General features: G+C 67.0%; 51 protein-coding genes (2 of these 51 only partly in view). 27 read left to right on the top strand and 24 right to left on the bottom strand.

The annotated features are described in order from the left end of the window. Together mltA and SPDO_RS07275 are read right to left on the bottom strand one after the other, a co-directional pair. A protein-coding gene (gene mltA / locus SPDO_RS07280; RefSeq protein ID WP_425441934.1) for a murein transglycosylase A crosses the window boundary here: on the bottom strand, positions 1–977 show its 5' portion. The gene continues 292 nt to the left of window position 1, outside the view; 977 of the gene's 1,269 nt are visible here — the first part of the coding sequence; its start codon is at positions 975–977; the stop codon falls past the left edge of the window. 64 nt (positions 978–1,041) lie between these two features. Continuing rightward, positions 1,042–1,686: a Tim44/TimA family putative adaptor protein gene (locus SPDO_RS07275; protein WP_143559608.1), complete on the bottom strand. Its 645-nt coding sequence runs from the start codon at positions 1,684–1,686 to the stop codon at positions 1,042–1,044. A gap of 151 nt (positions 1,687–1,837) precedes the next feature. On the opposite strand from SPDO_RS07275, the gene secB reads away from it, so the two are divergent. From secB to SPDO_RS07255, 4 genes are all read left to right on the top strand, one after another. Beyond that, on the top strand, positions 1,838–2,350 hold the full coding sequence (secB, locus tag SPDO_RS07270; protein ID WP_088366794.1) for a protein-export chaperone SecB: 513 nt from the start codon (positions 1,838–1,840) through the stop codon (positions 2,348–2,350). 83 nt (positions 2,351–2,433) lie between these two features. Further along, entirely contained in the window at positions 2,434–3,993 is a 1,560-nt protein-coding gene (gene murJ / locus SPDO_RS07265; RefSeq protein ID WP_088366793.1) for a murein biosynthesis integral membrane protein MurJ, read from the top strand. 12 nt (positions 3,994–4,005) lie between these two features. Continuing rightward, positions 4,006–5,013, top strand: a complete 1,008-nt coding sequence (gene trpS, locus SPDO_RS07260; protein WP_088366792.1) for a tryptophan--tRNA ligase — start codon at positions 4,006–4,008, stop codon at positions 5,011–5,013. A gap of 146 nt (positions 5,014–5,159) precedes the next feature. Then, complete coding sequence (locus tag SPDO_RS07255) at positions 5,160–5,846, top strand: metallophosphoesterase family protein (protein ID WP_158212161.1); 687 nt, start codon at positions 5,160–5,162, stop codon at positions 5,844–5,846. A 10-nt stretch (positions 5,847–5,856) separates the two neighbouring features. On the opposite strand, the gene SPDO_RS07250 is transcribed toward SPDO_RS07255, so the two are convergent. Next, positions 5,857–6,852, bottom strand: a complete 996-nt coding sequence (locus SPDO_RS07250) for a class I SAM-dependent methyltransferase (protein ID WP_158212160.1) — start codon at positions 6,850–6,852, stop codon at positions 5,857–5,859. A 59-nt stretch (positions 6,853–6,911) separates the two neighbouring features. Beyond that, on the bottom strand, positions 6,912–8,210 hold the full coding sequence (locus SPDO_RS16815; RefSeq protein ID WP_158212159.1) for an MATE family efflux transporter: 1,299 nt from the start codon (positions 8,208–8,210) through the stop codon (positions 6,912–6,914). Between the two features lie 172 nt (positions 8,211–8,382). On the opposite strand from SPDO_RS16815, the gene SPDO_RS07245 reads away from it, so the two are divergent. The 3 genes from SPDO_RS07245 to SPDO_RS07235 all read left to right on the top strand — a co-directional run bounded on the left by SPDO_RS07245 (position 8,383) and on the right by SPDO_RS07235 (position 12,503). Continuing rightward, positions 8,383–9,426: a hypothetical protein gene (locus SPDO_RS07245; protein WP_088366789.1), complete on the top strand. Its 1,044-nt coding sequence runs from the start codon at positions 8,383–8,385 to the stop codon at positions 9,424–9,426. 71 nt (positions 9,427–9,497) lie between these two features. Further along, complete coding sequence (locus SPDO_RS07240; protein WP_088366788.1) at positions 9,498–10,538, top strand: class I SAM-dependent methyltransferase; 1,041 nt, start codon at positions 9,498–9,500, stop codon at positions 10,536–10,538. A gap of 576 nt (positions 10,539–11,114) precedes the next feature. Continuing rightward, positions 11,115–12,503 (top strand): sugar transferase, encoded by a 1,389-nt coding sequence (locus SPDO_RS07235; RefSeq protein ID WP_088366787.1) that lies wholly within the window; start codon positions 11,115–11,117, stop codon positions 12,501–12,503. A gap of 8 nt (positions 12,504–12,511) precedes the next feature. On the opposite strand, the gene SPDO_RS07230 is transcribed toward SPDO_RS07235, so the two are convergent. From SPDO_RS07230 to SPDO_RS07210, 5 genes are read right to left on the bottom strand one after another with little or no spacing between them, the layout of a single operon-like run. Further along, positions 12,512–13,603: a glycosyltransferase family 4 protein gene (locus SPDO_RS07230; protein WP_143559607.1), complete on the bottom strand. Its 1,092-nt coding sequence runs from the start codon at positions 13,601–13,603 to the stop codon at positions 12,512–12,514. Continuing rightward, positions 13,600–14,691 (bottom strand): glycosyltransferase family 4 protein, encoded by a 1,092-nt coding sequence (locus SPDO_RS07225; RefSeq protein ID WP_088366785.1) that lies wholly within the window; start codon positions 14,689–14,691, stop codon positions 13,600–13,602. The genes SPDO_RS07230 and SPDO_RS07225 overlap by 4 nt, the downstream gene beginning before the upstream one ends. Before the next feature lie 14 nt (positions 14,692–14,705). After that, a complete protein-coding gene (locus SPDO_RS07220; RefSeq protein ID WP_088366784.1) occupies positions 14,706–16,070 on the bottom strand; it encodes an O-antigen ligase family protein in 1,365 nt (454 codons plus the stop codon). Then, positions 16,063–16,572, bottom strand: a complete 510-nt coding sequence (locus tag SPDO_RS07215) for a glycosyltransferase (RefSeq protein WP_088366783.1) — start codon at positions 16,570–16,572, stop codon at positions 16,063–16,065. The genes SPDO_RS07220 and SPDO_RS07215 overlap by 8 nt, the downstream gene beginning before the upstream one ends. Continuing rightward, positions 16,569–16,961 carry a glycosyltransferase family protein gene (locus SPDO_RS07210; RefSeq protein ID WP_088366782.1) on the bottom strand — a complete coding sequence of 131 codons (393 nt, stop codon included), beginning with the start codon at positions 16,959–16,961 and terminating at the stop codon, positions 16,569–16,571. The genes SPDO_RS07215 and SPDO_RS07210 overlap by 4 nt, the downstream gene beginning before the upstream one ends. A gap of 310 nt (positions 16,962–17,271) precedes the next feature. On the opposite strand from SPDO_RS07210, the gene SPDO_RS07205 reads away from it, so the two are divergent. Further along, positions 17,272–18,177, top strand: a complete 906-nt coding sequence (locus tag SPDO_RS07205; RefSeq protein WP_088366781.1) for a glucosamine inositolphosphorylceramide transferase family protein — start codon at positions 17,272–17,274, stop codon at positions 18,175–18,177. Here the strand turns inward: SPDO_RS07205 and SPDO_RS07200 are convergent. From SPDO_RS07200 to SPDO_RS07175, 6 genes are all read right to left on the bottom strand, one after another. Then, the gene (locus SPDO_RS07200; protein WP_088366780.1) at positions 18,165–20,294 is read right to left on the bottom strand and encodes a GumC family protein; all 2,130 of its coding nucleotides are present in this window, start codon (positions 20,292–20,294) and stop codon (positions 18,165–18,167) included. The two genes, SPDO_RS07205 and SPDO_RS07200, sit on opposite strands and share 13 nt — an antisense overlap. Positions 20,295–20,338: 44 nt before the next feature. Then, a complete protein-coding gene (locus SPDO_RS07195) occupies positions 20,339–21,637 on the bottom strand; it encodes an outer membrane beta-barrel protein (protein ID WP_088366779.1) in 1,299 nt (432 codons plus the stop codon). A 40-nt stretch (positions 21,638–21,677) separates the two neighbouring features. Continuing rightward, a complete protein-coding gene (locus tag SPDO_RS07190) occupies positions 21,678–22,256 on the bottom strand; it encodes a polysaccharide biosynthesis/export family protein (protein WP_088366778.1) in 579 nt (192 codons plus the stop codon). Positions 22,257–22,398: 142 nt separating this feature from the next. After that, positions 22,399–26,511: a translocation/assembly module TamB domain-containing protein gene (locus SPDO_RS07185; RefSeq protein ID WP_088366777.1), complete on the bottom strand. Its 4,113-nt coding sequence runs from the start codon at positions 26,509–26,511 to the stop codon at positions 22,399–22,401. Then, entirely contained in the window at positions 26,511–28,448 is a 1,938-nt protein-coding gene (locus tag SPDO_RS07180; RefSeq protein WP_088366776.1) for an autotransporter assembly complex protein TamA, read from the bottom strand. The genes SPDO_RS07185 and SPDO_RS07180 overlap by 1 nt, the downstream gene beginning before the upstream one ends. A 48-nt stretch (positions 28,449–28,496) precedes the next feature. Further along, positions 28,497–28,706 carry a hypothetical protein gene (locus SPDO_RS07175; protein ID WP_088367030.1) on the bottom strand — a complete coding sequence of 70 codons (210 nt, stop codon included), beginning with the start codon at positions 28,704–28,706 and terminating at the stop codon, positions 28,497–28,499. Between the two features lie 132 nt (positions 28,707–28,838). On the opposite strand from SPDO_RS07175, the gene SPDO_RS16945 reads away from it, so the two are divergent. After that, entirely contained in the window at positions 28,839–29,012 is a 174-nt protein-coding gene (locus SPDO_RS16945) for a hypothetical protein (protein WP_169716243.1), read from the top strand. Positions 29,013–29,045: 33 nt separating this feature from the next. On the opposite strand, the gene SPDO_RS07170 is transcribed toward SPDO_RS16945, so the two are convergent. Next, positions 29,046–29,660 (bottom strand): S24 family peptidase, encoded by a 615-nt coding sequence (locus SPDO_RS07170; protein WP_088366775.1) that lies wholly within the window; start codon positions 29,658–29,660, stop codon positions 29,046–29,048. Positions 29,661–29,747: 87 nt separating this feature from the next. Between SPDO_RS07170 and SPDO_RS16940 the strand changes: the two genes are divergently transcribed. Both SPDO_RS16940 and SPDO_RS07165 read left to right on the top strand, forming a co-directional pair. After that, entirely contained in the window at positions 29,748–29,921 is a 174-nt protein-coding gene (locus SPDO_RS16940; protein WP_169716242.1) for a hypothetical protein, read from the top strand. Further along, the gene (locus SPDO_RS07165) at positions 29,918–30,235 is read left to right on the top strand and encodes a hypothetical protein (protein ID WP_088366774.1); all 318 of its coding nucleotides are present in this window, start codon (positions 29,918–29,920) and stop codon (positions 30,233–30,235) included. The genes SPDO_RS16940 and SPDO_RS07165 overlap by 4 nt, the downstream gene beginning before the upstream one ends. A gap of 19 nt (positions 30,236–30,254) precedes the next feature. Here the strand turns inward: SPDO_RS07165 and SPDO_RS07160 are convergent, their stop codons facing one another. Continuing rightward, a complete protein-coding gene (locus SPDO_RS07160; protein WP_088366773.1) occupies positions 30,255–31,196 on the bottom strand; it encodes a hypothetical protein in 942 nt (313 codons plus the stop codon). A 23-nt stretch (positions 31,197–31,219) separates the two neighbouring features. Beyond that, entirely contained in the window at positions 31,220–32,431 is a 1,212-nt protein-coding gene (locus SPDO_RS07155) for a TIGR04063 family PEP-CTERM/XrtA system glycosyltransferase (protein WP_088366772.1), read from the bottom strand. 89 nt (positions 32,432–32,520) lie between these two features. Between SPDO_RS07155 and SPDO_RS16935 the strand changes: the two genes are divergently transcribed. The 5 genes from SPDO_RS16935 to SPDO_RS07135 all read left to right on the top strand — a co-directional run bounded on the left by SPDO_RS16935 (position 32,521) and on the right by SPDO_RS07135 (position 39,933). Then, a complete protein-coding gene (locus SPDO_RS16935) occupies positions 32,521–32,661 on the top strand; it encodes a hypothetical protein (RefSeq protein WP_169716241.1) in 141 nt (46 codons plus the stop codon). Beyond that, positions 32,654–34,003, top strand: coding sequence for a putative O-glycosylation ligase, exosortase A system-associated (locus SPDO_RS07150; RefSeq protein ID WP_088366771.1), 1,350 nt, complete (start codon positions 32,654–32,656; stop codon positions 34,001–34,003). Before SPDO_RS16935 ends, SPDO_RS07150 begins: the two co-directional genes overlap by 8 nt. Positions 34,004–34,277: 274 nt before the next feature. Continuing rightward, complete coding sequence (acnA, locus tag SPDO_RS07145) at positions 34,278–36,950, top strand: aconitate hydratase AcnA (RefSeq protein WP_088366770.1); 2,673 nt, start codon at positions 34,278–34,280, stop codon at positions 36,948–36,950. Between the two features lie 105 nt (positions 36,951–37,055). Next, a complete protein-coding gene (locus SPDO_RS07140) occupies positions 37,056–38,213 on the top strand; it encodes an isovaleryl-CoA dehydrogenase (RefSeq protein WP_088366769.1) in 1,158 nt (385 codons plus the stop codon). A gap of 118 nt (positions 38,214–38,331) precedes the next feature. Next, positions 38,332–39,933, top strand: coding sequence for a carboxyl transferase domain-containing protein (locus SPDO_RS07135; RefSeq protein WP_088366768.1), 1,602 nt, complete (start codon positions 38,332–38,334; stop codon positions 39,931–39,933). Between the two features lie 248 nt (positions 39,934–40,181). Here the strand turns inward: SPDO_RS07135 and SPDO_RS07130 are convergent, their stop codons facing one another. Next, the gene (locus tag SPDO_RS07130; RefSeq protein WP_211280027.1) at positions 40,182–40,559 is read right to left on the bottom strand and encodes a GIY-YIG nuclease family protein; all 378 of its coding nucleotides are present in this window, start codon (positions 40,557–40,559) and stop codon (positions 40,182–40,184) included. Positions 40,560–40,609: 50 nt separating this feature from the next. Here SPDO_RS07130 and SPDO_RS07125 point away from each other — a divergent pair, with 50 nt between their 5' ends. Further along, complete coding sequence (locus tag SPDO_RS07125; RefSeq protein ID WP_088366766.1) at positions 40,610–41,086, top strand: nuclear transport factor 2 family protein; 477 nt, start codon at positions 40,610–40,612, stop codon at positions 41,084–41,086. Positions 41,087–41,201: 115 nt separating this feature from the next. Continuing rightward, positions 41,202–43,049 carry an acetyl/propionyl/methylcrotonyl-CoA carboxylase subunit alpha gene (locus tag SPDO_RS07120; RefSeq protein ID WP_088366765.1) on the top strand — a complete coding sequence of 616 codons (1,848 nt, stop codon included), beginning with the start codon at positions 41,202–41,204 and terminating at the stop codon, positions 43,047–43,049. A 169-nt stretch (positions 43,050–43,218) separates the two neighbouring features. On the opposite strand, the gene SPDO_RS07115 is transcribed toward SPDO_RS07120, so the two are convergent. Next, complete coding sequence (locus SPDO_RS07115; protein WP_088366764.1) at positions 43,219–45,867, bottom strand: valine--tRNA ligase; 2,649 nt, start codon at positions 45,865–45,867, stop codon at positions 43,219–43,221. 126 nt (positions 45,868–45,993) lie between these two features. On the opposite strand from SPDO_RS07115, the gene SPDO_RS07110 reads away from it, so the two are divergent. The 3 genes from SPDO_RS07110 (at position 45,994) to SPDO_RS07100 (ending at position 48,514) form a co-directional block, all read left to right on the top strand. Continuing rightward, positions 45,994–47,361 (top strand): cytochrome P450, encoded by a 1,368-nt coding sequence (locus SPDO_RS07110; RefSeq protein WP_088366763.1) that lies wholly within the window; start codon positions 45,994–45,996, stop codon positions 47,359–47,361. 134 nt (positions 47,362–47,495) lie between these two features. After that, positions 47,496–47,786, top strand: coding sequence for a hypothetical protein (locus SPDO_RS07105; RefSeq protein WP_342746659.1), 291 nt, complete (start codon positions 47,496–47,498; stop codon positions 47,784–47,786). A gap of 62 nt (positions 47,787–47,848) precedes the next feature. Further along, positions 47,849–48,514, top strand: a complete 666-nt coding sequence (locus tag SPDO_RS07100; protein WP_088366761.1) for a response regulator transcription factor — start codon at positions 47,849–47,851, stop codon at positions 48,512–48,514. On the opposite strand, the gene SPDO_RS07095 is transcribed toward SPDO_RS07100, so the two are convergent. Then, positions 48,487–48,738, bottom strand: coding sequence for a hypothetical protein (locus tag SPDO_RS07095; RefSeq protein WP_143559605.1), 252 nt, complete (start codon positions 48,736–48,738; stop codon positions 48,487–48,489). The genes SPDO_RS07100 and SPDO_RS07095 overlap by 28 nt on opposite strands. A 51-nt stretch (positions 48,739–48,789) precedes the next feature. Here SPDO_RS07095 and SPDO_RS07090 point away from each other — a divergent pair, with 51 nt between their 5' ends. Continuing rightward, the gene (locus tag SPDO_RS07090) at positions 48,790–50,163 is read left to right on the top strand and encodes a sensor histidine kinase (RefSeq protein WP_245829268.1); all 1,374 of its coding nucleotides are present in this window, start codon (positions 48,790–48,792) and stop codon (positions 50,161–50,163) included. 27 nt (positions 50,164–50,190) lie between these two features. On the opposite strand, the gene SPDO_RS07085 is transcribed toward SPDO_RS07090, so the two are convergent. Both SPDO_RS07085 and SPDO_RS07080 read right to left on the bottom strand, forming a co-directional pair. Further along, the gene (locus tag SPDO_RS07085; RefSeq protein WP_088367028.1) at positions 50,191–50,805 is read right to left on the bottom strand and encodes a flavodoxin family protein; all 615 of its coding nucleotides are present in this window, start codon (positions 50,803–50,805) and stop codon (positions 50,191–50,193) included. Between the two features lie 88 nt (positions 50,806–50,893). Next, positions 50,894–52,207 carry a M20/M25/M40 family metallo-hydrolase gene (locus tag SPDO_RS07080; RefSeq protein ID WP_088366759.1) on the bottom strand — a complete coding sequence of 438 codons (1,314 nt, stop codon included), beginning with the start codon at positions 52,205–52,207 and terminating at the stop codon, positions 50,894–50,896. Between the two features lie 173 nt (positions 52,208–52,380). Between SPDO_RS07080 and SPDO_RS07075 the strand changes: the two genes are divergently transcribed. The 4 genes from SPDO_RS07075 (at position 52,381) to SPDO_RS07060 (ending at position 55,747) form a co-directional block, all read left to right on the top strand. Continuing rightward, positions 52,381–52,812 (top strand): hypothetical protein, encoded by a 432-nt coding sequence (locus SPDO_RS07075; protein ID WP_143559604.1) that lies wholly within the window; start codon positions 52,381–52,383, stop codon positions 52,810–52,812. A gap of 1 nt (position 52,813) precedes the next feature. Beyond that, on the top strand, positions 52,814–53,551 hold the full coding sequence (locus SPDO_RS07070) for a TorF family putative porin (RefSeq protein ID WP_245829266.1): 738 nt from the start codon (positions 52,814–52,816) through the stop codon (positions 53,549–53,551). A gap of 84 nt (positions 53,552–53,635) precedes the next feature. Continuing rightward, positions 53,636–54,769, top strand: coding sequence for an NAD(P)H-dependent flavin oxidoreductase (locus SPDO_RS07065; RefSeq protein WP_088366756.1), 1,134 nt, complete (start codon positions 53,636–53,638; stop codon positions 54,767–54,769). A 123-nt stretch (positions 54,770–54,892) separates the two neighbouring features. Continuing rightward, positions 54,893–55,747: a GGDEF domain-containing protein gene (locus SPDO_RS07060; protein ID WP_088366755.1), complete on the top strand. Its 855-nt coding sequence runs from the start codon at positions 54,893–54,895 to the stop codon at positions 55,745–55,747. Between the two features lie 19 nt (positions 55,748–55,766). Here SPDO_RS07060 and SPDO_RS07055 read toward each other — a convergent pair whose 3' ends face one another. After that, complete coding sequence (locus SPDO_RS07055; protein ID WP_088366754.1) at positions 55,767–56,525, bottom strand: competence/damage-inducible protein A; 759 nt, start codon at positions 56,523–56,525, stop codon at positions 55,767–55,769. Positions 56,526–56,579: 54 nt separating this feature from the next. Here SPDO_RS07055 and map point away from each other — a divergent pair, with 54 nt between their 5' ends. After that, positions 56,580–57,201: the 5' portion of a type I methionyl aminopeptidase gene (gene map / locus SPDO_RS07050; protein ID WP_088366753.1), read on the top strand. The gene runs 206 nt beyond the window's last position; 622 of the gene's 828 nt are visible here — the first part of the coding sequence; it begins with the start codon at positions 56,580–56,582; the stop codon falls past the right edge of the window.

Genomic DNA, 57,201 nt, shown 5'->3' with positions numbered 1-57,201 from the left:
GCGCCGAGCGGTGGCCCGTCGAGCACGCGGAAGAAGACGTAGCTCTTGTTTTCGCGCATGATCGCGCGGCCTTCGTCGGGATGGGCGTGAAGCCAGGCGACGATGCCCTGCATGCTCGCTTCGCCGCGGCCGATCAGCCCGCGATCGAGCATCAGCTTGCCGATGCCGGTATAGTCGCGGCCGTTCTGGCTGTCGTAGCCGATGCGCAGCACCTCTCCATCCGCCATGCGAACGAGGCCGGAGCCCTGCACTTGGAGAAAGAACAATTCCACCGGATCAACGGCATAGCCGAGGATCCGCGCCTTGCCGGACAGCGCGCCTTCCTCGATCATGGTGCGGTCGTAATAGGGTACGAAGTTCGCGCCCTCGACACGGCCGCGGATCTTCTTGCCCTTCAGATCGGTGGAGAACTGGCCGAGATCAACGTCCACCAGATCGTTCGGGCGGGCATAGATCGGCGCATAACCAGCGCGGTGCGTGCGCGACCCAGCGATTTCCGGAATGAAATAGCCAGTTGCGAATGCCTTGCCGTCGCCGACCTGCACCGTTTCGAACCAGCGGGTGAAGAAGGTGCGCGCATCGCTGCCGCGTGCCGCGGCATCGCAGGCGGGCTTCCAATCGGCGCCGCGCGTGAGGCCGGTCGGATCGGTGCGCCGCACCAGCGAGGGACAGCTGATGCGAAAGGCAGCGAGCGCGCGCTGGGCGCCGTCATCGGTGATCGGCAGGGTGGCGATCGGCGGCCCGGCGACAATACCGGCGGTGGCGGCGGTAACCGCTTCGGCGACGGGCGTGCTCGGCACCGGGGGCAGCGGCGTGGCGCGTGTTGGTTGGCGCACCGGCCCGGCGGAACGGGTGGTCGGCCGGCTCGCCCCGCCAGCCGGACCTGACCCGGAGGTGCTGGGCGGCACGACACCCCCAACACATGCGGAAAGCGCCAGCGCCGACGCCAGCGCCATTCCCCCACGACCCAACATCACGCCCCCAATTCTTGTGCTACAGCCTTGTACGCCGAGCCGGAGCCGGAGGCGCATACCTTGATGCTCAGGCTTCGTCGGTGTCGGCCAGCTTCCAATTCGGGTCGCTGCTGCGCAGGGTGCGCGCAAAGGTCCAGACGTCGTGCGTTTCGACCGCATCGCTGGTCGAGCCGGCGATCACCTGGCCCTCGGCATCGCGCGTGACGGCGGCGATCAGCGCGTCGAAGCGCACCGTGATGCGCGCATCCTTGCCCTGCAGCGACGCGCCAGTGATGAGCGCACGCTCGATCGATACCAGTCGATTGTCGAGAACTTCACCAGCCTCGGAACGCTGCGCAATGGCATCGCCGAAGGCTCGCGCCACATCGTCAGACACGAGATCGCGCAACGCCGCCTCTTCGCCCTTCCAATAGGATTCCAGGATCATGCGGTAGGCCGCCTGCGCACCTTCCATGAAGCGCGCGACGTCGAAGCCCGGCTCGGCCGCGACGATCGCGCGGACACCCGGCTCGGCACCGCCCTCGAACGGCTTCACCGCCGGCTCGCGCGGCTCGTTGGTTTTCTCCACAGCACGCGGCATCGGCGCGGCAACGACCCGCTCCTCCGCTGGCTTGGGCAACGGCTGCTCATGCCCCGTACGCTTGCCCAGCACCGAATAGAGCCGGAGCGCAAGGAATGCGGCAACCATCGCGAGAAGGACTATGTAGAACACCCGGCCTCCGATACGCTAAGCTCACAACATAGTCGCCAACGCGCCGGGTTTCAAATGGCTGCGCCCGTTGAAACGGCCCTGCCCCCCTGCTAGGCGGCGCGGCTGACGCGCGCGGCCCGGCCGCGCCCTCTTTCCCGAAGGACGATTGAGCATGGACGAGCAGGATTTTGGCGCCGCCACCGGCAACGAACCGCAGGCAAATGGCGCGGATACCGCCCCCGCGGTGGGCCTGATCTCGCAATATGTGAAGGATTTGTCGTTCGAGAATCCGAACGCGCCGGGCGTATTCCAGAACCAGCAGGGCCCTGAAATCAACGTCCAGTTCGACATTGCCGCCAATCAGGTGGCCGATGACGCGCACGAAGTGACGCTGAAGATCGAGGTGCGCGCCGAGACGCAGGGCCGTGTCACCTTCCTGGTCGAGCTGGCCTATGCCGGCCTGTTCGGCGTGCGCAACGTGCCGCTCGACGCGCTGCAGCCGTTCCTGCTGGGCGAAGCGCCGCGCCTCCTGTTCCCGTTTGCGCGTCGCGTGGTGGCCGACACGATCCGCGATGGCGGCTTCCCGCCGCTACTGCTCGAGCCGATCGACTTCAACGCGCTGTACATGCAGCAGTTGGAGCAGCGCGACGCACAATTGGCGTCGGGCAACTTCGGCCAGGCCTGAGGCTCCTGCCGGCTTCTCGGCCACGCGCCGGGGAGCCGGACCATCATTGACCAGACCCGCCGCCGCGCTTCCGGAGTGACCCAATGAACCTCACCCGCGCGCTCGGTTCGGTCGGCGGGCTGACGCTCGCCAGCCGCATCCTCGGCCTTGTTCGCGATTCGCTGTTCGCCCGCTTCGTCGGCGCGGGTTTCGCCTCCGACGCTTTCCTGATCGCGTTTCGCCTGCCCAACATGTTTCGCGCGCTGTTTGCGGAAGGGGCGTTTTCCGCCGCGTTCATCCCGATGTTCAACCGCAAGGTGGCGGAAAAGGACGGGCGCGGGCTGCCCGACGGCATCGGCTTCGCCAGCGATACCTTGTCGATGCTGTTGCCGGTGCTGATCGGCTTCACGATCGTAATGGAGCTGGCGGCGTGGCCGGTGACGTGGCTGCTGTCTGGCGGGTTCAATGCCGCGAGCCGCGACGAATTCGCCTTTGCCGTCGAGCTGTCGCGGATCACCTTTCCCTATCTCATGCTGATCAGCCTCGTGTCGCTGCTCGGCGGGATCCTCAATTCGCTGCAACGCTTCTGGGTAGCCGCCGCCGCGCCGATCCTCCTCAACCTGACGCTGATCGCCGCGCTGCTGCTGTTTCACCACCAGGACAATCTGCTCACCGCGCGCAACCAGGCGATCGCCGTCACCGTCTCGGGCGCGCTGCAATTGCTGTGGCTGATCTGGGCCTGCCGCCAGGCGGGTGTGGCGCTGGAGATGAAGCGGCCGACGCTCACACCGGAGGTGAAGCGACTGCTGGCGCTGATCTGGCCGGCGGCGGCGGGCGCCGGTGCGGTGCAGATCAACCTGGTCGTGTCCACTGCGCTCGCCGCCAGCCTGCTCTCCGCAGGGTCGGTCAGCTACATCTATTTCGCCGACCGGCTGAACCAATTGCCGCTGGGACTGATCGGCATCGGGCTTGGCACCGTGCTGCTGCCGACGATCTCGCGCCAGCTTGGCCGCGGCGAGGATGCGGCGGCAATGGAAACGCAGAATCGCGGCATGGAGCTGGCGCTGTTCCTGACACTGCCCGCCACCGCCGCGCTGGTCGTGTGCGGCGCGCCGATCGTGGCGGCGCTGTTCCAGCACGGCGCCTTCACCCCGGCCGACACCGTCGCGACGGCGCAGTCGCTTGCCGCCTTCTCGATCGGGCTGCCGTCATACATCCTGGTAAAGGTGCTGACGCCGGGCTTCTACGCGCGGCAGGATACGAAAACGCCGGTGCGCTACGCCACCGTCTCCATGGCGGTGAACCTCGTCCTCAATCTCCTTTTCATCTACCCGCTCGGCCATATGGGTCCGCCACTGGCCACGGCGCTTGCCTCCACCGTGAACGTCGCGCTGCTGTGGCGCGCGCTGGTGGCGCGCGGGCATTTCGTGGCGGATGCGCAGCTCAGGCGCCGCGCGTGGCGGCTGGCGCTCGCCGCGGTGCTGATGGGCGTCGTCATGTGGTTCGCCAACGACCTGTTCCGTCCCTATACCACCGGGCCGAGCCTGCACCGCTGGGGCGCGATGCTGGTGCTGGTCAGCGCGGGTGCGCTGGTCTATTTCGCCGCGACCTTCCTGTTCGGCGCCTTTCGGCTGGCCGATGTGAAGCGATTGGTTCGTCGATAGGATTTCCCCACAATGCGCGTCGTTTCCGGCATCAAGCCCACCGGCAATCTTCACCTCGGCAATTATCTCGGCGCGGTGAAGCAGTGGGTGGCGATGCAGGACGAGATCCAGGCCGCCGGGGGCGAGACGATGTATTTCATCGCTGACCTTCATGGCCTGACCGAGTGGATCGCCCCGGCCGAGCTGACCGCCAACACGATCGAGATGACCGCGACGTTGGTCGCCGCCGGGATCGACCCCGAACGATCGATCCTGTTCAACCAGACGCGCGTGCCGGCGCATAGCGAGCTGGCGTGGCTGCTCAATAACGTCGCCCGCGTCGGCTGGCTCAACCGCATGACGCAGTTCAAGGACAAGGCGGGCAAGAACCGAGAAGGCGCGAGCGTCGGCCTGTACGATTACCCGGTGCTGATGGCGGCTGACGTGCTGCTTTACAACGCCACGCACGTGCCGGTCGGCGAGGACCAGAAGCAGCATCTGGAGCTGGCGCGCGACATCGCAACCAAGTTCAACCAAGATTACCAGACCGAGCTGTTCACCCTGCCCGAGCCGCTGATCAGCGCCGCCGCGCCCCGCATCATGAGCCTGCGCGATGCCTCAGCCAAGATGTCCAAGTCCAACCCGTCGGTGCAATCGGTGGTGAAGCTGGTCGATTCGGACAGCGAGATCGCCGACAAGTTCCGCAAGGCGAAGACCGATCCCGAGGCGCTGCCCGACAGCTGGGAGGCGCTGGCCGAGCGGCCGGAGGCACGCAACCTCGTCACCATCTTCGCCGCTCTGGCGGATCGCACGCCGCAGGATGTGGTGGCGGAGTTCGCCGGTCAGGGCTTTGGCCAGTTCAAGCCGGTGCTGGCCGACTTGGCGGTCGCGAAGCTCGGGCCGATCCGCGACGAGATGGTGCGGCTGCTGAACGATCGGGCCGCGATCGACGCGATCCTCGCGCGCGGCGCGGAAAAGGCGCGCGATCTTGCCGCGCCGGTGCTGGCGGATGCGCAACGCGCGATGGGGCTGCTCGCCTGATTGCACGTGTGGGGCCACGCGCGATTGCCGATTACCATGCCGTGTGTAACACTGCGCGCCCGGCCGCGTGAGTTTTCGCCATCCTAGACGCCCTTCGCAGATTCGGTCGTTCACGGCGCGCACCGTCCACCGCGCGGGGCGAGCGTGTGTATGCGATCGGCGACGTGCACGGCTGCGTCGACCTGCTCGACGCCTTGTGGGCTCGGATCATGGCGCATCAGGCGAGCCGACCGGCGGCAGCGACGCAGATCGTGTTTCTTGGCGACATCGTCGATCGCGGGCCGGCTTCGCGCGGTGCGCTGGCGTGGCTGGATGCGAAGCGGCACGAGGTGCCCGGCATCACCACCCTGCTCGGCAACCACGAGGAGATGCTGCTGAGAACCTGCGATCGCGATCCGATGAGCTTCGCCAACTGGCTGCGCAACGGCGGCGCGGAGGCCGCCGCGAGCTTTGGCCTGCCGCCGTTCGACGGCGGTGACGCCGGCAGCTATATCGAGGCGGTGCGCGCCGCCGTGTCGCCCGAGTGGATCGAATGGATTCGCCGCTGGCCGCTCACCGCGGTGTCAGGCGATTATTTCTTCTGCCATGCCGGCATCCGCCCCGGTGTCGCGCTGCGCAAGCAGCAGCGCCGCGACCTGCTGTGGATCCGCGAAGAGTTCATGGACGATCCGCGCGACCACTGTGCGGTGATCGTTCATGGGCATACCATCACGCCCAAGGTGGAAGTGCTGGCGAACCGGATCGGCGTCGACACCGGGGCTTACGCCACCGGCGTGCTGAGCGCGGTCTGCCTGGACGGAACGAGCGTCGAGGTGATCGCGACCGATCGCTGACGGGAGTGCCCTACACGCGCTCCAGCAGGTAATAGCCGATCTTGGGCTTCATCGCGGCCTTTACCAGCTCGACCCCGACTTTCTTGGCGCCGCGGATCAGCCCGCCAGCGCCGCCCGTCTCCACCGAGATGCTGCGGCGGCGCACTTCGCTCACTGTCTTCAGCCCGTTGTGCGCGGCGAGCCACGCGATCGTCTTGTCCGAAAAGGCGTTCAAATGCTCCAGCGGCTGAATCGAGGCGAACGCTTCCGTCTCGCCGGGGATCGCCTTTGCGCCGCCCGTCGCGAACATCGCCTCGGTCGGTAACCCCTTGGTCTGGAGCAGCTCCTCCAACTTGCCGCGATAGGGGATCGCCGCCTTGAACAAGCCGCCCGGCGCCGTTGCCCGTGCCAGCCGCGCGAAGTCGCGGCCGGGGTGGACGAGGTGTTCGAGCACCTGTTCGGTATGGACGAGGTCAAAGGTCATGGTGTCGACGTCCGCGTCCTCGATCACCTCCAGCCCCAGCGTTCGCGCCAGCCGCTTCTTGTCGTCGCCGATCTCGGTCACATAGACGGTGGCGCCCATCGCACGGGCGACGCGCGCCCAGCGGCCCTGCCCGACGCCGAAATCGAGCATGGTGATGTCGGCCGGATGCTTGCCGATCCGCTCGAACAATACGGTGAACTCGCCGGCAATGCGGTGAAACTCGTGCAGCGTCAGCAGGCCGTGCTCGTATTCGTCGAGGAATTCGGCCGAGATCATCTGGGTGTAGATGACGCCGAGCATGGCATCATCGGGTGTCTGCACCTGGAATAGCAGGTCGCAAGTGCGGCATTTGTCGACCTCGAACGGCACGCCAGCGAGCAGCGTCCAGTCGATCACCCCCTGCCGACCGAAGTTCGATTGCACCAGCGCGCGGACCGGATCCTCGTCATAGCGTGCGGCGTAGATGCGCGTGAGATCGGTGCCGGCGCATACCGGGCAGGCGGTACGTGGGGCAAAGCCGGGTGCCGTGGTCGGCTGAGTCATGTCGGGGCCGGCCTCCTTGATGGGTAGGGCCTTGCGTACAGCCGTGTGCACCCGCGCTGTCAAGGAACCGCAGCGCCCGCGCCCGCCGGCATGTTGCGCCACTGCTGCCGCGCGGCGCGTTGCACCAGCGCCAGATCCACCAGCCAGCCCAGCGCCATCGCCGCGATCGTCCAGACCGGCGCGAACAAGGCGAGCGTCACCGCCACCGCACCGACGTTCACCAGCGACGACCAGATCACGGCGCGCGCAAGCTGGCGATAGCCGCCCGCCGCCTGCACCATGATGTTGGCGGGCACCTGCATCAGTATCAGCAGGGTGACCGACATCCATGACACGGCCGCCGCGCTCACGATCCCGAGATCGTAATCCACCGGAAAGACCAGATGTGGGGCGAACCGCAAAATTCCCACCGCCAGCACGACCGCCCCCAGCCAGGCGAGCATCAGCACGCCAAAGAACAGCCGCATCGTTCGCCGCAGCTCGTCATGCGCACTAGCAGCGACCAATTGCGCCATCTGCGGTCGCTCATATTCCCCAAGGGCGTTCTGCACGACGTTCAACGGGCGCAGCAGCAGCGCGGCGGCGGCGAGCGGCGCCATCGCCGCCGCGCCGGCGGTAAGCGTCACCAGATAGACGTGCGTGTTCGCCGCAGCCTCCGATCCCACCACGCCAAGCAGCGCCCAGCGCGACTGGCTGCGCCATGTCTCGCGGTACGATCGCCAGGCACGCCGCGTCGGCGGAACGATGAGGCAGGAGAGGTAAGGCGCGCCGAACGCGACGAGGCTGCCCGCCGCGCCGATCGCCAGGGCACCGTAACAGGCTGTCTCGGGCTGAAGCCGCAAGCCATAGGCGCCGCCGCCAAAGGCGAGCAGCGTCAGCGCGCCATAGCTCAGGTCGGAAATGGCGGGGGCAGCCGGACGGTCATGCGCATAGGCCCATGCCCGGCCGACCCAGCGCAGGATCATCAACCCTGTATAGCCACCATAGCAAAGCGCCGCGGGTACCGGCAGCGTCATCGCACTGGCCAGGAGGCCAAAGCACAAGGTGGCGAAGGCGGCCGCCACACCGGTGGCGGAGAGGATCGCTGCACCCGCCTGTGCCCGGTCCTGCGCCGACGGTGCGGAGATCGTCTGCAACGGCGCCCCAAACAACGCCATGGCAAGCGCAACGGTGAACTGGGCGGCGACGAACAAAAAGGTGAACGTGCCGAATGCCGCCGGTGTTTCGAGCCGCAGCATCGCAAAGGACAGCAGGAAATGCGTGCCGGCGAGCACCACCGGCCCCAGCCCGGCGATCAGGTAACGACGGACACGTAGGCGATACCAATGGCCGGATCCGTTCAATGCGTCGCGCGCCACCGATGCTCCCCATGCGACCCGGCAAGCTGCGGTTCGTGACGAAAGCGGCCGCCGGGGGCAAGCGCTTTAGCAACAAAGCGTAACCGACACGGTGTTGCAGATACCGCCCATTTGACGCAAGTCGGCCCGGCGGCAGGGGCACCGCCATTAGTTGAGGCAGGGACAAGGACGAATGGCGCGGCGTTTCATCGTTCACGTGGGCGCGCCCAAGACAGGCACGTCGGCGTTCCAGGAATGGGCCGTGCGCAATCGGTCGGCCTTGCTGGATGCTGGCTTCCTTTATCCGGAAGCCGGCGCCACGCGGCTCGGCAACCATGCCGCGATGGTGAGCGCGCTCGGCGGCGCGATCGAGGACGAGCAGCGATCCGCGCACTTGCTGCGCGTGTTCGACCGCGAGCTTCGTGCACATCCGGACGCCGCCGTGATCCTGTCGGCCGAGCTGATGACGACGCTCAAGTTCATGCCCAACATGACCCGGCTAAATCGGGCGCTCGGCCACCACAGCGCGGATGCGACGGTGGTGCTGGTGGTGCGCGATCAGGTGGAATGGCGGAACTCGTGCTTCGCCCAGGCGCGCGAGATGCTGACCCCGTTGCCGCGATTCAACAAATACGTGAACGTCGGCAAGCATGGCCCGCGCGGCGGCAATTGGGATTTCCTGGAGCAGCGCTATCGCCGCGCCGGGTTCCGCTTCGAGACCATCGCCTTCGACAAGCGGGTGCGCGAAATCGGCATCGTTGCCGCGCTCACCGCCTTGCCATCGCTCAGCGACCTTGCGTCGGTCGCCCAAGAGGAACGCGTGGAAGCCAACCCGACCGCCAGCGCCCTGGCGCTGCTGGCCGCCGAACAGGTGCGCGCAGCGGTTGCCGGTCCGACCGGAGCTATGGATTCGCTGCTTCGGCAGCGTCTTGCCGCGCTCGTCAGGAAACATGCGACCGACCTTCCGCCGACGCGCTTCAACGGCTTTACCGAGGCGATGGCTGACGAGATGCGCGGCATCTTCCGCGAGAGCAACGAGGTGTTCGCCCAACGACATTTCGGCACATCGTGGCAGACGCTGTTCCCACCCAAGGCGATCGATCACGTCTCCCCCGACATCATCGACGACCTCACGCCCGCCGAGCAGGATCAGGTCCGCGCCGTCGCTGGACGAGCGGTGATCGAGGCGCTGGAAACGGGGCTGATCCGCATCGCGCCAGAACCCTTGCCTGGCTGACCCCAAGTGCCGACCTCAAATGCCGACCCCAAGTGCTGCGCCCAGTGCTGACCTCTGAACGGAGCTGAACGATGCTGGTAGAAGACACGTCCGCAATCGCGGATCTGCTCGCCTGCCCGGTTTGCCGCGGCCCGCTGCGCAAGAGCGCCGGCGAGCAACTGCGCTGCGAAACGCCCGACTGCGTTCATCATCAGGCGCCTTACCCGCGCCTTGGCGGCAAGGACGTGTTGATCGACTTCGATCACAGCGTCCTCGACCGCGAGACGACGCTGGCGAGCGGCGCCAGCAGCGTGGTCGGGCGTGGTCGCTGGCGAGTGCTGCTCAGCCGCGTGATCGACGGGTCTAACCGCTATGCGTCCATGCTCGCGCAGATGATGGTGGAGGGCGTACAACAGCCCACTGCCCCACGCCGCCCGGTGATCGTGGTCGTGGGCGCTGGCGAGATCGGCGTCGGGTCGGAGCCGCTATACGAGAGCCCGGACGTCGACGTGATCTCGTTCGACATCTACGCCTCGCCCAACGTCACCTTTGTGGCGGACGCCCACGCGATCCCGCTGCAGGACGGCGTGGCCGATGCCGTCTGGCTGCAAGGCATGCTCGAACTGGTGGTCGATCCCCGGCAGGTGGTCGCCGAGGCGAGCCGCGTGCTGAAGCCCGATGGGCTGATGTTCACCGACACCGCCTTTATGTGGCCGGTGTGCGAACAGGCGTACGATTTCAATCGCTGGTCGCCGAGTGGGCTGCGCTGGCTGTTCCGCGACTTCGATGTGCTGGCAGCCGGGCAATCAACCGGTCCGGGAACGATGACGGTGCTTGCGATCCGCTATCTACTTCAGGCGTTGCTGCGGAGCACCAAATTGGGGCAAATCGCCGCCTTCCCGTTCGTCTGGATCAGGCTGCTGGATTATCTTTGTGGCGATCGACGATCGCTCGACGCCTCGGTGGGTAATTTCATCTTTGGCCGCAAGCGCATGGCGCCGATCGGGATCGATGATCTGCTATCTTATTATGGCGAGCAGCCTGCGTTCAAACGCGTCATGCGATCCCTGGCACGTGACCTAAACGCTCGCCGGGCGCTCCTCGATCAAGATCGCCAACGACCGATCAAATAAACGCAAGAACGATCAGAAGCCAGAGCAGCGCCGCCAAGCCGAGCCATATTCCCAGGTTAGCGGTTTCCAACGCACGTTCCGAGGTAATGCGGGCTGGGGAAAATAGACGATCGTCGCGCGAGTGTGACAGCGCGAACCGAACCTGCTTCTTCCTATCAGCCACTTAGATCGATCCGCCTCGTATCCGACCCGACTCAGGGCGATTCCTTCGAAGCAGCTTGCGACGCCACCATCCTCGCCCATCAAACTACCGGTGCGATCGCCAGAATAGGCGGCCTAACAGGCCCACGACTGTTAAGCCGCAGCCTCTCCTCCAACTATCTGGGTTTGCACCCTAGTTATGAAGTCAAGACGCTTGCGCTGAAAGATTGTTCCATTGCTGCTCAAAACCGCGCGCCACCACGCTTTCGGACGATCCTCAATTTACGCGTTTCGCGCTTGACCAACCGTCGACGCGCCGTAATGCAAGTGTTCAGCAAGGACAGGCGCTAGCCCGGGGGGGGGCACGGCAGAAAAAGCCAACGCTTAAAACATGCTAATTTGGGGGATTTAGCAACAGGGGGGGCATGCTTTTCCATGTCCGAGATGTTTTCATCACGCGATTGGCTGACGCCGATCGAGAGTGACACGGCCCCCAGCCAGGGTCGGCGTGCCATGCGGATGCGCTTCTACGTGGCGCTCTTGATGGGTGACATTGTGGCGCTTGGCACCGGCTTCGCGATCGGCCGCTCGATCGGCGACCTGCGGGGCCTGCCGCCAGAAAGTTTCGGCCTGCTCGCGGCCGTCATGCCGATCTATCTTCTGATGGGATCACGCGCTTACACCGCCACCACGCTTGAGCGGTGGCGCGCGTCCGCAGGCATCGCCTTTGCGCAGCTGCTGACGGCATTTCTGGTGACGATCTTCGTGGCCTTTCTGCTGAAGGAGGTGTCACCAATCTCCCGGCTGAGCACCGCCCTGAGCTTTATTTTCTCGGCCGTGTTCCTGCTGCTTATCCGCGGCGTTATCGGGATGGTCAGCGATCGGGTATTCCGGGGCGCGGCGCTCAGCCGGATGCTGATCATCGATGGCGTGAACATCCCGCTGCCCAGCGGATTGAAGATCGTGTCGAGCGAACCCGTGGATTCGACCGAGACGACGATCCACCCGCTCGCGCTCGACCGGCTTGCGCGCCAGCTAAAGGGCATCGACGAGGTTTATGTCGCCTGCCCGCCGACCCGACGTGCCAACTGGGCCACCGTATTGAAAGGCACCAGCGTCGAGGCGCAATTGCTGATCCCCGAACTTGATACGATCGGCGTGATCGGGAACAAGCATTTCGCCGGGATTGCCTCCGTACTTGTCTCGGCAGGGGGGTTGAAGCTGCGGGATCGCTTGCTGAAGCGCTTGCTTGATCTGCTCATCGCGGTGCCGACGCTGATCTTCCTGGCACCGCTCCTGCTCGTGGTCGCGCTGATCATCAAGCTCGACAGCCGTGGCCCGGTGTTCTTCGTTCAGAAACGCGTGGGCAAGGGCAATCACCTGTTCGCCATGTACAAGTTTCGCAGCATGCGCTCGACAGATTGCGACAGCGACGGCAATGTCTCCACCCGGCGCGACGACGCACGCATCACACGCGTCGGCAAGTTCATCCGCGCGACCAGCATCGACGAACTGCCGCAGCTGCTCAACATTTTGAAAGGCGACATGAGCTTCGTCGGCCCTCGCCCGCATGCGATCGGCTCGCTCGCCGGGGACAAATTGTTCTGGGAAGTCGATCAGCGCTACCACCATCGGCATGCCTGCAAGCCAGGCCTCACCGGCCTGGCACAGGTGCGCGGCTTCCGTGGCGCGACGCACCGCCGCGAGGATCTGGTGAACCGGCTGGACGCCGATCTGGAATATGTGAACGGCTGGAGCCTGATGCGCGACGTCGCCATCCTGTTCGCCACCTTGCGCGTGGTGGTGCACCGCAACGCCTTCTGAACGGCTGTTCAGTAATCGAGCAAAAGCTGCTCGGCGATGCGCCCCCAGTCGAGACGCTGCGCGGCCGTATGAGCGGCGCCATCGCATAGTTGCCGGCACAATGACGGATCGTCCGCTGCGTGGGCCAGTGCGGCCGCCAGCGCCGCCGGATCGTCGGGCGGCACCAGCAACCCATTGGTGCCCTGCTCGACGAGATCGACCAATCCGCCGACTTGTGTCGCGATCACGAACCTACCATTGGAGAAGGCCGCTGCCAGCACGCCGCTTTGGCTGGCCTCCTTGTACGGCAGCAGGACGCAACTTGCCGCGCCGATGCGGTTGATGAGCGATCGGGCGGGCACGAACATGTTGGTAACGATGGTGCCCGGCAGTTGGCTGAGGCGCGGTTCGAGGCGATCGAGCTCCGGGCCGTTGCCGGCGATGTCGATTGCGAGCGGCCGCCCCTCTCCCGCTAGGATCTCGAGCGCGGCCGCCAGCGTATCCAGCCCCTTATACGCCTCCATTCGGCCGAACATCAGTGCCCGGAAGTCCGGCGGCGTGGGATTGCGCGTCGGCGGTGGCAACAGGATGCCATGCTCGGTCAGCCGGACACGCGGGTCGGGCGTTTCGCTGCGCAGATAGGCCCGTTGATATTGCGCCACACAGGCGGGACCGTGCAGGAACAGCCGGTCGACGCGCCGCCGGGTGAAGCGGCGCAGGGCAGCCAAGCGCGCGGCGACACCTGCGTCGCGGCCGGCATGCGGCACCGGATCATGGATGGTCACCGCCGTGCGGGTGGCCCGGCGCGCCGCGATGACGCTTGCCGCCGCAAACCCGGCCTTGATGAAGCCGGACGGCTCCTGCCAGTGGAGCACATCGGGACGAAATCGGCGAAGGTCGGCCAGAAGGCGGACCAACTCGGCCGGGATGGCAAAGCTGTTGTGGCTAAGCTGCAATCGTGGGTGGCTCGGCATGTCGCGGTCGGCGAACTCCGTCGCCAGCACACTCGTGTCGATCACCAGCAGCACCTCGGCACGGTCGGCGAGCGCGGCGGACAGCCGAAGGGCATATTCCTCGAAGTGAGGCGCAACCATCAGGATACGGTGCGGGCTGGCGCTCAACGCGTGCGCTCCTGTCGCCGGTGGCGGGTTGCCATGGTGGCATCGGCCGCGGCGATCACCTGCTCGGCACAGCTTCGCCAACCATAAGCAGCGCGTACCGAAAGCGCCGCCGCCCTGCCCTGCGCTCGCAAAGCGTCAACCGACTGAGCGGCGATCCACGCGGCGGCGTCTTCCGCGCTGCTGTCTTGCGCAACATAGCCGCCGTGCCAACCGACCATCGAGCGCGCGCCGGCCATTTCGCCCACCACGGCCATCGCTCCCATCGCCATGGCCTCCAGCACGATTAACGGGAAGCTATCGAGCGTCGAGAGATGCGCCAGCACGTCTGCTTCGCCGAGAAAACGGATGAGATCGTGTTCGTCCACCCACTCGATCAACTCGATCGATTGGCGGAGGGCAGCGGCGTCGATCGCGATCCGCAATGCCGCAGCAGTCTGCGGATCGGCACGACCGATGATCCGAGCCGAGACGTCAATGCCCCTGTCCCGCAGCGCGGCACAGAGCGCCACGGTGCGAAAGGTGCCCTTGCCCTCCGACAGCCGCCCGGCATGCACCAGGCGCAGCGTCGTCCCGTGCCGCTCCGGCAGCGGTGCCGCGAGGCTTGCCGGCGGAAGGAACGTGCGCAGCAGCGATTGGGGAACATGCCGCGGCAGGGCGATCTCCGCCTCTTGACCGTCGAACAGCAGGGCAAGCCGATCCGCACCGGTCAGGAGCGCGGCACAGGCACGCCACAGCGCCGGCACGCGCTGCAACCGGGCATTGGCGCCCAGATGCGGCGTCACCATCACCGGCAACCCGAGTGCGCGCGCCTGCCAGACATAAGCGAGGTCGGCCATGGCGCTCCATTGCAGCCAGACCAAATCGACCTTTTCGCGCGCGAGCCGCGGCAAGACCGACAGGCGTCGCGCGGCACGGGGCAGTTGCCGCGGCTTGAGATAGGCGGTGTCGGTGGTTTCCCATGTTGCGGTCCAGCGCGTCTGCGTGGCATTCACCGCCTCGGTCGCGCGCGTGCAAAAGGATTCCAGGCCGCCCCAATGCGCACGCGAGCCGCCAAGCACCACCATGCGCCGCTGGGCAGCCTTCTCCACGTGCCCGCCCGGGCTCAGCGGCGTTGGCTCAGCGGCAGGCTGACCCGGGGGCCGCGCCCACCCGCGACGTCGCTGGCGCTCGCCATCCAGAGCCACGCGAGCGCGATCAGGAGAAATACCTGGCTGAGCGCATCGCGGTCGAACAACATGGATTCAGTCAGGTTATGGCCGAGGCAGAAGACGAACGCGGCAGCGGCCAATGGCCGGACCGGGTGATCGCCGCCACGCAGCAAGCGCTGGGTCGGCCAGACCAAGGTCGCAAACAGCACGAGCAAGGTGCCCGGCAGACCGATCTGCACCAGGAGGTCGAGATAGCCGTTATGCCCCTGGCTGATCTCCGTCACCCAGCCCTTGGCATATTGGAAGATCGGCCCGGTCGGTCCGAGATCCCAGAACGATCCATAGCCGGCGCCGAACAGCGGATAATCCGCGTAGAAGCGGATCAGCGCGGTCCAGATCTGCGTCCGGCCGGTAAAGCCAGCGGGATCGGTCAGCATGTCGAGATAAGGCGTATTGTCGACCGCCATGCTGACGAACAGAAGCGCCGGGATCGCCAGCAGCACCCATGCCAGCCCGCTTGGCGCCAGCCGCTCTCGGCCCTTGCTCTGCGCAAGCCAGGCAAATAGCGCACCGATCGCGAGGCTCACGACGACCATGATCTGCGACGTTTCGGAGTCTGACAGGTAAAGAAAGATGGCGCTCGCCACGATCACGCCCAACCGCAACCCGATCTGGATCCGCTCGGCATAAAAGGCGAACAGCAGGATCGTCATGGCGCAGGTAAGGCCGGCATAATTCTTCTGAATCATGATGCCGCGCCAGTCGCCTGTCAGATCGCTTTCGAAGCCGTTCGCGTTGATCGGATGTACACCTATCGCAGGGTTCGTCAGCGCGACCACGAAGTTCGCCGCCAGCGTCAGCACCAGAACGCCCCGCACCAGCAGGATCGAGCGCTCAAGATCGAGCTTTCGCACCAGTGCAAAGGTCGACCAGAGAACCAGCGACGTCAGCACCAGCCGCCGAAGGCCAATCGACGGCTCGATCGCCCACCCAAGGCTGATCCAGCACCAGCCAAGCGCAAGCAGCAGCGGCCACGGCACCACCAGCAGCCGCTCGGGTCGCCGCCACGGCTCCAGGGCAACAAGCGCCGCAAAGGAGATCAGCAGATAGCCGCCCATGCGAATCTGGCTTTGCAGGCCAGTATTTTCGCTCGTCATCGACGGGCCAAGAATGGTGAGCACCAGCAGCGCGACAAAGCCGGCATTGGCGATCCAGTCGGTCCAGCCTGCCGCCTCCGCGGTGCGCGCGTTGAGCGGCTTGCGGCGGCGCCGCGCCAGCGTCGGGGCGGCGGGTTCCGGCGGTCGAACGGCGTCAGACAAGACGTGAGCCCTTTGCGTCGAACAAACGGTGCTGTTCCCCGATGAAGCCGGCGACGGCGCGGCGCAAGCGGTCTCGCTCGGGCAGGTCGCTGATCGGCTCGGGCGCGGGCAGCGGCGCGCCGACGAGTGCGGCCAGTTCCGCCTCGTCGTTTGCGCAGTGAATGCCGGGGCGGCCGCGCAGCGCGCGCACGGTTGCGAGCTGGTGATCGTTGCGATGTTCGTCGAGCGCGCCCAGGCGCGGAAACAGGATCAAAGGCTTGCGATGCTTTTGCGCCATCACGATCGTGCCGATGCCGGCGTGCGAGACGATGCGCGAGCATTGTTCGATCAGTCGTTCGAACTCGATCGGCCCGACGACCTGCTGCGCGCGCATGTGCACCGGCCGATACGAGCCGCGTCCCGTTTGCGCGAAAACGTCCTCGTCCAACGACGGCGCGAGCCGATCCATGATGCGGACGAAGCGGTCAAACGGCAATTGGGTCCCGACCGTCACCAGGATCACAGAAGCGCACCCTCATAGGCGCGACCCGGCGATTGAAGGTGCTGCCATTGCGTGTACCAGCGCGTCGCGAACGGACGGGCCAGCGCGCCGCTGAGCGACGGACGATCGGACGCGGCGATGCTGTCGATCCAGACAGTGCGCGCACCCAGGAGCCGCCCGACAATAAGGCAGAACAGGCCCGGCAACGCGCCCGTCGTCACCACCACATGCGGGCGCAGGCGCCACACCAGGCGAACAGACGCGAGCAGCGCCGCCAACGCGCGGCGCGGCTCGTCACGATTGGCATCGGGCAGCAGGTGGACGCCCACCACCCCGTCGCGCATGGCGAGTTCGTGATTGGTGGTGGCGAAGATGACGTGATCGCCCGGCAGTGCCGGCCGCAAGAGCATCAACTCCTCCCAATGACCGCCGCCCGAAGCAATCGCGAGAACCGTAAACTGGGATGATCGCTTACTTGGCACCGACCGTACTTATGCCCCCGACCGGCGCCCGATGCACCCACATGATAGCCACTTCCGCCGATTGTTCAGCGGCAGACCAGACAATCGCTGGGTACGCGAGCATCCCCGCTATCGCAAGCGCAGGCGGATCGATAGCCGATGGAATAGTCGCTGAAACAGGCAATTGGCAGCGGCGCTTTCGAGACTGCCGACAAGACACTATGCAGTGAGAAAGCGCGGGGGCCGAGCGATGCAGTTTATGAAGGACTTCTGGCGCTGCGGGATCATTGCCGACGACGTCCGGCATCTGGCGCGCGCCGGCACGCTCGATCGCGCTGCGGTCCACTGGCTGCCCAACTGCGATCCGCTGCATTATTACGCCGATCCCTTCGGGCTCTGGCGCGACGAACGGCTATACCTGTTCCTCGAGAGCTTCAGCTATCGCCGCGGGATCGGCCATATCGACGTGCTTGTGCTCGACACCGATCTCGCGATCATGGAACGGCAGGTGGCGTTGCAAGAGCCATGGCACCTTTCCTACCCGTTCGTCTTCGAAGCCGACGGCGAGACCTGGCTGTTGCCCGAGGCACATGAATCCGGTTCATTGTGGCTTTATCGCGCCAACAGCTTTCCGCTCGGATGGAAGCGTGCGCACCAGATCGTCCTCGACCACGTGCCGCTCGACGCGTCGCTGATCCGGCATGAGGGCACGTGGTGGCTGTTCTATGCCCCCGCCGATCCGCCGGGCGCGCGCCTGACGAGCCTTTGTGCGGCATGGGCCGAGCGACTGGACGGCCCATGGCATCCGCATCCCGCCAATCCGATCCTGGTGGATGCCGGAGGGGCGCGGCCGGGCGGCACGCCGTTCGTCATGGACGGCGCCGTACATCTTCCGATCCAGCGCTGCCACGGCAGCTATGGCAGCGGCCTGCGCCTGCTCCGCTTCGATCGGCTGACCCCAGCGCGTGCGACCGCCACCGTCGTGAGTACATTCGACGCACCGGCTTCGGCGGCGCCGTTCACTGATGGCTGCCACACGCTGTCGGCTGCCGGTGGGGTGACGCTGATCGACACCAAGCAGATGCGCTTTTCCGCCGCCGCGCTGGCCGCCTGGCCGGAGCGTTGGCTCCGGCGCAGGCGTACACCGGGCGATCAGTTCGCCTGATAATAATCCGAATATTGCTTCGAGTAATAATACAGACCGCCGACCGCCTGCGCCGACGGATCGACCTGCGTGTACAGCGCGCCCACCGGGTTGCTGCCGTCGCTGCGCAGCCAGTTGAGCGACGAGATCGCCGCCGAAACCGGCGTGCTGTTCCACTTGATGACCAGCGTCGTGGCGTCTGCCAGTACCGCAAGGAAGCGGCCGTCGGCGAGACCCATCAGCGGCGGCAGATCGAGCACGATATGCTCGTACCGCTCGCGCAGGCCACCCAGCAGCTGCTCCATGCGGCCCTCGCCGAACAGGTTCTCCGCCGAAAAATACGGGCTCAGCACCAGCAACTGATCGAGATTCGGCACATCGCCGGGATGGATCGCCTCGTCGACGCCCGCCTCGCCATGCAGCACCTCCACCAGACCGACTGCCGGCACCGGCGTGCGCACGATCTGGCGCACGGCGGCACGACGGATGTCGCATTCGATCAGCAATGTCTTGGCGCCGGCGGTCGCCAGCGTGCGGGCGAAGGCGACGGCCGAGGTGGTCTTGCCCTCAGCCGGCAGCGACGAGGTAATGGCGATCACCTTGGGCGAACGCGTTCCCTTCACCCCAAGCACGGCGGCGCGCGCGATGCGGTAGGATTCGGCGAACATCGAGGTCGGCCGCTCCAGCATCAGGTCGGCCGGGTTCTGCCCCTTGCCGACCTTGGGCACCACCGCGAGCACCGGAATGCCGAGCTGGTCCTGCACATCCTCGACTGAGCGGAACCCGCCGCTGGTCATTTCCATAACTGCAATCGTCCCCGCACCAGCCGCAAGCGCCACCAGCAGCGACAGCGCATAGAGCAGAGGCTTGTTGGGCGAGGTCGGCCGCGGCTGCGGCTCGGCCCGGTCGACCACCTCGGCCTGCGCGATCGAAAGGCGCGCCGCCTGCGCGCTCTCCAGCGACATCTGCGACATCTTGTCGTAGAGCGCGCGCTTCGCCGCCGCCTCACGCTCGAGGCTGGCCGCGGTGACCGAATCGCGGGCGCTCGTCTCGCGCTCGCGCTCCAGCGAGTTCAGCGACTGACGCAGGCTGTCGGCGCGGGCCTCGGCCGCGGATGCAGCGGCCTGCAACGAACCGACGACGCGGCGCGCCTCGGCGTCGATCTGCGAATCGAGCGCCATCAACTGATCGCGCACGCGAATGCTTTCCGGGTGCCGATCGCCATAGCGCGCCTCGACCTCACCGCGACTGCGCACCACTTCGGCACGCTGGCGACGCAGGTCGGCGATCACCGGCGATCCGAGCACTTCGGAGACGGCATCAAGGCCGCCGCGCGACACCTGCGAGCGCGCCGCCGCGAGCCGTGCCCGCGCGGCCGCTGCGTCGGACTCCGCCGTTGCAAGGCTGCTGGCGAGCGGTGCGACCTGCTGGTCGTTGATCGTGCCAACCGTGCTGTTGGCGACGCTGCTTTCAACGATGCCGGCGCGGGCGCGATAATCCGCTGCGCGTGCTTCCGCCTCGCTCGCCTGCTTGCCAAGCTCGTCCAGCCGCTGCTGGAACCATTCGCTCTGCCGCTCGGCGGTGCCGACCTTGTTGGTGGTGCGGCTCTCGATGTAGCCGTCGGCGAAGGCATTCGCGAGCTTGGCGGCCTTCAGCGAATCGGTCGAGGTGAAGCGCACGTTCAGCACGTAGGTCAGCTTCTCGCGATCGACGTTCAGGTGCGAGAGGACCGCCGCCGCCAGCGCATTCTCGCGCGCCTCGGTGCTGCCCAGATTGGCGTTGTTGTTCACCTCCTCGACGAACTCCGGGTCGGTCGAGAGGCCGTAAGCGCGCACGATCGAGCGGGCGAGATCGAGCGAGCGGATTGCGGTGACTTCCGTCTCGATCGCTTCCGGGGTCAGTTCCGCGCGGGTCGCCTGCGCGTTGTTCGCGAGCGGATTGCGAGAGGGGTCGAGCCGCACCTTGGCCGTCGAAGTATATTTGGGCGTCATGAACGACACGGCGGCGACGCCGAGGATGAAGATGGCGGCCGTTACCGCCGCCATGATCTTCCAACGGCGGCGGACGGTGTCGCGCACCACGCTGATGACGTCGGCCAGGCGCGCCTCATACTCGTCGGCTTCGTGTCTGACTTCCATGCTCGTCTGGCCTCGGTCGTGAGCCCCCAGGGGCCCAAAGGTTGTTACATGTGATAGGTGAGACCTGCCTCGATCCGTCCCTCGCCGGCATTGTTAGTGCCGGCCTGCGCCCCACGCGAGTCCCGCTTGGCGTAGCTCAGCGAGCCCTCCAGCGTCATGCGACGGGAAATCAGGTAACGGGCGCGCGAGGCGAGCCGATAGGTAGAGTTCGTACGGTCTTCGTTGATGAAGTTCTGCAACGCGTATTGACCGTCCGCCGACAGGATCAGATTGTTCAAGAGTTCATAGTCGCCGCCCAGCGTGAGGCGATTATCCCAGAACGGCCGGGGCGTCACGTTGCCGAATGTCGCATCCTCGATCGTGCGGCGTGCACCCGTGCTGATGGTGAAACGCTCGGTCGGGAACAGGTCGACCTGCACTTCCGCGATCACGCCACCGACCGAGTCAAAGCTCGCCGCGCGATAATCGCGGTTGCTGTAACCCACGCCAATCGTGCCGCGTGCGCGCCCGGCGAGGTCGACGTTCAGCCCGACCACCGCGCGCGCCGCATCCGAACTCAGTGCATCGACCCCAACAACGTTGCCGTCAAACGTCGTACCGACGTAGCCAAGTTGGCCGAAGAGCGAGATGCTGGGCGTGCGGGCATATTCGAATTGCCCGGTCAAACGGCTGACGTGGCGGTTGCGGTTTTCCTGGCTCCGCAACGTGCCGTCGCTCAGCCGCACCGGCGCGAAGCGGAAGTCGGCGTAATCAGCGAGCAGGAAGGCGCGCACGCGCCCGCTGGTATATTCCGGCCGAATGGACACAAAGTCCCGGCGAAAGCGCGATAGCGCCGCAACGTTGGAATCGACCTCGCCCGAGAACTGATTCTCGAAACTTTGCGAGGCGCTCGCCTCGCCCGTCACGGTAATGGCACGGCCGAGCTCCACCTCGCCGACGGTGCCAAGATTCCACTGCCGCTCGTTGCGCCGGCTTTCCCCGATGTAGTTGCGTGCCAATCCGGACGCATTGACCTGAAGCGAGTGACGCGACCAGATCGACGCCACCCGCAACGATGGCTCGATCGAGATATAGGGTGCGGCCGTTTCGTTGCGTTGGGTCAGATAGGCGTTGCTGGTTGCCCCGGCGTTCGTTTCCAGCCGCGGAAAAAACATCAGGCCACCGACACGGACGCCGGTGGGCGTGTAATCAGGCCGCGGACGAGAAGCGACGCTGACGTTGCGATCGCGGTTGAAGCCCTGCGGCACCGCGGGCTGCACGACGAGCCCGTCCTGCGCATGTGCGACGACCGGCGCACCCGCCGCCATGACGGCGATCAGCGCCAGCGCCGGGCGCGTGCCCATCGTCAAGAATGTTCCCCGCCGCGTCACCCCCCGCCGGACCTCAGAAGAAGCGCTCGCCGATCCGCACCGTATCCCCCGGATAGACGATCAGCTCAGGCGTCAGGCGATAATTCACCTCGTCCGTTTCACCCTGGCGGCGAATGCGGATGACGTCGCGATTGGCGCGCGGGGTAAAGCCCTTGGCCAATGCCACCGCGTTCATCGCGGTCAGTCCGTTCACATACGGATACTGGCCCGGCGCATCCACCTCGCCAAGAATGTAGAACGGGCGGAAAACCATCACTTCCGCCGCGACGCGCGGATCGCGCAGATAACCGTCGGCGAAGCGCGCCTGCGCATCGCGTGCGATCTCTGACACCGGGCGATCACGCGCGGGCACGCTGCCGATCAGCGGCAGAGAGATCATGCCGTCGGGATTTACCCAGAACTCGCCCGTCAGGCTCGGCTCGTTGAACACGGTAACGCGCACCCGGTCACCGACACCCAGACGATAGTCGCTGACAGCCGATGCCGCAGACGCATAGCGTTCACCCGACGAAATAACAGGCCCCTGCCCCTTTTCGGCACAGGCCGAGAACAGCAAGGTAAGTAGCAGAAGGAACGCCGGGCGCAGCAGCATGGAGCCTCGTGGTAATGGTGACGGCGACAGCCTGATTGGCATGGTCCGGCAACGGACGCAATGTGGCACGGCGATCCGCACCAGTGATGGCTGCCACTAAGCACGCACCCGCAACGCTTAGGCAAACTCAGGCACGACAGGATCAATAATCTTTTGAAATGCGCACGTTGGCGCTCTGCCGCCCCAGCGTGGAAATGCTCGACAGGAGCGAGAGCCAGCGGGTCACCTGGAACTCCACCCGCGTGGCGGAATACCCCTGCCCGTCGGTCACGATCTCTGCGTACAGGCGCCGCGAGATATATTTGCCGGCCGCCACCGAGGTGCCCTGCCCAGTCTGCGGATCGGCCGGCAGGATGCGCAGGCGATCCAGCCCGGCAGCGCGACGTACTGCGTTGATCGGATTGAGGCCGCCGGACCCATCCTGCAAGGCGGCAACCGCGGCGGCCAGTTGCAGCGCCTCGGGCGCGGACAGATTCGTGATGGAGGTGCCGAACAACAGCCGTGAGAGCAGTTCGTCCTGCGGCAGCGCGGGGGTGCTGGCAAAGGTGATCTCCGGCTTCAGCGCCACGCCCGTCACGCGAATGGAGGCGCGCAATCCGGTAGAGTCGGCATTCGCCTCGATATCGAGCGCCGGATTGGCCGGCACCTCGCCGGCGAACCGGATCACCCCGCGTTCCAGCTCGAACTGGCGTCCGGCGAACTCGTAATCGCCGCGGATAAGGTCCGCCCGGCCGGTGATTGCGGGATTGTCGGGTGTGCCGCCGATCGTGAGGTCGGCCGACCATTCGCTGTTCAGCCCCAGGCCGGTGACAAGGAGCTGCTCGCTCGCCTTTGCCTTGATGTCGAGCTGCCACGGTGCGGCCGGGGCGGCGTTGTCATCGATGCCGTCCGGCTGGTTGATCTCGCGTACCGTGATCTTCGGCACGGCGCTGGCGACCGATGCTTGCCCCAGCCGATAGCGGCTGCGGTTCAGCTTGACCGTACCCGAGATGGTGCCGCCCTGGCCGCTCGACTGGAAGCGCAGCGGCCCGGTGACAGTCGCGGCGATGTCGTCGCGGTTGATCATCACTGCGCGGTCCGCGTTCAACTGCAGGTCGAGCCCGATCCCGCCGCGCGCCGCAAAGTCGAACCAGCCGGTGCCGGAAACGCGGCCGTCACGCCCCGCCGCCGCGGCAAAGCTGTCGATCGCGAGGCGCGAGCCGGCGAAGCGCCCTTCCGCCGCAACATCGCGCAGCACGGTGCCCGTCGTGGCGCTCTCGATCCGCGCGCCCGTCGCCTTCACCGAGCCGCGGATCACCGGATCCATCAACGTGCCGCGTACGTCCGCAGCGATCGCCACGGGGCCGGACAGCGCGAACAGCTCCACCCGGCTCAGCCGCCACAACGTGTCGGCGGGGCCGCTGTAGCGCAGTTGCGCAAACAGTGGCGCGCGGGTGAGCCGCGTCGCCAGATCGCCCTCCCCGAGCCGCAGCAGTGCCTGCGCGCGGCCGATCGTCTTGCCACCCTCCGCCGCGATCGCGCGCAACCCGACACGGTCGGCGGTCAGCACGCCGGCCAGCCCCACGTCGATCGGATCGGACGAGGCCAGCAGCCCCGATCGCGTCAGTCCGCGCACCCGCATGTCGATCCGGCCGGTCGGCGCCGCGCCGTCGGCGCTGGTGAAGTTGAGCTTGCCCGAGGCCGCGCCGCCAAGCCCCAGCCCGGGATAGCCGATGTCGAGCACCGCCAGCGGCATGTCGGCGAGCGTCGCCTCGATCGCGTTGCCGGACGGCCCGAACCGGCCGGAGACAGTCCCCGAGCCGCCGGCAAAGGTCACCTTGGTCGGGGCAAGCCGCCAGTCGTCGCCCTCGCGCGTCAGCAGCGCCGGACTCTCCAGCCGCAGGGGGCGACGATCCACGGTGCCCTGCGCGACGATGCTGTAGCGATCGGGCGCAACCTGGATCACGCTTTGCAGATCAAAGGCGCGCCCGCGCGATCCCGCGGCCGAGGCGCGAACCTGCCCCACCCCGTTCCGCAGCGACGCGTTGAACGCGACGCGTGCGATGCTGAGCGCGCCGCGACGCAGCCCATTGCCGTTGAAGGTCGCCTCCACGCTGGTGCCGGCGGGATCGAGCAGCGCCACGAGCTCCAGGCGTCCCTGCCGCACCGTTACCGCGTCGGCGAGGCGCGCCCCGCGCAACTTCAACTGCGCCTCGATCCGCTGCGCCGTGCCGGCGGGGCTGAGCACGACCGCCCCGTCGATGCCGCCGCCGTCCACGGCCAACCGCCCATCGAACCCGGCATCTGTAATGGTGATGAGACCGGCCGCCCGTGTGCCGCTGACGGTCAGGCTACGCACCGCGATCTGCGCGTCGGCGCCGCGCGGCAGCAGGATCTCGCCCGCGCCCTCGAAAGCGCCCAGCCGTGATCGCCCAGCGGCGGTGAAGACGAAGCCGCCCGGATCGGGATCGAGATGCAGCCGCACATCGCGCAGCCCCAATGCATCGTTCGGCCGCTGAAAAACTAGGTCAAGCGTCGGTCGCTCGATCGCGCCGTCGAGCTGGAGCGTCACCGGGCCATAGGTCGCCTGTTGACCCGCGCCGCTGAACACGAAGGTGCCGTCGCGCCGGCGATAGCCGTTGCCCGTCAGGCGGATCGACGGGCCGGTCAGCACCAGGTTGCGGAAGTGGAGGATGCCGTCGGGCGTGCGCTCCAGATCGGTCACGATCCGCGGCAGCCCGCCCGCCAGGCTACGAAAGAAGCCGTTGTCGAGCCGCACCATCTGCGCGGTGCCCGACCCGACCACCCGCGTGCCGCGCCCGCCCGGCCCCGGCACCACCCGCAGCCGCGATTGCACATCGACAACGCCGAGCCCCGGGATGAGATAACGCCCGAGCGCGCCGTTCAGCCCGACCTGATAGTCGCCGGTGCGCAGATCGAGCAGCAGGCTGATCCGCCCCGACAATTTGTCCGAGCGGAGCCGCAGGTCGTCGCCCGTCACCATCGTGGACGTCACCCGCAACACGCCGTCCACCGACAGGTTGCGTAAGATACCGCCCGCCACGTCCCCCACGCCCGTCACGCGCTGCGCCGTGAACCGCGCCGGCAGCACGATCGGCGCCTTGGACAAGCGGCCCTTGCCCGCGATCCGCACCCCCTCGAACCCGGCGGCGTCGAAGGCGAAGCGCGGCGCGAGGATGCGATAGTCGAAAGCGGCGGTCGCAAATGCGCCTTCCAGCACCGCGCGCAGCTCGACGTCGCGCCCAGTCATGTTGGGAAACAAGGCTGCCGGCCGCAGCAGGCGTGCGCGCAGCCGCAGGTTGCGCCAGGCATTGGCGGCAAGGTCGACGCCCCCTGTCGCATCCACCGCCAGGGCAGCCGAGCGGAGCGAGAGATTTCCCTCCAGTCGCCGCTTGGCAAAGGTCGCCGCGCCATTCACCAGCACACGCGGGCTGGTGAGGCGCTGCGCCTTGCCCTTCACCAGATCGCCCGGCGTTACCGCGCCGGTCAGCGTATAGGCGCCCGCGCGGTTGCCGAGCGCCAGGTCGATCACCGGCACGCCGCCCGCGGTTGCGCTGGCCTGCCCCTGCCACGTAGCCCAGCGGCCTGCGCCGCTCACGTCCATCGTGAGCGTCCGGCGAATACCCGTGAGCCGGGCGAGAACGCCGCTCGCCGCGCCCCGCGCGCGCACGTCGATGTCGAAGCGGTCGCGATCGGGCGCCGCATCGATCCGCAGCCGCAGCGCATCGCTGCCCTGCACCAGCGCATCGATCGCCACCATCGCGCGGCCATCACGAATGTCCGCTTTGCCCTTCAGCCGCCCGAAGCGCAGCACGCCCGTGACCCGCGGCGCCACGGTCAGCCGGTCGATCGACAGGTCACCGATTCGGATGTCGAAATCGGGCAGCAGCGGCGAATTTCGGTTCGTCGGACGTGGCCGCGGCAGCTTGGCGAGCATCGCGACCGGGACGTGGAGCGAGCGGATGTCGAGGCGGTTGGAGAGCCAGGCGAACGGCCGCCAGTCGAGTTCGGCGCGCGGCGCGGCGAATACCAGTCCCTCGGAATCGTGCACCCGCACGTCGCGCAGCACCGCCGCGCCGTATAGCGAGCCGTCGATCCGGCCGACGGTGACGTGGATGCCGTTGGCGGGCCGCGCGGCGTTGATCCGCTCGGCCACCCAGCGGTGCCCCACATCGGTGTCGATGATCCACAAGGTGGCGAGCAGCACGCCGGCGATTGCGGCGACGATCCCGGCCAGCAGCCGCCACCAGCGCATCAGAATGCCTGTCCGAGCGACACGTAGACGGCGACACGCGAATCGCCCGGTTGCGGGTTCAACGGCGTGCCGACATCGACACGGATCGGGCCAAAGTTGCTGTAATAGCGCACGCCCACGCCCGCGCCGTAGCGCAGACCGGAGAAGTCGGGCACGCCGGACGTATAGATGTTGCCCGCATCGAAGAACGGCACCACACCGAAATTGCCGAACGCCTTGATCCGGCCTTCGACCGCAAACTCAGCCAGGCTGCGCCCACCGATCGGGTCGTTGTTGGGGTCGCGCGGCCCGATCGACTGATAGCCATAGCCGCGCACGGACGCGCCGCCGCCGGCATAGAAGCGCCGCGACGGCGCGATCGCATCGCGCGGCGCGCCCAGGATCGTGCCGAGCCGCACCCGGCCGGCCAGCACCACGCCGGGCTTGATCGAATAATAGGCGCTGCCGTCGAGCTGCGTACGGGCATAGCCGAACGCTGATCCCTGCAGCGACAGTTCGGGGCTGAGCCGTCCGCCCAGGCGAAAGCCCTTGGTCGGGTTCAGGAGATCGTCCGAGCCGTCATAGGTGAGGCTGGTCGGCGCAGCGGCGATGAAAAAGGTGCGCCGACGCGGCTCCCCGGTCGAGACGATGACGTCGCGCTCGTCAGAGGCGAGCAGTTCCGCGCCGAGCGACCACGTCCAGGTCTTCTGGAAGAAGATGTTGGTCTGCCGTTCGAGACTGCCCGACAGCAGGAAGGTGTTCGCCTCATAGGCATCGCGCTCGGTATGCGTGGCGGCGACCTGTGCGGTGAGCACCCGGTCGCGCCCGCGGAAATTGTTGCGGCGGAAGGTGACGGCGCCAAGTTGTTCCTGCGTGCCGAGCACCGCGCGCAGCGTCACCGCGACTTCGGGCGGAAAGAAGTTGCGATGCGTCCAGCTCGCCTCGACGCGCGCGCCCTCACCCGTGCCATAGCCCAGCTCGCCCGCGATCGTGCGCGGCGGTGCCGGTTCCAGTCGCACGTCGATGTCGACCGTTTCGGGCGTGGTGCCCGGCACCGGCTTCACCTCCGCCACCGAAACGAGGCCGGTCTGGATCAGCGCACGGCGCAGATCGGCGAGCGCCGGCTCGAAAAACGGCTGGCCCGGCGTGAAGCGGGCGATATCCTGGACGTGATCGGCCCCGAACACGCGATTGTTCGGATTGGTGCGGATCTGGCCGAACACGCGCGGCGTGCCGGGATCGACCGCAAGGTCCAGCGTCGCGGTGCGCGCCTCGCGATCCACCGTCACCACCGGATCGCCGACGGTGGCGAAGGGAAAGCCCTGCTCGCCCACCTCGGCACGCAGCTTCGCCTCGCCTGCGACGATCGCGTCGGCGTTCACCGGGTCGTCCGCCTTCACGCCAAAGGCATCGCGCAGCGCCGGCGCCTTGCTCCCCGCCGCCTCTACTCCGGCGATGGTCACGTCCTTCAGGCGATAGATCGGGCCGGGGCTGGCGCCCAGGATCACCATCGGCCGGCCAGCGACGGTTTCGATGCGTGGCTCTACCTCCGCATCATAATAGCCTTCGGCGCGCAGCAGCGTGACCAGCGTCTCGGCATCCTCGCGCGCGCGTCGATCGATCTGCGCCGCATTAGCCGGCTCGGCGTCATTCTGGTCGAGTACGGACAGGTCGGCGAAGCGGCTGCGCAGCAGCGGACTGCCGATCCCGTCCAGCCCCTCGATGCGCCAGCCATAGCGGGTCTCGCCCACCGCGGTTGCGCCCGCCTGCGCGCTGCCCGGCGTTTCGGGCGGCAAGTCGGGCCAATCAACACCGATGTCGGGCATGTCGGCGAGCGGAGCGCCGGCATCCAGCGGCTGCTCGGCATCGGGCACGACCACCTGTTGCGCCGCGACGGGCTGCGCGGCGAGCAACGCGATCAGACCTGCCGCGCCGATCGGCCCGCTCCGCCCGTACATTCCCGCCGCCCTAGGCGCTTGCCGGGCAAGCGGCAATGCCGTGCAAAATCAATGTATCGTGCCGGCGGGCGCGTCCGTCGCAAGCAGCCGCACGAGCCGCTCCACCTGCCGCCAGCGACAGAAATGCACCACGTTGCCGAGCGCGCGGCTGCGATCGGCGCGGATCGCCGCCTCGTCCGCGGCAAAGGCACCGAAGGCGCGAATCAACGAGGATGCGTCCGTCACCAGGTGACGGTCGGCAAGGTAAAGCTGGGACAAGGAAGAACCTGCGATCTGGTGGCCCACCGCCCTAAGCCGTGAACCGCCACCGACCAGTGAACGCCAAGGGTTAATGCCGCAACAAGCGTGAATGGTGGCGCTTTGTGGCGCACCGTGCCAAAGGCTGGGCGCATGTCATCTCCCTCGCAGCGTTCGGATTCCGCCGGCGGCTTCGTGCTTGCCGTGTCGTTGATGATCGGCACGATCATCGGGCTTGTGGCCGGTCAGCCGTCGCTCGGCTTTCTGGCCGGTCTGGTCGTCGGCGCGGCGATCGCGGTCATGATCTGGCTGAAGGGGCGCCGCTGAAGGAGCAGGCGGAGCGGCAGACGTCTGTTAGGCTCAGGGCTGCCGCAGCAATAGCTTGACCCGCCCGATCACTGCCGCCTCGTCCGCGCGGCAGCGGATCGGCGCATAATCCGGATTGTCGCTGAGGAGCAGCAAATCCGCGCCCTCGCGCCGGATCCGCTTCACCAGCAATTCGTCGCCCCGCCGCACCACGAAAATGCCGGTCCGCGTCAGCCGGGTGTCCGCACGATCCACCACCAGCCGGTCGCCGGCGAGGATCGTCGGCTGCATCGAATCACCCGACACATCGATGATCGAGGCATCGCGCGGCGCCACGCCAGCGTCGCGCAGCATCGGCGCGGCAAACGCCTCCCGCCGGATCTCGCGCTCCGTCGCGACGGCAGCGCCTCGGCCCGCTGAGGCGGCGACCGTCAGATACGGCACCGCCACCGTCGCCTCGCGCGCCTCGCCGCCGAGCACCTCTTCGTCCACGCCGAAGAATTGCGCGAGCAGCCGCCGATCACGCTCGGCAAGCGTCCGCGGCGTCCCACGCCGGACGAATTGCTGCAGATAGGCAAGGTTGCGGCCAAGCATCCGCGACAGCTCCGAGAGGCTGATTCCCTGCGCCGCGGCCAATCGCTCCAGCGTCTCGCCAACCGTTTCTGCCATGCCCGTACGATAGTCTAGGAAATTTCCTAGACAAGTTGGAAAAGTTGCGAGAACAAAATGCGAACGATGGGAATCGGGAGCTTGTTCATGTCGCTGCTGGTCAGGATTGATCGCTATCTTCGCCGTACCGGAACGTCGCCCTCCACCTTCGGGCGGCGCGCCGTGAACGATCCGCGCCTGGTGCACGATCTGCGCCGCGGCCGCCGACCGGGGGCACATATCTGCGAGCGGGTGGATGCCATGTTGCAGGAGGCCGAATGATGCGCGGCCCCGGCACGGCGCGTCTGCTGGCACGCGCGCTTTCGGCCTCGGCGGCGCGCAACGGCCTGGTGGTGGCTATTGAGGAACATGGCGCGATGCCGTGGCACAGCGCCACGTTCAGCGGCTATCGCCATGCATTGACGCTCACCGCCACCCCGGCCGGCGCCTTAGCGAACCGGTGGCTGGCGACGATCGGCACGCTGGACGTGCCGCTGCCCGGCGCGTTGCTTGCGGATCTCAGCGTGACGGGCGCGGTGAAGCGGCGGGGAGAATGCTGCGTCGAGGTGGAGGCGCTGACAGTGGCGTACGCCTGACCGGAGAAGATGTGGCCGATCAGCGCCGCGCCATCTGACGCAGCATCAGCAGCGTGTCGGCCAGCGTCTCAGGCTGATCGGCTGGCGCAGGCGTCGGCGATACCGTTTCGGGCTTTGGCGGCGCCTGCCGCTGGCGGGCACCGCGCTCCAGCCGGTCAAGCAGGCTGGACAGCGGCACACCACGATCCCGCGTCGGTGTCTCCAGCGGCGCCGCAGTGACCGGCTCCTCCGCTGCTTTCCCCGTCTCGACCGCAGGCGGCCTGGGCTGATCCCGACGCGCGTCGTCCATGCGGACAAGCTCGGTATCGGGGGTAACAGCGTCAAGCCTTGCCAGCGGCGCGGCCTCGAAAGGCGCCGGGCCGCTTGGCTCCGGCGTGGCTTTCGTTTCGATCGCGGAGGGCGCCGTTGGTGCGAGATCGTGTCGGCTGGCAACCGCGGGCGACAAGCGTGATACCACCGGCACGGGATCGCGCGGTACATCGGGAATTGACACCGGATCGAACGCGGCGAGTGGCTGATCCAGGTCGCGCGGCAGATCCTGCTCGCCGCTGCGATCGCGGAAGAGTGGCTTTGCCGTCACCATCGGCAGCGGTGGGCCGAGATCCTCTTCGGCACGGATCGGTCGGCGCGGCGCGGCGTCGGGATGCGCGTCCGCGCGCCGGATCGTCGGCGCGCGCAACGCGGCGTCAGGGTTGGCCAGCGCGGGCAAGGGCTGCGCGCCGATGCGATAGCCGCGCTGCCGCAGCATCAGCGCCGCGATAACCACGAAAGGAACAAGCGCAATCAGCGCCAGCATTGTTCGGCCAAACGCACCGATTGGCGGCGTTGCGGCCGACAGAATATAGGGCAGCCCCAGCCGCCACATCAGCACGTCGAGCAAGGCTTGCGGCAATGCCGCGATCAACGTCGCCGCCACCACGCCGATGATCAGCAGTGCAGCCGGCACCATGGCTCGCTTCATGTGCGCTGCGCGTTGTTCTGCGTTCATGCCTTACCCTTTGCGGCGGCCGCGATCAGCCGCCGATATACAGGTTCGTACCGCGAAATATTTGAAAACCAGTTACGTTCCTGTTCCACGAAGGCGCGGGCGCGCGCGCGCCGCGCCTCCCAGCCGTCGCGATCGCTCAGCAGCGTAGCGAGCGACTCGGCAATCGCCGCCGGATCGTCCGCGGCGAACAAGGTGCCGGTGTCGCCGTCGCGGATCAGCTCGCGATGGCCGCCGACATCCGACGCCGCCACCAGCCGCCCCTGCGCCATCGCCTCCAGCGGCTTCAGCGGCGTGACCAGATCGGTCAGCCGCATCTTCTTGCGCGGATAGGCGAGTACGTCGACGAGGCTGTAATAGCGTTCCACCTCCTGGTGCGGCACGCGCCCGACGAAGCGGATGCGATCCGCCACCGGCGATGCCGCCGCCTGCACGCGCAACGCCGCCTCCATCGGTCCGCCGCCGACCAGCAGCAACTGCGCCTCGGGCCGCCGCGCGACGAGCGCGGGCATGGCGGCGATCAGATCGTCGAGCCCCTCGTAATCGTAGAAGCTGCCGATGAAACCGATCACGTCGCCGCCGAGCCCCAGCGTCTCGGCCAGTGCGGCGTCGCGCGGCGGCGGATCGCCGAACAGCGCCATGTCGACGCCGTTGGGGGATACCATGATCCGCTCGTCCGCTACCCCCCTCGCCAGCAGATCGCGTTTCAACCCCTCGCAGATCACCGCCACCGCATCGGCGCGCTTCACCGCCCAGCTTTCCAGCGCGCGCGTCGCGCGATAGCGCGCCGACCCTTCGGTGCCGGTGCCGTTGCCGACCGCCGCATCCTCCCAGAAGGCGCGGATCTCGTACACCAGCGGCACTTTAAGCGCCCGCGTCGCGCGCATCGCGGCCAGCGCGTCGAGCACCGGCGAATGCGCGTGGATGATGTCGGGGCGAAACTGCTTGGCGACCGCCAGGATGCGCCGCCCGAACTTCGCGACTTCGGCCATTTCGCCCAGCGGTGCCGGCAGTTGCCTCGCACGGCCGGTGCGGTGAAAGGTGATGCCGTCGACCATCTCGGTCGCGGGCGCATCGTGATGATGCCGCGGCCCGGTGACCGCCGCCACCTCCCATCCGCGCGCCTGCTGTGCCTTCACGATAGCGCGCGTGCGAAACGTGTATCCGCTCTGCAACGGGAGGCCATGATCGAGTACGTGAAGAATATGCATGATGGCCTGCTGCCATCACCGCGCTTAACGGCACGTCAACTGCCGGCAATTAGGCGAGTGATGCGTTCGGGAGCTTTGACCACCATCTCATGATCGACAATCTCGCCCTTGGCATCAGTCATGGCTTGCTGCTGCTGGCGGCATGGCTGCTGCTGCGTCGCGACGATCTCGACTCGGAAAAGCCGCCGGTGGATAGGCCGGCGCGCCCGGGGCGCCCCCCGCGTGCGTGATCTCGCCTTTATCGGCTTTCTGGTGGCGCTGTTCGGCCTCGGCTTTCGCCGGCCGTTCATCTTCGTGCTGTCGTACATCTATATCGACATCGTCTCGCCGCAGCGGATCACCTATTATCTGCTGAACAGCGTGCCGATCTCCGCCATCGCGGCCGGATTCGCGGTGCTCGGCTGGCTGGTGGTGGACGACAAGAGCGATTCGCGCTTCGCCCCGCGCCAGGCGCTCGTCATGCTGCTGCTCGTCTATTGCGGCATCACCACGCGCAACGCCGATTTCCCAATCGAGGCGGCGGGCAAATGGGAATGGGTGTGGAAGAACCTGGCGTTCGCCGCCTTTCTCCCCCTCACCCTGCGCACCAAGCTGCGGATCGAGGCGCTGCTCCTGTTCGTGGTGCTGTCGGCCAGCTCGATCATCATCGTCGGCGGGATCAAGACGCTCGCGTCGGGCGGCGGCTATGGCGAGCTGAACTTGATGGTCGCCAACAACTCGGGCCTGTACGAAGGGTCGATCATCTCGGCAGTGTCGATTTCGTTGATCCCGATCATTCTGTGGCTCGGGCGACATGGCACCATCTATCCGTCCGGCCGGCTGGTCTGGCTGTTCTGCGCGGCGCTCACCTTTGCCTGCCTCTTGATCCCGGTCGGCACCTCGGCGCGCACCGGCCTGCTGTGCATCGGGCTCCTTGCCGTGCTGATGCTGCGTGAGGTGAAGAAGAAATTTCTGTACCTCGCCGCGCTCGGCCTGGCGGGGGCGATGGCGGTGCCGTTCCTGCCAAGCGCGTTCAGCGAGCGGATGGGGACGATCAAGACCTATCAGGCCGATGAATCCGCCTCCACCCGCCTCGCCGTGTGGAAATGGACGTGGGACTATGTGAAGGACCACCCCTTCGGCGGCGGCTTCGACGCCTATCTGCAAAACCGCATCCGCTACGATACCGTGCAGGTGGCGGGCGAAGGCGCGAACCGCACCGTTCAGCGCAACCTGACGGTGGACAAGAGCCGCGCCTATCATTCCAGCTATTTCGAGGTGCTGGGCGAACAGGGCTATTTCGGCCTGGCGCTGTGGCTGCTCATCAACGCGGTCGGCATCATCCGCATGGAGGTGCTTCGCCGGCGCTATCACGAGGGCGACTTCGCGTGGGCGGGCAGCCTCGCCGGCGCGCTGCAACACGCGCACCTGATCTACCTGCTGGGCGGCGCTTTCGTCGGCATCGCCTTCCAGTCTTTCCTGTACATGGTGATCGGCGCGCAGATCGGCCTCGACACCTATCTCGCCCGCCGCCGCAGCGAAACCGCGTGGCGCCCGATGCGGCGCGAACGCCCGGCGCTGGCCGAGAGCTAAGCCCCACAAAACGCGTCATCCCGGACCTGGTACGGGGTGACAGACTTGGCGGGTGAACCGCACCCCACCCTTCTTGCGAACGAATCGCGAAAAGCCGATCCGTCAAGCCTTTTCTCAAATCAGCGCCGCTTGCCACCTTCCCCCACCCGCCTGCCGCTGCTATCGCCGCCCCGACGCTTCACATCGCCCGTCCGGGCGCGCCCGCGCGTGGGTTTCCTGCCCCCGCTTCCCCGCCGCGCCCGAGCCGGGCCGAACCTATGGGGAAAGGACCCGCATGACCGCCATCGGCCAAGATACGTTGAAGGCCCGCCGCACGCTCCAGGCGGGCGGCAAGAGCTACGATTACTATGCGCTCGACGTTGCGGCCGAAAAGTTCGGCGACATCTCGCGCCTGCCCTTCTCGATGAAGGTGCTGCTGGAGAACATGCTGCGCTTCGAGGACGGCAAGACCGTTACTGCCGACGACGTGCAGGCGGTGGTCGACTGGCAGAAGGAGCGCCGCTCCGACCGCGAGATCCAGTATCGCCCCGCGCGCGTGCTGATGCAGGATTTCACCGGCGTGCCTTGCGTGGTCGATCTCGCCGCGATGCGCGATGCGATCACCAAGCTCGGCGGCGACGCGGCCAAGATCAACCCGCAGGTTCCCGTCCACCTCGTCATCGACCACTCGGTGATGGTCGACGAATTCGGCACGCCCAAGGCGTTCGAAGAGAACGTCGATCTGGAATATCAGCGCAATTCGGAGCGTTACGAGTTCCTGAAGTGGGGATCCAAGGCGCTCGACAACTTCAAGGTCGTGCCCCCGGGCACCGGCATCTGCCACCAGGTGAACCTGGAATATGTCGCGCAGGCGGTGTGGGCGTCGAACGAAAACGGCGGCGGCGCGATGATCGCCTATCCCGACACCTGCGTCGGCACCGACAGCCACACCACCATGGTGAACGGCCTGGGCGTGCTCGGCTGGGGCGTCGGCGGCATCGAGGCTGAGGCTGCGATGCTCGGCCAGCCCGTCTCCATGCTCATTCCTGAGGTCGTCGGCTTCAAGCTGACCGGCGCGCTGGGCGAGGGCATCACCGCGACCGATCTCGTGCTCACCGTCACGCAGATGCTGCGCGCCAAGGGCGTGGTCGGCCGCTTTGTGGAATTCTACGGCCCGGGTCTCGACCAGATGACGCTCGCCGATCGCGCAACGATCGCCAACATGGCGCCCGAATACGGCGCGACCTGCGGCTTCTTCCCGATCGACACCAAGACGATCGACTACATGAAGCTGACCGCGCGCCCGGCCGACACGATCGCGCTGGTCGAGGCTTATGCCAAGGCGAACGGCTTCTGGCGCGATGCCAACACCCCCGATCCCGTCTTCACCGACACGCTCGAGCTCGACATGGGCTCGGTTGTCCCGTCGCTCGCCGGCCCGAAGCGTCCGCAGGACAAGGTCGCGCTCGACAAGGTGGACGAGGTGTTCAACGGCGATCTGGTCAAGGTCTACAACAAGGCCGAGCCGAAGCGCGTCGACGTGGCCGATCGCGGCCATGACATCGGTGACGGCGACGTCGTGATCGCGGCGATCACCAGCTGCACCAACACGTCGAACCCGTCGGTGCTGGTCGCCGCCGGGCTCGTCGCCCGCAAGGCACGCGAACTTGGCCTGAAGCCCAAGCCCTGGGTCAAGACCTCGCTGTCGCCGGGCTCGCAGGTCGTCACCGACTATCTGGTGAAGTCGGGCCTGCAGGACGATTTCGACGCGATGGGCTTCAACCTTACCGGCTATGGCTGCATGACCTGCATCGGCAATTCGGGCCCGCTGCCCGGCCCGATCAGCAGCGCGGTCAACGAAAATGATCTCGTCGTCGCGTCGGTCCTCTCGGGCAACCGCAACTTCGAAGGCCGCGTGTCGCCCGACGCGCGCGCGAACTTCCTCGCCTCGCCGCCGCTCGTGGTCGCTTATGCGCTGAAGGGCAGCGTCACGACCGACATGAACGAGACGCCGATCGGCGAAGGGACGAACGGCCCGGTCTATCTCAAGGACATCTGGCCCTCGAACCAGGAAGTGTCCGAGCTGATGACCGCGAACATCGACGCAGGGATGTTCGAAAGCCGCTACGGCAACGTTTATGCCGGCGACGCCAAGTGGCGCGGCATCGAGGTGACCGGGTCGGACACCTACAGCTGGCCGGCCGCATCGACCTACATCGCCAACCCGCCGTACTTCGACGGCATGGAGATGACGCCGGCGCCCGTCACCGACATCATCGAGGCGAAGCCGCTGGCGATCCTGGGCGATTCGATCACCACCGACCACATCTCGCCGGCCGGCTCGATCAAGGCCGACAGCCCCGCGGGCGCGTGGCTGATGGAGCGCCAGGTGTCGAAGGCGGACTTCAACAGCTACGGCTCGCGCCGCGGCAACGACAATGTCATGGTCCGCGGCACCTTCGCCAACATCCGCATCAAGAACGAGATGGTGCCGGGGATCGAAGGCGGCATGAGCCGCTATGGCGAGGAAGTGATGCCGATCTACGACGTCGCTATGCGCCACAAGGCGGATGGCACGCCGATGGTCGTCGTCGCCGGTAAGGAATATGGCACCGGCTCCTCGCGTGACTGGGCGGCAAAGGGCACCAACCTGCTCGGCGTGCGCGCGGTGATCGCCGAAAGCTTCGAGCGTATCCACCGCTCGAACCTCGTCGGCATGGGCGTTCTCCCGCTCCAGTTCGCCGAAGGCGTGACGCGCGAGACGCTGAAGCTGACCGGGGACGAGACGTTCACGATCCAGAACGTCGCCGGCCTGCGCCCGCGCCAGACCGTCACGGTGACGATCGCCCGCAAGGACGGCACCACCGAGACGGTTGAGACGCTCTGCCGCATCGACACCGTCAACGAGCTGGAATATTTCCTCAACGGCGGCATCCTGCAGTACGTGCTGCGCAACCTGGCCGCCTAACCGGCGCCGTCTGTCCGTCCGCCCCTGCCCGAAGGGGCGGCGGACAGGAATTGTTGCTTTCGTTACCTCTTTCCCCCGCTTATGTCGGGGGGAAGAGGAGTTTCGATGCAGGCCACACTCGATTTCGCGCTGGGTGAAACCGCGGACATGATCCGCGACACCACCCGCCGCTTCGCCGACGAAAAGATCATGCCGCTCGCCGCGAAGATCGACGCGGACGACTGGTTCCCCCGCGACGAACTATGGCCCGCAATGGGCGAACTCGGCCTCCACGGCATCACCGTCGAGGAAGAGTACGGCGGCCTCGGCCTCGGCTATCTCGAACATGTCATCGCCTGCGAGGAAGTGAGCCGCGCGTCGGCCTCGATCGGCCTCAGCTATGGCGCGCACTCCAACCTGTGCGTCAACCAGATCCGTCGCTGGGCGAGCGCCGAGCAGAAGGCAAAATACCTCCCCAAGCTGATCAGCGGCGAACATGTCGGCAGCCTCGCCATGTCGGAGGCGGGCGCGGGCAGCGACGTCGTCTCGATGAAGCTGAAGGCGGAAAAGACCGACACAGGCTATGTCCTGAACGGCACCAAATTCTGGATCACCAACGCCGCTTATGCGGATACGCTGGTGGTCTACGCCAAGACCGGCGAAGGCTCGCGCGGCATCACCACCTTCCTCATTGAAAAGGACATGCCCGGCTTCTCGATCGGTCAGAAGATCGACAAGATGGGCATGCGCGGCTCCCCCACGGCGGAGCTCGTCTTCGACAATTGCGAAGTGCCGGACGAGAACGTCATGGGTCCGCTCAACGGCGGCGTCGGCGTGCTGATGAGCGGCCTCGACTATGAGCGCACCGTCCTCGCCGGCATCCAGCTCGGTGTGATGCAGGCCTGCCTCGACGTCGTCCTCCCCTATCTTCGGGAGCGCAAGCAGTTCGGCCAGCCGATCGGCGCCTTCCAGCTGATGCAGGCCAAGGTCGCCGACATGTACGTCGCGCTGAACTCCGCCCGAGCGTACGTCTATGCCGTCGCGCGCGCCTGCGATACCGGCCAGACGACCCGCTTCGACGCCGCCGGCGCGATCCTGCTCGCCAGCGAAAACGCCTTCAAGGTCGCCGGCGAGGCGGTGCAGGCGCTGGGCGGCGCGGGCTATACCAAGGACTGGCCGGTCGAACGCTTCCTGCGCGACGCCAAGCTCCTCGACATCGGCGCCGGCACCAACGAAATCCGCCGCATGCTGATCGGCCGCGAACTGATCGGAGCGGCATCGTGATGCACGCAAACGGCCGTCACCCTGAACTCGTTTCAGGGTCCATCTCTCCGCAGGCGGCCACGCCGCGCGTCGCACGATGGATGCCGAAACAAGTCCAGCATGACGGAGGCACGGCGCAATGACTGCCCCCGTCCTCGACACCAAGACCTCCTCCACGGACGCGACTTTCCAGGCTAATGCCGCGCACAACCGTGCGCTTGCGGAGCAGCTGCGCGCCGACGTCGCCCGGGCCGCGCTCGGCGGCAACGAGAAATCGCGTGAGCGCCACACCGCACGCGGCAAGCTCCTCCCCCGCGAGCGTGTCGAACGCCTGCTCGATCCCGGCTCGCCGCTGCTGGAGATCGGCCAGCTCGCCGCGCATGACGTCTATGGCGAGGATATTCCCGGCGCCGGCCTCATCACCGCGATCGGCCGCGTCTCGGGGCGCCAGTGCATGATCGTGTGCAACGACGCGACGGTGAAGGGCGGCACGTACTACCCCCTCACCGTGAAGAAGCATCTGCGCGCGCAGGAGATCGCCGAAGCGAATCGCCTGCCCTGCATCTACCTCGTCGATTCCGGCGGCGCGAACTTGCCACACCAGGCAGAGGTGTTCCCGGACCGCGATCACTTCGGCCGCATCTTCTTCAACCAGGCAAACATGTCGGCCAAGGGCATTCCGCAGATCGCCTGCGTGATGGGCAGCTGCACCGCCGGCGGCGCCTATGTCCCCGCCATGTCCGACGAAACGGTGATCGTGCGCGAACAGGGCACGATCTTCCTCGCCGGCCCGCCGCTCGTCCAGGCCGCGACTGGCGAAGTCATCAGCGCCGAGGATCTCGGCGGCGGCGACTTGCACGCGCGCAAGTCCGGCGTCGTCGATCACCTCGCCGAGAATGACGAGCACGCCCTCACCATCGTGCGCGACATCGTTGCCACGCTGCCGCCGGAGCACGAGGCGGACGTGAACCTGCGGCCATCGAAAGCGCCAAAATACGCCGCGGAGGATCTCTACGGCATCGTGCCGCAGGACGTGCGCGCGCCCTATGACGTGCACGAGGTCATCGCCCGCCTTGTCGACGGCAGCGAGTTTCACGAGTTCAAGGCGCTGTACGGGTCCAGCCTCGTCTGCGGCTTCGCGCACATCCATGGCGCGCCCGTCGCGATCCTCGCCAACAACGGCGTCCTGTTCAGCGAAAGCGCGGTCAAGGGCGCGCACTTCATTGAACTCGCCTGCCAGCGCCGTATCCCGCTCCTGTTCCTCCAGAACATTTCCGGCTTCATGGTCGGCGGGAAATACGAGGCGGAAGGGATCGCCAAGCACGGCGCGAAGCTCGTGACGGCGGTCGCCACCGCCAGCGTGCCCAAGATCACCGTGCTGATCGGCGGCAGCTTCGGCGCCGGCAACTACGGCATGTGCGGCCGCGCCTATTCCCCGCGGTTCCTGTTCACCTGGCCAAACAGCCGGATCAGCGTGATGGGCGGCGAACAGGCCGCCAGCGTGCTCGCCACCGTCCACCGCGACGCCGCCAACTGGACGCCCGAGGAAGCCGACGCCTTCAAGGCCCCGATCCGCCAGAAGTATGAGGACGAGGGCAACCCCTATTACGCCACCGCCCGCCTGTGGGACGACGGCGTGATCGACCCCGCCCAGACTCGCGACGTCCTCGGCCTCGCGCTCGAAGCCTGCCTCAACGCCCCCATCCCCGAGCGCCCGTCGTTCGGCGTGTTCCGGATGTGATGGGGAGGATTAGCGACCCAAATCCTCCCCTGAACGGGGAGCGGGACCACGCGAAGCGTGGTGGAGGGGCTGGCGGCACGTCGCCCCTCCGCCCTAAGCACTTCCGTCACCCTGAACTTGTTTCAGGGTCCATCTCTCCGCAGGCGACGACCTCGCTTATGGCACAGTGGATGCTGAACCAAGTTCAGCATGACGCCGGCTTGGGCAAAGTGGCCCTCCTCAAGGAGCACCGTCATGCTGAACTCGTTTCAGCATCCATCCCGCCGCGCACGGCTCGGGAGCGGCTCCAGCCCAAGCGACGGCGCCAGATCCACCCAGTCCGGGTTGTCGCTCTCGATCAGGTTGATCTTCCACTGCCGGTGCCAGCGCTTCAGCTGCTTCTCCCGCGCAATGGCGCTCGGCATGTCCGCGACAAACTCGTATCGCACGAGCAGGAACACACCGTAGCGGGACGTGAACCCAGCCGTTGTACCGCTGCGATGCTGCCACAGCCGCGCGACGAGGTTGCTCGTCACGCCGATGTACAGCGTGCCCCGCCGCTGGCTGGCGAGCAAATAGACGCAAGGTCGCTTCACAACGCCCCCCTCCCACGCGCGGCACCATGGATGTTGAGCCAAGTTCAGCATGGCGGCGGCTCGCCGGCAACGCCCGCTCTCCGGCTTCAGGAACACCACCCATGATCCTTCCCCTCCTCCTCGCCCTTCAAGTCACGCCGGTCGCGCCCTTGCCCAAGGGCACCGCGCTCCCGCCGCCCGCGTCCGAAGAAGGCCAGGTCATAGCCCCCGTGCAGCGCCTGTTCGATGCGCTCGCCGCCAACGATCCCGCCGCGATCCTTGCCGAGGTCCGCCCCGACGGCCGCGCCACCGCCGTCGTGGAAAAGGCCGACGGCACCACCGCCGTCACCAATAGCGACTGGCCCGCCTTCGCCGCCAAGCTCGGCAAGCCCGGCCCGAAGCGCGCCGAAACCTTCACCGGCATGCCCGCGATCGAGATCGACGGGAATATCGCCATGGTCTGGGGCAGCTACACCTTCACCGTCGACGGCAAGCCCAGCCATTGCGGCACCAACCACGTCGATCTGGTGCGCGACGGCGGCCGCTGGCGGATCAACAACGTCACCTGGACGCAGCGCACCACCGGCTGCGCGCAATGATCGCCGTCCACCGTCTCACGCCTACAGGTATGCTCCGTTCCATGATCACTGCCCCCGCCCCGACTGGCGAAAAGCGCAAAATCCCCGACTTCCTCGACATTCTCGGGGTTGCGGCATGATCGGCTCGCTCCTCATCGCCAATCGCGGCGAGATCGCCTGCCGCATCATCCGCACCGCCCGCGCGCTCGGCGTGCGCACCGTCGCGGTCTATTCGGATGCCGATGCGGACGCACTGCACGTGCGCGAGGCAGACGAGGCGGTGCACATCGGCCCCTCGCCCGCCCGCGAATCCTATCTCGTCGGTGAGCGGATCATCGCCGCTGCCCGCGAAGCCGGCGCGGAGGCGATCCACCCCGGCTATGGCTTCCTCAGCGAGAATGCCGATTTCGCGCAAAGCGTGATCGACGCCGGCCTCGCCTGGGTCGGCCCGCGCCCCGCCAGCATCCGCGCCATGGGGCTGAAGGACGCCGCCAAGAAGCTGATGCAGGAAGCCGGCGTGCCCACCACGCCCGGCTATCTCGGCGACGATCAGTCCCCCGATCGGCTGCAGCGCGAGGCGGATGCGATCGGCTATCCGGTGCTGATCAAGGCGGTCGCCGGCGGCGGCGGCAAGGGCATGCGCCGCGTCGATGCATCGGAGGATTTCGCCGATGCGCTCGCCTCGTGCCGACGCGAGGCCGCGGCGAGCTTCGGCGACGATCGCGTGCTGATCGAAAAGTACATCCTCTCGCCGCGCCACATCGAGGTGCAGGTGTTCGGCGACGGCCACGGCAATGTCGTCCACCTGTTCGAACGCGATTGCTCGCTTCAGCGCCGCCACCAGAAGGTGATCGAGGAAGCGCCCGCGCCCGGCATGGACGCTGCCACGCGCGAAGCGGTCTGCGCCGCGGCGGTGAAGGCGGCGCAGGCGGTCGACTATGTCGGCGCCGGCACGATCGAGTTCATCGCCGACGCCAGCGCGGGCCTGCGCGCCGACCGCATCTGGTTCATGGAAATGAACACGCGCCTCCAGGTCGAACATCCGGTGACGGAGGCGATCACCGGCCAGGATCTGGTCGAATGGCAACTGCGCGTCGCCAGCGGCGAACCGCTGCCGTGCCGCCAGGATGAGCTCACCATTACCGGCTGGGCGATGGAAGCGCGCCTCTATGCCGAGGATCCGGTGAAGGGCTTCCTGCCCTCGATCGGCCGGCTCGACGCGCTCGATCTCGGCGACGCGGTGCGCGTCGATACCGGCGTCGAGCAGGGCGCCGAGATCAGCCCCTTCTATGATCCGATGATCGCCAAGCTGATCGCGCATGGCGACACGCGGGACGAGGCGCGCGAGCTGCTCGCCGATGCGCTGGACGAGGCGGTGATCTGGCCGGTGCGCACCAATGCCGGCTTCCTGGTCGAGGCGCTCGATCACCCCGACTTCGCCGCCGGCAACGTCGATACCGGCCTCATCGCGCGCGAGGGTGAGGCGCTGATGCCGCCCCCGCAGCCGAGCGAAGAGGCGCTGATCGAGGCCGCCGCCGCGCTCGCGCCCGACCGGCCGAGCGCCGGTTTCCGCCTCAACGCCCCCGCGCGCCGCGAAGGCCGCTTCCTCCTCGCCGGGGAGCCGATCGCGATCGACTTCACCGACGCGCCAGTGGTCGAGGTGCCCGCACCGCTCGACAGTGTGCTCATCACCGAAGGCGGCCAAACGTGGGAGCTCGCCCCCTTCCGCGCGACCGGCGCCACCGGCGGCGCGGCGGCGGACGGCGCGATCCTCTCGCCCATGCCCGGCCGGATCATCGCGGTGGAAGTCGCCGCGGGCGACGCGGTGGTGAAGGGCCAGAAGCTCGTCACCCTGGAGGCAATGAAGATGGAGCACAGCCTCGTCGCGCCGTTCGATGGCATCGTGGCGGAGCTGAACGCCGAAACCGGCGGCCAGGTCACCGAGGGCACGTTGCTGGTAAAGGTGGAGCGGCAGGAGGGCTGACCTCCGGCCGCCTGCTGCCGGAAGGCGCGCTCAAGCCACACCCGCTCCGTCACCCCGGCCTCCGTGCCGGGGTCCACGGTCCCGCAAACCTCAACGTCTGAGGTTCGCGGCCCGGTGGATGCCGGGACAAGCCCGGCATGACGCTCACTTCACCCGTTCGAAGAGCGTCTTACCCCAGCCGCGACAGCGCCGCCGCCAGCCGCTCCGCCTCAGCCGCCTTCTCCGCATGATCGGCCCGCGCCTTCTCCACCGCCTCGGGCTTCGCACGCTCGACGAAGCTCGGGTTGTTGAGCCGCCCGGCGAGCCCGTCGCGCTCCTTCTCCGCCGCGGCGATCGCCTTGGCCAAACGGGTGCGCTCGGCGGCGAGATCGATCACGTCGCCCAGCGCGATACGGAAGGTGGCCTCGTCCACCACCACCTGCGCGGTGCCGCCCGAGACGTCGCCCGGATCGATCCGCGCCAACCGCGCGATCGTCGCCGCGTTGCGCTGCAACCGCGCCTGCGTCTCCGCACCAGCGTCCGCCACCGCATAAGGCAGCCGCGCGCCCGGCGGCACGTTCAGCTCGGTGCGGCTGGAACGCACTTCGCTGACGAGGCGGATCAGCCAGTCGATCTCCTGCGCGGCGGCCGGTTCGATCGCGCGCGCATCGGCCATCGGCCAGTGTGCGACGATCAGGTCATGATCGCGGGGTGCGAGCGCGTGCCACAGTTCCTCGGTGATGAACGGCATGAACGGGTGAAGGACGACCAGGATCTGGTCGAGCACCCAGCCGGCAACTGCCTTCGTCTCCTCGTCGATACCACCCTTGATCAGCTCCAGATACCAGTCGCAGAACTGGCTCCAGACAAACTGGTAGATCGCGTTCGCCGCGGCATCGAAGCGATACTCGCCGAGCGCGAGGTCGACCGACTGGATCGCCTTGATCGCCTCGCCGACGATCCATTTGTTGACCGGGTGGGTCGCCGCCGGCGGCTCCAGCGTGGTCGATCCGCCGATGCCGTTCGCCTGGCAGAAGCGGCTGGCATTCCACAGCTTGGTCGCGAAGTTGCGATAGCCCTCGACCCGCTTCTCATCCATCTTGATGTCACGGCCCTGGCTTTCCATCGCCGCCATGAAGAAGCGTAAAGCGTCGGCGCCGTACTTGTCGATCAGCCCCAGCGGATCGACGGTATTGCCCTTGGACTTGGACATCTTCGCGCCGTCCGCCGCGCGAACCAGGCCGTGCAGGTAGAGCGTGCGGAACGGCACGTCCTTCATGAAGTGCATGCCCTGCATCATCATGCGGGCATCCCAGAAGAACAGGATGTCGAAGCCCGAGATCAGCACGTCGTTTGGATAGCGCCCGCCGAGCGTGGGATCGGTGTTCTCCGGCCAGCCCATCGTGGCGAAGGGCCAGAGCGCGGAGGAGAACCACGTGTCGAGCACGTCGGGGTCGCGCGTCAGGGCAACGCCCTCGCCCGCCTGCGCCTGTGCCTCGGCCTCGGTTTCGGCAACATAGGCCGTGCCGTCCGCATCGAACCACGCCGGGATTTGGTGGCCCCACCACAGCTGGCGCGACACGCACCACGGCTGGATGTTCTCCATCCAGTTGAAGAAGGTCTTCTCCCACGTCTTCGGGACGAGCCGGATCGCGCCGGATTTCACCGCCTCGATCGCCGGCTGCGCCAGCGTCTTGGCGTCGACATACCATTGGTCGGTCAGCCACGGCTCGATGACCACGCCCGAGCGATCGCCGAACGGCGTCTGGATCGTGCGCGGCTCGGCGTCATGCTCCACGCCTTCCTTGTCGACGTGCGGCACCAGCACGCCATCGGCCTTGAGCCGGGCGACGACCGCCTTGCGCGCGTCAGTACTCGACAGCCCCAGGAACGCGGCCGGAATTAGGCCGTCCGCGGTCTGCGCCACGTTGGCCTTGGCGTCGAGCATGTTGAGCATCTCGCCCGCCTTCATCCCGGCGCGCTTGCCCACCTCGAAATCGTTGAAGTCATGCCCCGGCGTGATCTTCACCGCGCCGGTGCCGAGCGACGGATCGGCATGTTCGTCGGCGATCACCGGAATCAGGCGGCCGGTGATCGGCAGCTTGATCTGCTTGCCGATCATGTCCTTATAGCGCGCGTCCTCCGGATGCACCGCGACCGCCATGTCGGCGAGCATCGTTTCGGGGCGCGTCGTCGCAACGGTGATCGTGCCCGATCCGTCGGCCAGCGGGTAGCGGATCTGCCAGAAGCTGCCCTTCACCTCGCGCGTCTCGACCTCGAGATCGCTGATCGCGGTGCCGAGGCCCGGATCCCAGTTCACGAGCCGCTTGTCGCGATAGAGCAGGCCCTGGCGGTGAAGCTCGACGAAGACCTTGAGCACGGCCTTCGAGAAACCCGGATCCATCGTGAACCGCTCGTTGGCCCAGTCCATCGAGCAGCCCAGGCGGCGGAGCTGGCCGGTGATCTGGCCGCCGCTCTCCGCCTTCCACTCCCACACCTTGGCGACGAACTCGTCGCGGGTGAAATCGGTGCGCTTCTGCTGCTTGAGCGCCATCTGCCGCTCGACCACCATCTGCGTGGCGATGCCGGCGTGATCGGTGCCGACCACCCAGAGCGCGTCCTTGCCCTTCAGTCGGGCGTGGCGCGTCAGAATGTCCTGCAGCGTGTTGTCGAGCGCATGTCCGATGTGGAGCGAGCCGGTGACGTTGGGCGGCGGATTGACGATCGTCCACGGCTCCGCACCGGGGCGCTCGGGACGGAATAGGCCGTTCTCTTCCCAATGGCTGTACCAGCGGGATTCGATCGCGGCGGGGTCAAAGGTTTTGGGAAGCTCGCTCATGATCGCGGCTCTACCGGGCGATCGCGATGCTGCAAAGCCATCGCGCCGCCGCCACCGGCCAGTCCGCGCTTGGCATGGGGCACCGATGTTACTTATACGCATGTAAGTAAGCTCTGGAGAGAATCGATGGCGCATGCGCACACGCTGGCCGGCAACCCGCACTGGCTTCCCGCCAACCCGCCGTCCGCGCTGAACGACATTCCCGGCACGCGCGGCCTGCCCTTCGTCGGCAATACCTTTGCCGTGCTGAAGGATCCGATCGGCTTTGCCAACCGCGCGGCGGCGAAATATGGCCCGGTGTATCGCAACCGCACCTTCGGCGGCGACAGCGTGGTGCTGCTCGGCGCGGACGCCAACGAGCTCGTGCTGTTCGACAAGGAGAAGAATTTCTCGTCCGAGCAAGGCTGGGGACCGATCCTCAACCTCGTCTTCCCGCGCGGGCTGATGCTGATGGACTTCGACAAGCACCGCGCGGACCGCAAGGCGCTGTCGGTCGCGTTCAAGCCCGAGCCGATGCGCCATTATGCGCAGGAGCTGAACGCCGGCATCGCCGATCAGGTCGCCGGCTGGGCGAACCGCACCATGCCGTTCTACAGCGCGATCAAGGCGCTGAGCCTCGATCTCGCCGCGACCAGCTTTCTCGGCGTGCCGCTCGGGCCGGAGGCGTCGCGGATCAACCAGGCGTTCGTGGACGAGGTGCAGGCGTCGGTTTCGCCGGTGCGTACGCCGCTGCCGGGTACGTCGATGCGTCGCGGCGTCAAGGCGCGCGACTATCTGGTCGATTATTTCACCCGCGAAATCCCGAAGCGGCGCGGCGGCGACGGGCAGGATTTCTTTTCGCAATTCTGCCGCGCGACCGACGACGACGGCAATCTGCTGGCCGACGACGCCATCGTCGATCACATGAACTTCCTGATGATGGCCGCGCACGACACGATCACCTCGTCCGCCACCAGCCTCGTCATGCTGCTGGGCCGCAATGTCGAATGGCAGGAGAAACTGCGCGAGGAGGTGCTCGGCCTCGGCAGCAATGACGGCAGCGTCGCCTATGAACAGCTCGACCGGCTGGTGCTCACCGAATGGGCGTTCAAGGAATCGCTCCGCCTCATGCCGCCGGTGCCCTCGATCCCGCGCCGCGCGCTGCGCGATTTCAGCTTCGGCGGCTATCGCATTCCGGCGGGTACGTTCGTCGGGGTCAACACCGCCTACACGCACCACATGGCCGAATATTGGCCCGATCCCGAGCGGTTCGATCCCACACGCTTCTCTCCCGAGGCGTCGCGCGGCCGGCATCGGTTCGCCTGGGTGCCGTTCGGCGGCGGCGCGCACATGTGCATCGGCCTGCACTTCGCCACCATGCAGATCCGCATCCTGGTTGCCCATCTGCTCAGCCGATACCGGATCGATTTGGCGCCGGATTCCGGGACCGACTGGCAGATTTTCCCCATCCCACGGCCGAAAGACGGCTTGCCGGTGACGTTCAAGCCGCTCTAACCCCTGCGCGGCGCCCTGCCGACGATCCCTTGCGCTCCCCACGGGCGCGAGGAGCCGTGCTAAGGGGCGCCCTGTCGGAACCGGGCTTATTCACAGGGTGTTCAAGCCTTTATCGCTAGCCAGCGGGAATGCGGATGTGCCTTGCCCTGATTCTGCTCAGTCTCTCCTCGCCCGTGCTGGCGCAGCCGGGCGAGCAGCAGCGTGACGGCGTCGCCGCCTGGCGGGCGCTGCAGGAGGGCCGCATCCTCTCGATCAAGGAAATCGAGCGCCGCGTGATCCCCACCATGCGCGACGCGCAATATATCGGCTTCGACTTCGAAATGCCCAGCGCCGTCTACACCCTCAAATTCCTGCGCGACGGCACGGTGATCTGGGTGGACGTCGATGGCCGCTCGGGACAGGTGATCGGCCGCACCGGCAAATAAACCGTACCTTTTGCACCGCACGCGCCGGTGCTAATCCACGTTGTTTCTATCTGGGAGTGACCATGCGCGTCCTGATTGTCGAGGATGAGCCCAATCTGGGCCAGCAGTTGAAGAACACGCTGGAGGGCGCCGGCTATGCGATCGATCTCGCCACCGATGGCGAGGAGGGGCACTTCCTCGGCTCGACCGAGAATTACGATGCCGTGGTGCTCGATCTCGGCCTGCCGGAGGTCGACGGGCTGACCGTGCTCGATCGCTGGCGCAAGGAGGGCAAGGTGATGCCCGTGCTGGTGCTCACCGCGCGCGACAGCTGGTCGGACAAGGTGGCCGGGCTGGACGCCGGCGCCGACGATTATGTCGCCAAGCCGTTCCAGACCGAGGAGCTGATCGCCCGGCTACGCGCGCTGATCCGTCGCGCCTCGGGCAATGCTTCGTCGGAGCTCACCGCCGGCGATGTGCGGCTTGACACGCGTTCGGGCAAGGTGACGCGCGCCGGCGAGCCGGTGAAGCTTACCGCACAGGAGTATAAGCTCCTGTCCTACCTGCTGCATCACAAGGGCAAGGTCGTCAGCCGGACCGAGCTGATCGAGCACATCTACGATCAGGATTTCGACCGCGATTCGAATACCATCGAGGTGTTCGTCACCCGGATCCGCAAGAAGCTTGGCCAGGACGTGATCACCACGATCCGCGGGCTTGGTTACAGCCTGGAAGATCCGTCGGCTTGAAACATGTCGCCGCGCGGCTCTTCCCATAAGCCGATGCGGTCATACCCCGCCTCGCGCCAGCCGTCGGTCACGATCACCGGATCGGACGATGCGAAGCTCGGCGGCGCGGCATAGGCGGGCGCGATGCCACCGATCGTCCAGGAGGCGAGCAGAAAGCCCGCCATCAGGCTGACGAACATGCCGGCAAGACCTGCCAGGATCAGAGTCGGAAAAGTACGCAACACGACCGTTCTCCCTTCGGTTGAATCGAACAGAAAAGCGCCAGCATGGTTCCGATGCGCGACGAAGTGATGAACGGCGGCGATGTGCGCATGACGAGCACCGGATCGCTGTCACGCCGCATGATCGTCATTGCGGCAATCTGGATTTCCTTGCTGCTTGCCGGTGGCGGCTTTGCGCTGGACCGCGTGCTCACCTCTGCGGTGACGCAGAACTTCGACGATCAGCTCGAATATGTGCTGCAATCCTTGCTCGTCTCGGCGGAGATCGGCCCCGAGGGGGAAGTGATCTTTAATCGCGAGCCGGCGGACCAGCGCTTCCTTGAGCCCTATTCTGGCCTCTACTGGCAGGTTTCGGCGCCAGGTCGCGAGGCGTTCCCCTCCCGCTCGCTGTGGGATCGCCAGCTGGCGCATGTCGAAACGCACAACGACATGGGCGTTCACATCTACAACAGCGATCAGTTCGGCGCGGAGAAGCTGCGCATCGTCGAGCGCGACGTGAAGCTGCCCGGATCGGACGTGCGCTGGCGCTTCCAGGTGGCGCAGACGCGCGAAGGTGTCGATGCGCAGATCGGCGCGCTCCGCCGCACGTTGGTGCGCAGCTTCCTGCTGCTCGGCGTCGGCCTTGTCGTGCTCGCCGCGTTGCAGACCTTTTATGGCCTGCTGCCGCTGCGCAAGCTGCGGCTGGAGATCGCGCGGATGCGCGGCGGCCGTACGAACCGGATTGCCGGCCCGCTTCCGGTCGAAGTTGCGCCACTGGTCGAGGAACTGAACGCGCTCGTCGCGCACAATGAAACGCAGGCGGAGGAAGCGCGCCGTCACGCCGGCAATCTCGCCCATGCGCTGAAAACGCCGCTCACGGTCATCATGAACGCCGCCACCGCCCAGTCGGACGATCTGGCGGATACCGTGGTGCGCGAAGCCCGCACGATGCGCCGCCAGGTCGATCACCATCTCGCCCGCGCCCGCGCGGTGGGGCGCCGCGGCTCCGCGCACAGCCGATCGGAGGTATGGCCGAGCGTCGAATCGGTCGAGCGCGCGGTGCAGCGGCTCTACCAGCACGTCCGCATCGACATGGACGGGCCGAAGGATCTCGTCGCCCACATCGAGCGGCAGGATCTGGACGAGATCATGGGCAATCTGGTCGAGAATGCCGCCAAATACGGCGGCGGCAGCGTGTTCGTGACGGTCGGCGCGCAGGCCGGCTTCGTCGAGATCATGGTGGAGGACGACGGCATGGGCATCCCCGAGGCCGATCGCATCCGCATCTTCGATCGCGGCGTCAGGCTCGATACGGGCAAGCCCGGCACCGGCCTTGGCCTCGCCATCGTGCGCGACGTGGCCGAAATCTACGAGGGCACCGTCAGCCTGGAGGAGAGTGAAGACCTGGGCGGGCTGCTCGTGCGGCTCCGCTTGCCGATGGCGGCGTGATCGGCTCACGCCGCCGGCGACGCTGCCTTATTCTGCGCCGGGCAGCGGGTTCGCCTTCAGCAGCCTGGCGAGGTGGGCGGCATTGGTCGCCGTCATGGCCGCCGTCTTGGTCACCTTGTCGGGCGTGTCGGGCAGATCCTTGAAATCGGTCGAGCCCATCGCCTCGCCCACCCAGTAACAGGCGGCAACCGGCGGGATCGTCCAGCCAGTGTCGTTCAGCGACTGAAACAGCTGCGCCGACGACCAATGCGCGCCATCTTCGTTGCCGACGATCGCCGCTACGGCGACCTTGCCGTAACTCGGCATACGTCCTTCATCGTCGGTCTCACTGATAAACGCGTCCATCCGCTCCAGCACGCGCTTGGCGATGCTGCCGATCTGACCCATCCAGATCGGCCCGCCGAAGATCAGGATGTCGTGCGCCAGGATCTTCTCGCGGATCGCCGGCCAGTCGTCACCCTCGCCCTCGTCGCTCGTGACGCCGGGCTTCACGTCATGCGCGGCGATGCGGACCGTCTCGGTCAGCGTCACGTCCACCTTGGCAAAGGCGTCGCGCAGCACCGCGATCATCGCATCGGTGGAGGATTCGCCGCTCGCCTTGAGCGTGCAGTTGAGCGCAATCGCGCGGAGTGTGTCGGCCAAGTCGGCGCCTTTCCCGTTCGCAGCCGCCACGGATTGGCGGCCTCGACGCGGTCAACGAGCCGACCATCGCATCGTTGCCGCCACCTGGTCAGCGCTTCTGGCGCGGCTCCGCCGTCAGCCGGGTAATCAGCGCCGCACTGCGCAGCGCCTGGCGCGGGATGCTGGCAAGGTCCACCCACTCGCCCTCTGCATGCGCGCCGCCCCCCGCCACGCCCATGCCGCCCAGCGTCACCGCATCCGCCGCGACGAAGCTCGAATCCGCCGCGCCACGCTTGGCCGGGTCCATCTCCTGCATCTCGGGCAGGCCAAGGTCGCGGTTCACCACGTTCAGCTGGTCCATCAGCGCGCGATTGCCCGCCGTCGGCGGCATGGAGGGATAGCCTTCGAAAAAGCGCATCTTGGCGTCCGTTCCCGGCAGATGCTGCGCCACGATCGCCTCCATCGCCGCCTTGATCCGCGCGTCCTGCTCGGGCGTCAGGCTGCGCAGGTCGCCCCGCGCCACGGCGCGTGCGGGAATGACGTTGGTCTTGCCCTCGGCCGTGCCCTTCACCCCCGCCTCGTCGAGGCTGGCGGGCGTACCGCCCACCACCACGCTGGCATTGAACGTCAGGTTCGGCTCGGGCAGCTTTTCGCGAAACGCGTCAAGAATCCGCGCCAGCTCGAACACCGCGCCATACCCCATCGAAGCGTTGAAGATGCCGCTCGAATGACCCGTCCGTCCGGTGGTGACGATCTCCCAATTGGTGGAGCTGCGCCGCGCGGTGGTGGCGTAATCCTGCGTGCCATCGGTGGCCAAATTCTCATATTCCAGCGCGACATCGGCCCATTTGCCCGCGGCGATCAGATCACGCCGCGCCACGTCCATCGGCGCGCCGGTCTTTTCCTCGTCGCCGGTCAGCACGACCTTCAGGTCCGCACTCTTGAGCGTGCCCGCCGCCTGCATCGCCCGCAAGGTGGCGACGATCACCACCAGCCCGCCCTTGTCGTCGCCCACGCCCGGCCCCGTTGCGCGGTTCCCTTCGCGCGACCAGCCGGTGAAGGGGCTGTCAGGCTCGAACACCGTATCGAGATGCCCGATCAGCAGCACCCGCTTGCCGCGGCCATTGCCCTTGTGCGTCGCGACGATGTGACCGGCCCGCCCGGTCTCGGTCATGTCGATCCACTCGACGTCGAAACCCAGCGGTTCCAGCTCGGCGCGCATCATCTCGCCCACCGCCTTCACCCCGGCGATGTTGAGGCTGCCCGAATTCTGCCGCACCAGCTTTTCGAGCAACGCCTCGTTGCGCGGCACCTCCTGCGCGACCGCTGCCTTCATCCGCATCTCCGGCGCCGAGGCGGCGCCACCGAGAGCGAGGGCGGCGGCGGGCAGAATGGCGGCAAGCGCGAAAGAACGAGCGATCATCCGGCAAGGCTAGGCCAGCGGTTGCCGAATGGATAGGGGATCATGTCAAATCGTTGCGCCTTCGGCCGGTGATTGAACGGACCTTCGGGTTCGCACATTGAAATATTGCCGCGCAGGTCGGCGCGGTGATGCGAGCGGGCGCAAAAGCCAGCCGCAAACGCAGGAGACCGAATATGAGCCTTATCATCGCTGCCGGGCTGTTGCTCGGCGGACAAGCAGCGGACGCGCACCGCATGGAGATCGATCACCGCGGCCAGCGCGTGGACGTCACCTATCGCAGCACCATGGACGTCACGCACAAGCAGGTGGGCACCGTCGGCGTCGGCGGCCGCCCCAGCACGCTGCGCTGCGCGTGGAAGGCGAGCGTCAGCGTGAACCGCGAGGCGCGCAGCGCCGCCGGCCATGTGCTCGCCCGCACGATCGCCAGCGATGCCCCGATCGAGGGCAGCCGCCCCGGCTGGTGCGCCGCGCAGCAAGGCGCGATCGCACAGGAAGTCGCGGCCCGCACCGGCGCCGTCCGCGATCACCTGCTCGCCGTGGCGGAGCGTGACCGGGAAGCGCTCGCGCTGGAGCTCGATGCTGCCCATTCGCCGGTACGCAGCTGACGTGAAGCCCCTTGCGATCATCATGGCCGCGGCATCCTGTGCCGCGGCCCTTCCCGCCCTGGCGCAGACCGGGCTTGGCGCGAGCGTCGAGCTGGCAACCGACGAGCGGCGGCGCGGCATCAGCTGGAGCGACGGTGAGCTCTCGCCCGCCGCCAGCGTCAACGTCGGCGTGCCCTTCGGCCTCGATCTCGACGCCCGCGTCACGGCCACGCGCGGCGATCCGCGTCACGGCGGCGCCGACGCGGTATTCGACCTGACCGGCGGCTTCACCCGCGACATCGGCAGCGGGCTACGGGTGAACGGCTTTGCCACCGGCCATCTGTTCGCCGGCGCGGCCGAAGCATTGGACTATGCCGAACTGGGCCTCGGCGCCAGCTTCGCGCTCGGCCCGGGCGAGGTCGGGCTCGACGCGCGCTATGCGCCCGATCAGCGCGCGATCGGCGGCGACAATCTGTGGGTCGGTGCGCGCGCGCGCGTCGGCGTGCCCGCCACACCCTTCACCTTCAACGCCTCGCTTGGCCGGTCGACCGGCAGCGTCGACGATCCTCGCCGCGCCGCGCGCCTGCGCCCAGGCGGCGATTACACCGACTGGTCGCTCGGCGTGGATCATATCACCGGGCCGGTCAGCGTCGGGCTGCTCTACACCGGTACCGACATCGGCGCCGTCACCCCGTCGCCCTTCGCCAATGCGCGCGATACCGGCGACCGGGTCACCGCGCGGCTCGCCATCAGCTTCTGACCGCCGGGCGCCAGGCGCCCTCCCCTCTTCCTTTTCGTCCGCCGTGCCGCCACAACGCGGGCCAACGATAAAGGGAGAGGGACCATGAAGTCACCGATCTGCGCGATGCTGGGGGTGGATTTCCCGCTGCTCGCGTTCAGCCACTGCCGCGACGTGGTCGCCGCGGTCAGCCGTGCCGGCGGCTTCGGCGTGCTAGGCGCGACCGGCCATACGCTGGAAAGCCTCGAAACCGAGCTCGCCTGGATCGACGCGCATGTTGACGGCAAGCCCTACGGCCTCGACGTGCTGATCCCCGAGAATCTCGCCACCGGCGGCGCCAAGGGCCTCACCCGCGCCTCGATCATGGACAAGGTGCCGGCCGAGCATCGCGCCTTCGTCGGCCAGCTGGCCGAAACGCACCACTTCACCATGCCGGAGGAGCGCGCCGATTCCGATGCACCCGCGCCGTTCGATCCGAACTTGGCGCTGGAGATGCTGGATGTCGCCTTCCGCCACCCGATCAAGCTCATCGCCAATGCGCTGGGCGTCCCGCCCCAGGCGATGATCGACATGGGTCGCGAACGCGGCGTGCCCGTCGCGGCGCTGGTCGGCGCCAAGGAACATGCCATCCGCCAGGTCGATGCCGGGGTCGACATCCTCGTCGTGCAAGGCGGCGAGGCCGGCGGCCATTGCGGCGAGGTGTCCACCATGGTCCTCGTCCCCGAGGTGATCCGCGCGCTTGAGGCGCATGGCAAGCGTGTCCCGGTCCTCGCCGCCGGCGGGATCATGACCGGCGGTCAGATGGCCGGCGCGATGGCGATGGGCGCCGATGGCGCATGGACCGGCTCGGTCTGGCTCGCGACGCCGGAAAGCGAATGTTCGGACGTGTTCCGCGAGAAGATGGTCGCGGCCAGCTCGCGCGACACGGTCCGCTCGAAGAGCCGCACCGGCAAGCCGTCGCGCCAGCTGCGCTCGGCCTGGACCGATGCATGGGAGGGGCCGCAGTCGCCCGGCCCACTGCCGATGCCCTATCAGTCGCTGATCAGCGAACCCGCGATCCGCGCCTGCGACCTTGCCGCGCAAAAGGGCGATCCCGCGGCGCGCGAAATGGTCACCTATTTCGTCGGCCAGGGCGTCGGCCTCGTCGATCAGGTCCGCCCCGCCGGGCAGGTGGTGCAGGATTTCAAGATGGAATTTGCCGAGGCGGCGGAGCGCATGGCCAATCTGGTCGACGCGTGACTCGGCTCGTCCGATCGGCGCTCGCCTTATCGTAGTGGTAACACTTAGGTAATATTCTCCTCTTCAGGGCTGGCGCGCACGCCATCGTCGGCGTGCCGCTTAGTTCCTGGAGAAACGCGAGCCATGCGGCTGTATCGTGCAAGCTCGTTCATTTTCCCGCGCAGCCTGCAATTGCGGCTTTTCGCGGTGTGCTTCGTCGGCACGCATCTGCCGCTCACCGCCTTTCTCGTCTGGGCAACGATAACCGGCCAGCTGGACCTGCTCGGCGTCCTGCTGGTGACGGGCGCAACGCTGATCGGCACGATCATCGCGGTTGGTGGCATCTATGCGCTCCTCGCCCCGATCGACGTCGCCGCACGCGCGCTGAACGATGCCGAAAACGGCGAGATCGCGCTGGTGCCGACGGTCGGCGGCACCGATCTTGCCGCTCGCCTGCTCGCCGGGGTGAACCGCGCCGCCGGCGCCACGGCGGAACGCGTGCGCAAGCTCAGCCGCGAGGCCAGCGTCGATCCGCTGACCAACGTGCTGAACCGGCGCGGCCTGCTACAGGAACTCGACGCGCTCACCGAGCAGGAGACCACCGGCGCGCTGGCGCTGGTCGACATGGACCATTTCAAGCTGGTGAACGACCAGCTTGGCCACGACACGGGCGACCGCGTGCTGCGCGATTTCGCACGTGTTCTCTCCGGCACGGTCCGCCAGACCGACTTCGTTGCGCGATGGGGCGGCGAGGAGTTCCTGGTCTATTTCCGCGGCGCGACCGAGGCGCAGGCACAGTCGGTGCTGATGCGCATCGCCGAGCGGATCCGCAACGAGCCGCTGGCGCATCTGGGCGAGCGGCCGCTGACCTTTTCTGCCGGCACCACCGCCGCATCGCGTCGCACGCTTGATGAGTCGCTACGCCGCGCCGATGCCGCGCTTTACGAGGCGAAGCATCGCGGCCGCGCCCGCATCCTCAGCAATGCGGAGCTTGGCTGAACCCCGTCAGCCGCGCCGATCAGATCCCCTCGCCGAACACCTGGTGCCCCGCCGCCTCCAGCGCGGCGGTCAGGTCCGCGACACAGGCATCCACCACCTCGCGATCGGGCGAGCGGACGACGAAATTGGCGCCGGTCCGCCCCTCGCGAAAGAACGGGTAGCTGCCGATCGCCACGCCCTCGTGGCGGCGCTCCGCCTCGCGCAGCAGGTCGGCGATCTCGCTCTCCGCCACCCAGCAGCCGATCTGGCGGCTCACCACCGGCTGCCCGCCCTCCAGCGTGCCCGTCAGTGCGTCGAGCATGCCCGCCGTGATATGCGGCACGCCCGCCATGATGAAGATGTTGCCGATGCGGATGCCCGGCGCGCCCGACATGCGGTTCTCGATCAGGTCGGCGCCCTCGGGCACCCGCGCCATGCGCAGCCGCGCCTCGCTGATCCCGCCGCGCGTCGTGTAATACCGCTCCAGCACCGCCACCGCCTGCGGATGATGCACCACGCCGACGCCCAGCGCGGCGGCGATCGCGTCCACCGTGATGTCGTCATGCGTCGGTCCGATGCCGCCGGTGGTGAACAGGTAATCGTTGCGCGCGCGCAGCGTATTCACCGCCTCCACGATCGCCTCTTCGCGATCGGGCACCACGCGCACCTCGACCAGCCGAATGCCCTGGACGTTCAGCCATTGCGCGATCTGCGCGATGTTCTTGTCCTGCGTTCGGCCCGAAAGGATTTCGTCGCCAATGACGACGAGGGCGGCGGTCCAGATGCGTGCGCTTTCCATGCCGGCCCCGGCATAGCCTCGCAAAATCGCCCGCGCCACGCTATAACGGTGGGCATGACCGAATATGTTACCGTCACCAGCGATGCGCCGATGGGCCGCAACGGCGCGATCAAGCTGCACGGCCCGGACGCCTTCGCCGGCATGCACACGGCAGGCAAGCTCGCCGCCGAAACGCTCGACATGATCGTGCCGCACATGGTCCCCGGCGTGACGACCGCAGAGATCGACGCGCTGATCTACGCCTTCATCAAGAGCCGCGGCGGCGTGCCCGCGACGCTCGGCTATCGCGGCTACACGCACAGCTGCTGCATCTCGATCAACCATGTCGTCTGCCACGGCATTCCCAGCGAGAAGACGCTGAAATCGGGTGACATCGTCAATGTCGACGTCACGCCGATCGTCGACGGCTGGCATGGCGATTCATCGCGCATGTACCTGATAGGCGACGTGCCGCTGAAGGCGCGCCGGTTGGTCGACGTCACCTACGAATGCCTGATGCTCGGCATCGAGCAGGCGAAGCCCGGCAACACCATGGGTGACGTGGCGCACGCCATTCAGAGCTTTGCGGAATCGCACCGCTACGGCGTGGTGCGCGATTTCTGCGGGCACGGGCTCGGCCGCCTGTTCCACGATGCGCCAGAGGTGGTGCACGTCGGCCGTCCGGGCACCGGGCCGG

Origin of the sequence: Sphingomonas dokdonensis (assembly GCF_002197685.1) — a bacterium.
Taxonomy (GTDB): domain Bacteria; phylum Pseudomonadota; class Alphaproteobacteria; order Sphingomonadales; family Sphingomonadaceae; genus Sphingomonas; species Sphingomonas dokdonensis.
This window is presented reverse-complemented; position numbering and strand designations above follow the sequence as displayed.

Excerpts from the sequence above, each read along its gene's own strand:
- SPDO_RS07115 (WP_088366764.1), bottom strand. The coding sequence starts at position 45,867 with ATGAGCGAGCTTCCCAAAACCTTTGACCCCGCCGCGATCGAATCCCGC.
- SPDO_RS07160 (WP_088366773.1), bottom strand. The coding sequence starts at position 31,196 with ATGAAGCGAGCCATGGTGCCGGCTGCACTGCTGATCATCGGCGTGGTG.
- SPDO_RS07065 (WP_088366756.1), top strand. The coding sequence starts at position 53,636 with ATGAAGTCACCGATCTGCGCGATGCTGGGGGTGGATTTCCCGCTGCTC.
- SPDO_RS07245 (WP_088366789.1), top strand. The coding sequence starts at position 8,383 with ATGGCGCGGCGTTTCATCGTTCACGTGGGCGCGCCCAAGACAGGCACG.
- SPDO_RS07055 (WP_088366754.1), bottom strand. The coding sequence starts at position 56,525 with ATGGAAAGCGCACGCATCTGGACCGCCGCCCTCGTCGTCATTGGCGAC.
- SPDO_RS07250 (WP_158212160.1), bottom strand. The coding sequence starts at position 6,852 with ATGACTCAGCCGACCACGGCACCCGGCTTTGCCCCACGTACCGCCTGC.
- SPDO_RS07140 (WP_088366769.1), top strand. The coding sequence starts at position 37,056 with ATGCAGGCCACACTCGATTTCGCGCTGGGTGAAACCGCGGACATGATC.
- SPDO_RS07210 (WP_088366782.1), bottom strand. The coding sequence starts at position 16,961 with ATGCTCTTGCGGCCGGCACTGCCGGGCGATCACGTCATCTTCGCCACC.
- SPDO_RS07240 (WP_088366788.1), top strand. The coding sequence starts at position 9,498 with ATGCTGGTAGAAGACACGTCCGCAATCGCGGATCTGCTCGCCTGCCCG.
- SPDO_RS07170 (WP_088366775.1), bottom strand. The coding sequence starts at position 29,660 with ATGGCAGAAACGGTTGGCGAGACGCTGGAGCGATTGGCCGCGGCGCAG.
- SPDO_RS07100 (WP_088366761.1), top strand. The coding sequence starts at position 47,849 with ATGCGCGTCCTGATTGTCGAGGATGAGCCCAATCTGGGCCAGCAGTTG.
- SPDO_RS07080 (WP_088366759.1), bottom strand. The coding sequence starts at position 52,207 with ATGATCGCTCGTTCTTTCGCGCTTGCCGCCATTCTGCCCGCCGCCGCC.
- SPDO_RS07105 (WP_342746659.1), top strand. The coding sequence starts at position 47,496 with ATGTGCCTTGCCCTGATTCTGCTCAGTCTCTCCTCGCCCGTGCTGGCG.
- SPDO_RS07155 (WP_088366772.1), bottom strand. The coding sequence starts at position 32,431 with ATGCATATTCTTCACGTACTCGATCATGGCCTCCCGTTGCAGAGCGGA.
- SPDO_RS07060 (WP_088366755.1), top strand. The coding sequence starts at position 54,893 with ATGCGGCTGTATCGTGCAAGCTCGTTCATTTTCCCGCGCAGCCTGCAA.
- SPDO_RS07135 (WP_088366768.1), top strand. The coding sequence starts at position 38,332 with ATGACTGCCCCCGTCCTCGACACCAAGACCTCCTCCACGGACGCGACT.
- SPDO_RS07130 (WP_211280027.1), bottom strand. The coding sequence starts at position 40,559 with ATGCTGAACTTGGCTCAACATCCATGGTGCCGCGCGTGGGAGGGGGGC.
- acnA (WP_088366770.1), top strand. The coding sequence starts at position 34,278 with ATGACCGCCATCGGCCAAGATACGTTGAAGGCCCGCCGCACGCTCCAG.
- SPDO_RS16935 (WP_169716241.1), top strand. The coding sequence starts at position 32,521 with ATGATCGACAATCTCGCCCTTGGCATCAGTCATGGCTTGCTGCTGCTG.
- SPDO_RS07165 (WP_088366774.1), top strand. The coding sequence starts at position 29,918 with ATGATGCGCGGCCCCGGCACGGCGCGTCTGCTGGCACGCGCGCTTTCG.
- SPDO_RS07185 (WP_088366777.1), bottom strand. The coding sequence starts at position 26,511 with ATGCGCTGGTGGCGGCTGCTGGCCGGGATCGTCGCCGCAATCGCCGGC.
- trpS (WP_088366792.1), top strand. The coding sequence starts at position 4,006 with ATGCGCGTCGTTTCCGGCATCAAGCCCACCGGCAATCTTCACCTCGGC.
- murJ (WP_088366793.1), top strand. The coding sequence starts at position 2,434 with ATGAACCTCACCCGCGCGCTCGGTTCGGTCGGCGGGCTGACGCTCGCC.
- SPDO_RS07110 (WP_088366763.1), top strand. The coding sequence starts at position 45,994 with ATGGCGCATGCGCACACGCTGGCCGGCAACCCGCACTGGCTTCCCGCC.
- SPDO_RS07180 (WP_088366776.1), bottom strand. The coding sequence starts at position 28,448 with ATGTACGGGCGGAGCGGGCCGATCGGCGCGGCAGGTCTGATCGCGTTG.
- SPDO_RS07090 (WP_245829268.1), top strand. The coding sequence starts at position 48,790 with ATGCGCGACGAAGTGATGAACGGCGGCGATGTGCGCATGACGAGCACC.
- SPDO_RS07195 (WP_088366779.1), bottom strand. The coding sequence starts at position 21,637 with ATGGGCACGCGCCCGGCGCTGGCGCTGATCGCCGTCATGGCGGCGGGT.
- SPDO_RS07075 (WP_143559604.1), top strand. The coding sequence starts at position 52,381 with ATGAGCCTTATCATCGCTGCCGGGCTGTTGCTCGGCGGACAAGCAGCG.
- SPDO_RS07125 (WP_088366766.1), top strand. The coding sequence starts at position 40,610 with ATGATCCTTCCCCTCCTCCTCGCCCTTCAAGTCACGCCGGTCGCGCCC.
- SPDO_RS16940 (WP_169716242.1), top strand. The coding sequence starts at position 29,748 with ATGTCGCTGCTGGTCAGGATTGATCGCTATCTTCGCCGTACCGGAACG.
- SPDO_RS16945 (WP_169716243.1), top strand. The coding sequence starts at position 28,839 with ATGTCATCTCCCTCGCAGCGTTCGGATTCCGCCGGCGGCTTCGTGCTT.
- SPDO_RS07120 (WP_088366765.1), top strand. The coding sequence starts at position 41,202 with ATGATCGGCTCGCTCCTCATCGCCAATCGCGGCGAGATCGCCTGCCGC.
- SPDO_RS07205 (WP_088366781.1), top strand. The coding sequence starts at position 17,272 with ATGAAGGACTTCTGGCGCTGCGGGATCATTGCCGACGACGTCCGGCAT.
- SPDO_RS07190 (WP_088366778.1), bottom strand. The coding sequence starts at position 22,256 with ATGCTGCTGCGCCCGGCGTTCCTTCTGCTACTTACCTTGCTGTTCTCG.
- SPDO_RS07235 (WP_088366787.1), top strand. The coding sequence starts at position 11,115 with ATGTCCGAGATGTTTTCATCACGCGATTGGCTGACGCCGATCGAGAGT.
- SPDO_RS07200 (WP_088366780.1), bottom strand. The coding sequence starts at position 20,294 with ATGGAAGTCAGACACGAAGCCGACGAGTATGAGGCGCGCCTGGCCGAC.
- secB (WP_088366794.1), top strand. The coding sequence starts at position 1,838 with ATGGACGAGCAGGATTTTGGCGCCGCCACCGGCAACGAACCGCAGGCA.